The organism is Sphingomonas sp. Root720 (assembly GCF_001428605.1).
Taxonomy (GTDB): domain Bacteria; phylum Pseudomonadota; class Alphaproteobacteria; order Sphingomonadales; family Sphingomonadaceae; genus Rhizorhabdus.
In genome coordinates this window covers 614286-671785 of record NZ_LMID01000013.1, presented here as the reverse complement: position 1 = coordinate 671785, position 57500 = coordinate 614286, and the positions used below count along the sequence as shown (strand labels likewise).

52 protein-coding genes (2 of these 52 cut by a window edge) are annotated in these 57500 nt (G+C 67.4%); 37 read left to right on the top strand and 15 right to left on the bottom strand.

Features of this window, described 5'->3' with window-relative positions:
* The 5 genes from ASE22_RS20580 to ASE22_RS20560 form a co-directional block, all read left to right on the top strand.
* Positions 1-368, top strand: the end of a protein-coding gene (locus ASE22_RS20580) for an APC family permease (protein WP_056363974.1). The gene continues 967 nt to the left of window position 1, outside the view; only the last 368 of its 1335 coding nucleotides appear in the window; its start codon lies beyond the left edge, outside the window; it ends in the stop codon at positions 366-368.
* A gap of 80 nt (positions 369-448) precedes the next feature.
* Positions 449-1636, top strand: coding sequence for a pyridoxal phosphate-dependent aminotransferase (locus tag ASE22_RS20575; protein ID WP_056363972.1), 1188 nt, complete (start codon positions 449-451; stop codon positions 1634-1636).
* Between the two features lie 271 nt (positions 1637-1907).
* Positions 1908-4181 (top strand): TonB-dependent receptor, encoded by a 2274-nt coding sequence (locus tag ASE22_RS20570; RefSeq protein ID WP_056363970.1) that lies wholly within the window; start codon positions 1908-1910, stop codon positions 4179-4181.
* Positions 4182-4291: 110 nt separating this feature from the next.
* The gene (locus ASE22_RS20565; RefSeq protein ID WP_056363968.1) at positions 4292-6052 is read left to right on the top strand and encodes a M61 family metallopeptidase; all 1761 of its coding nucleotides are present in this window, start codon (positions 4292-4294) and stop codon (positions 6050-6052) included.
* Between the two features lie 109 nt (positions 6053-6161).
* Positions 6162-6485, top strand: a complete 324-nt coding sequence (locus tag ASE22_RS20560) for a hypothetical protein (RefSeq protein ID WP_056363966.1) — start codon at positions 6162-6164, stop codon at positions 6483-6485.
* 61 nt (positions 6486-6546) lie between these two features.
* On the opposite strand, the gene ASE22_RS20555 is transcribed toward ASE22_RS20560, so the two are convergent.
* Entirely contained in the window at positions 6547-7122 is a 576-nt protein-coding gene (locus ASE22_RS20555; protein WP_056363964.1) for an arylesterase, read from the bottom strand.
* 223 nt (positions 7123-7345) lie between these two features.
* On the opposite strand from ASE22_RS20555, the gene ASE22_RS26325 reads away from it, so the two are divergent.
* The 10 genes from ASE22_RS26325 (at position 7346) to ASE22_RS20510 (ending at position 20705) form a co-directional block, all read left to right on the top strand.
* Complete coding sequence (locus ASE22_RS26325) at positions 7346-7501, top strand: DUF3309 family protein (protein ID WP_082545385.1); 156 nt, start codon at positions 7346-7348, stop codon at positions 7499-7501.
* 323 nt (positions 7502-7824) lie between these two features.
* A complete protein-coding gene (locus tag ASE22_RS27935) occupies positions 7825-10509 on the top strand; it encodes a LuxR C-terminal-related transcriptional regulator (protein ID WP_056363962.1) in 2685 nt (894 codons plus the stop codon).
* 179 nt (positions 10510-10688) lie between these two features.
* Positions 10689-12938: a TonB-dependent receptor gene (locus tag ASE22_RS20545; protein WP_235536471.1), complete on the top strand. Its 2250-nt coding sequence runs from the start codon at positions 10689-10691 to the stop codon at positions 12936-12938.
* A gap of 91 nt (positions 12939-13029) precedes the next feature.
* Positions 13030-13821 carry an aspartate/glutamate racemase family protein gene (locus tag ASE22_RS20540; RefSeq protein WP_200933130.1) on the top strand — a complete coding sequence of 264 codons (792 nt, stop codon included), beginning with the start codon at positions 13030-13032 and terminating at the stop codon, positions 13819-13821.
* 115 nt (positions 13822-13936) lie between these two features.
* Positions 13937-14263 (top strand): cupin domain-containing protein, encoded by a 327-nt coding sequence (locus tag ASE22_RS20535; RefSeq protein WP_056363956.1) that lies wholly within the window; start codon positions 13937-13939, stop codon positions 14261-14263.
* A gap of 4 nt (positions 14264-14267) precedes the next feature.
* On the top strand, positions 14268-16316 hold the full coding sequence (locus ASE22_RS20530; RefSeq protein WP_056363955.1) for a hydantoinase/oxoprolinase family protein: 2049 nt from the start codon (positions 14268-14270) through the stop codon (positions 16314-16316).
* Positions 16317-16327: 11 nt separating this feature from the next.
* On the top strand, positions 16328-18016 hold the full coding sequence (locus ASE22_RS20525) for a hydantoinase B/oxoprolinase family protein (protein WP_056363953.1): 1689 nt from the start codon (positions 16328-16330) through the stop codon (positions 18014-18016).
* Entirely contained in the window at positions 18013-19020 is a 1008-nt protein-coding gene (locus ASE22_RS20520; RefSeq protein WP_056363951.1) for a zinc-dependent alcohol dehydrogenase family protein, read from the top strand. Before ASE22_RS20525 ends, ASE22_RS20520 begins: the two co-directional genes overlap by 4 nt.
* Positions 19021-19042: 22 nt before the next feature.
* Positions 19043-20266, top strand: coding sequence for a metal-dependent hydrolase family protein (locus ASE22_RS20515; RefSeq protein WP_056363949.1), 1224 nt, complete (start codon positions 19043-19045; stop codon positions 20264-20266).
* Positions 20267-20366: 100 nt separating this feature from the next.
* Positions 20367-20705, top strand: coding sequence for a hypothetical protein (locus tag ASE22_RS20510; RefSeq protein ID WP_235536472.1), 339 nt, complete (start codon positions 20367-20369; stop codon positions 20703-20705).
* 181 nt (positions 20706-20886) lie between these two features.
* On the opposite strand, the gene ASE22_RS20505 is transcribed toward ASE22_RS20510, so the two are convergent.
* Positions 20887-22182 (bottom strand): dicarboxylate/amino acid:cation symporter, encoded by a 1296-nt coding sequence (locus tag ASE22_RS20505; RefSeq protein ID WP_162248206.1) that lies wholly within the window; start codon positions 22180-22182, stop codon positions 20887-20889.
* Positions 22173-23075: an iron-containing redox enzyme family protein gene (locus ASE22_RS20500; protein ID WP_056363945.1), complete on the bottom strand. Its 903-nt coding sequence runs from the start codon at positions 23073-23075 to the stop codon at positions 22173-22175. The genes ASE22_RS20505 and ASE22_RS20500 overlap by 10 nt, the downstream gene beginning before the upstream one ends.
* Before the next feature lie 273 nt (positions 23076-23348).
* Between ASE22_RS20500 and ASE22_RS20495 the strand changes: the two genes are divergently transcribed.
* The 3 genes from ASE22_RS20495 (at position 23349) to ASE22_RS20485 (ending at position 25465) form a co-directional block, all read left to right on the top strand.
* On the top strand, positions 23349-24320 hold the full coding sequence (locus ASE22_RS20495) for a methyltransferase (protein WP_156397763.1): 972 nt from the start codon (positions 23349-23351) through the stop codon (positions 24318-24320).
* A complete protein-coding gene (locus ASE22_RS20490) occupies positions 24317-25030 on the top strand; it encodes a dienelactone hydrolase family protein (RefSeq protein ID WP_056363942.1) in 714 nt (237 codons plus the stop codon). The genes ASE22_RS20495 and ASE22_RS20490 overlap by 4 nt, the downstream gene beginning before the upstream one ends.
* 132 nt (positions 25031-25162) lie before the next feature.
* Positions 25163-25465: a hypothetical protein gene (locus ASE22_RS20485; protein ID WP_056363940.1), complete on the top strand. Its 303-nt coding sequence runs from the start codon at positions 25163-25165 to the stop codon at positions 25463-25465.
* Positions 25466-25569: 104 nt separating this feature from the next.
* Here the strand turns inward: ASE22_RS20485 and ASE22_RS20480 are convergent, their stop codons facing one another.
* Entirely contained in the window at positions 25570-25755 is a 186-nt protein-coding gene (locus ASE22_RS20480; protein ID WP_056363938.1) for a YdcH family protein, read from the bottom strand.
* Positions 25756-25764: 9 nt separating this feature from the next.
* Positions 25765-25968: a hypothetical protein gene (locus ASE22_RS20475; RefSeq protein WP_056363936.1), complete on the bottom strand. Its 204-nt coding sequence runs from the start codon at positions 25966-25968 to the stop codon at positions 25765-25767.
* 267 nt (positions 25969-26235) lie between these two features.
* On the opposite strand from ASE22_RS20475, the gene ASE22_RS20470 reads away from it, so the two are divergent.
* On the top strand, positions 26236-26712 hold the full coding sequence (locus tag ASE22_RS20470) for an Hsp20 family protein (RefSeq protein WP_056363934.1): 477 nt from the start codon (positions 26236-26238) through the stop codon (positions 26710-26712).
* 108 nt (positions 26713-26820) lie between these two features.
* On the opposite strand, the gene ASE22_RS20465 is transcribed toward ASE22_RS20470, so the two are convergent.
* Positions 26821-27081: a DUF72 domain-containing protein gene (locus tag ASE22_RS20465; protein ID WP_056363932.1), complete on the bottom strand. Its 261-nt coding sequence runs from the start codon at positions 27079-27081 to the stop codon at positions 26821-26823.
* 143 nt (positions 27082-27224) lie between these two features.
* Between ASE22_RS20465 and ASE22_RS20460 the strand changes: the two genes are divergently transcribed.
* The 5 genes from ASE22_RS20460 (at position 27225) to ASE22_RS20440 (ending at position 31101) form a co-directional block, all read left to right on the top strand.
* On the top strand, positions 27225-28820 hold the full coding sequence (locus ASE22_RS20460) for an alpha-amylase family glycosyl hydrolase (RefSeq protein WP_056363930.1): 1596 nt from the start codon (positions 27225-27227) through the stop codon (positions 28818-28820).
* Positions 28820-29854 carry a glycosyltransferase family 4 protein gene (locus ASE22_RS20455; RefSeq protein WP_056363929.1) on the top strand — a complete coding sequence of 345 codons (1035 nt, stop codon included), beginning with the start codon at positions 28820-28822 and terminating at the stop codon, positions 29852-29854. The genes ASE22_RS20460 and ASE22_RS20455 overlap by 1 nt, the downstream gene beginning before the upstream one ends.
* A gap of 362 nt (positions 29855-30216) precedes the next feature.
* Positions 30217-30423: a cold-shock protein gene (locus ASE22_RS20450; RefSeq protein ID WP_056363927.1), complete on the top strand. Its 207-nt coding sequence runs from the start codon at positions 30217-30219 to the stop codon at positions 30421-30423.
* A gap of 102 nt (positions 30424-30525) precedes the next feature.
* Entirely contained in the window at positions 30526-30744 is a 219-nt protein-coding gene (locus tag ASE22_RS20445) for a hypothetical protein (RefSeq protein ID WP_056363925.1), read from the top strand.
* An 18-nt stretch (positions 30745-30762) separates the two neighbouring features.
* On the top strand, positions 30763-31101 hold the full coding sequence (locus ASE22_RS20440) for a DUF6481 family protein (RefSeq protein WP_056363923.1): 339 nt from the start codon (positions 30763-30765) through the stop codon (positions 31099-31101).
* A gap of 190 nt (positions 31102-31291) precedes the next feature.
* Here ASE22_RS20440 and ASE22_RS20435 read toward each other — a convergent pair whose 3' ends face one another.
* Together ASE22_RS20435 and ASE22_RS20430 are read right to left on the bottom strand one after the other, a co-directional pair.
* Positions 31292-31489 carry a YbdD/YjiX family protein gene (locus ASE22_RS20435; protein ID WP_056364198.1) on the bottom strand — a complete coding sequence of 66 codons (198 nt, stop codon included), beginning with the start codon at positions 31487-31489 and terminating at the stop codon, positions 31292-31294.
* Positions 31490-31500: 11 nt separating this feature from the next.
* A complete protein-coding gene (locus ASE22_RS20430) occupies positions 31501-33573 on the bottom strand; it encodes a carbon starvation CstA family protein (protein ID WP_056363921.1) in 2073 nt (690 codons plus the stop codon).
* Between the two features lie 432 nt (positions 33574-34005).
* On the opposite strand from ASE22_RS20430, the gene ASE22_RS20420 reads away from it, so the two are divergent.
* The 5 genes from ASE22_RS20420 (at position 34006) to ASE22_RS20400 (ending at position 39972) form a co-directional block, all read left to right on the top strand.
* Positions 34006-34707 (top strand): response regulator, encoded by a 702-nt coding sequence (locus ASE22_RS20420; RefSeq protein ID WP_056363917.1) that lies wholly within the window; start codon positions 34006-34008, stop codon positions 34705-34707.
* Positions 34708-34852: 145 nt separating this feature from the next.
* Positions 34853-35329, top strand: a complete 477-nt coding sequence (locus ASE22_RS20415; protein WP_056363915.1) for an Lrp/AsnC family transcriptional regulator — start codon at positions 34853-34855, stop codon at positions 35327-35329.
* A gap of 87 nt (positions 35330-35416) precedes the next feature.
* Complete coding sequence (locus ASE22_RS20410) at positions 35417-39040, top strand: hydantoinase B/oxoprolinase family protein (RefSeq protein WP_056363913.1); 3624 nt, start codon at positions 35417-35419, stop codon at positions 39038-39040.
* A gap of 139 nt (positions 39041-39179) precedes the next feature.
* A complete protein-coding gene (locus ASE22_RS20405) occupies positions 39180-39500 on the top strand; it encodes a hypothetical protein (protein ID WP_056363911.1) in 321 nt (106 codons plus the stop codon).
* Positions 39501-39549: 49 nt separating this feature from the next.
* The gene (locus ASE22_RS20400; protein WP_056363909.1) at positions 39550-39972 is read left to right on the top strand and encodes a GNAT family N-acetyltransferase; all 423 of its coding nucleotides are present in this window, start codon (positions 39550-39552) and stop codon (positions 39970-39972) included.
* A 48-nt stretch (positions 39973-40020) separates the two neighbouring features.
* Here the strand turns inward: ASE22_RS20400 and ASE22_RS20395 are convergent, their stop codons facing one another.
* Positions 40021-40944 carry a helix-turn-helix domain-containing protein gene (locus ASE22_RS20395; RefSeq protein WP_056363907.1) on the bottom strand — a complete coding sequence of 308 codons (924 nt, stop codon included), beginning with the start codon at positions 40942-40944 and terminating at the stop codon, positions 40021-40023.
* 282 nt (positions 40945-41226) lie between these two features.
* Between ASE22_RS20395 and ASE22_RS20390 the strand changes: the two genes are divergently transcribed.
* The 3 genes from ASE22_RS20390 (at position 41227) to ASE22_RS20380 (ending at position 47098) form a co-directional block, all read left to right on the top strand.
* Entirely contained in the window at positions 41227-43473 is a 2247-nt protein-coding gene (locus ASE22_RS20390) for a TonB-dependent receptor (RefSeq protein WP_056363904.1), read from the top strand.
* A 55-nt stretch (positions 43474-43528) separates the two neighbouring features.
* Complete coding sequence (locus ASE22_RS20385; protein WP_056363902.1) at positions 43529-44650, top strand: class II histone deacetylase; 1122 nt, start codon at positions 43529-43531, stop codon at positions 44648-44650.
* 255 nt (positions 44651-44905) lie between these two features.
* A complete protein-coding gene (locus ASE22_RS20380; RefSeq protein ID WP_235538181.1) occupies positions 44906-47098 on the top strand; it encodes a TonB-dependent receptor in 2193 nt (730 codons plus the stop codon).
* 113 nt (positions 47099-47211) lie between these two features.
* On the opposite strand, the gene ASE22_RS20375 is transcribed toward ASE22_RS20380, so the two are convergent.
* Complete coding sequence (locus ASE22_RS20375; protein WP_056363899.1) at positions 47212-48027, bottom strand: SDR family NAD(P)-dependent oxidoreductase; 816 nt, start codon at positions 48025-48027, stop codon at positions 47212-47214.
* Positions 48028-48182: 155 nt separating this feature from the next.
* Here ASE22_RS20375 and ASE22_RS20370 point away from each other — a divergent pair, with 155 nt between their 5' ends.
* Genes ASE22_RS20370 through ASE22_RS20350 form a run of 5 tightly spaced genes read left to right on the top strand, consistent with a single transcriptional unit; the run spans position 48183 to position 53621 of the window.
* Positions 48183-49319: an MFS transporter gene (locus ASE22_RS20370; protein WP_056364197.1), complete on the top strand. Its 1137-nt coding sequence runs from the start codon at positions 48183-48185 to the stop codon at positions 49317-49319.
* A complete protein-coding gene (locus ASE22_RS20365; RefSeq protein WP_056363897.1) occupies positions 49316-50647 on the top strand; it encodes an amino acid permease in 1332 nt (443 codons plus the stop codon). The genes ASE22_RS20370 and ASE22_RS20365 overlap by 4 nt, the downstream gene beginning before the upstream one ends.
* Positions 50637-51920: an aspartate aminotransferase family protein gene (locus tag ASE22_RS20360; protein ID WP_056363895.1), complete on the top strand. Its 1284-nt coding sequence runs from the start codon at positions 50637-50639 to the stop codon at positions 51918-51920. The genes ASE22_RS20365 and ASE22_RS20360 overlap by 11 nt, the downstream gene beginning before the upstream one ends.
* Positions 51921-51928: 8 nt before the next feature.
* Positions 51929-52975 carry a phosphotransferase enzyme family protein gene (locus ASE22_RS20355; protein ID WP_235536473.1) on the top strand — a complete coding sequence of 349 codons (1047 nt, stop codon included), beginning with the start codon at positions 51929-51931 and terminating at the stop codon, positions 52973-52975.
* Between the two features lie 13 nt (positions 52976-52988).
* On the top strand, positions 52989-53621 hold the full coding sequence (locus tag ASE22_RS20350) for a TetR family transcriptional regulator (protein ID WP_056364195.1): 633 nt from the start codon (positions 52989-52991) through the stop codon (positions 53619-53621).
* A gap of 67 nt (positions 53622-53688) precedes the next feature.
* Here the strand turns inward: ASE22_RS20350 and ASE22_RS20345 are convergent, their stop codons facing one another.
* The 5 genes from ASE22_RS20345 to ASE22_RS20325 form a co-directional block, all read right to left on the bottom strand.
* Positions 53689-54093 carry a RidA family protein gene (locus tag ASE22_RS20345; RefSeq protein WP_056363893.1) on the bottom strand — a complete coding sequence of 135 codons (405 nt, stop codon included), beginning with the start codon at positions 54091-54093 and terminating at the stop codon, positions 53689-53691.
* A 19-nt stretch (positions 54094-54112) separates the two neighbouring features.
* On the bottom strand, positions 54113-54601 hold the full coding sequence (locus ASE22_RS20340; RefSeq protein ID WP_056363890.1) for a VOC family protein: 489 nt from the start codon (positions 54599-54601) through the stop codon (positions 54113-54115).
* 70 nt (positions 54602-54671) lie between these two features.
* Complete coding sequence (locus tag ASE22_RS20335) at positions 54672-56057, bottom strand: FAD/NAD(P)-dependent oxidoreductase (protein ID WP_056363888.1); 1386 nt, start codon at positions 56055-56057, stop codon at positions 54672-54674.
* Positions 56050-56322, bottom strand: coding sequence for a 2Fe-2S iron-sulfur cluster-binding protein (locus ASE22_RS20330; RefSeq protein ID WP_056363885.1), 273 nt, complete (start codon positions 56320-56322; stop codon positions 56050-56052). The genes ASE22_RS20335 and ASE22_RS20330 overlap by 8 nt, the downstream gene beginning before the upstream one ends.
* Positions 56322-57500: the 3' portion of an NAD(P)/FAD-dependent oxidoreductase gene (locus ASE22_RS20325; protein WP_056363883.1), read on the bottom strand. It continues 3 nt past the right edge of the window; only the last 1179 of its 1182 coding nucleotides appear in the window; the start codon falls outside the window, past its right edge — the gene reads right to left on this strand; its stop codon occupies positions 56322-56324. Before ASE22_RS20325 ends, ASE22_RS20330 begins: the two co-directional genes overlap by 1 nt.

The following is a 57500-nucleotide window of genomic DNA, read 5'->3' as shown; positions in this document are numbered from 1 at the left end:
CGATCCTGCTTGGCTATGTCTGCGCCATGTCGGGGCTGATGCTGCCGCCCAGCCTCATCTTCCTGCTGCTCGCGGTCAACGTCCCGACCATGCTCAAATATATGGCCTGCGCCTATTCGGCGACCGTCGTCGCGCGCCGCCATCCCGAGATCCACGCCCGTTCCGCGCTGCGCTTGTCGCGCGGGACGGTGGTCGGGGTCGGCTATGCCGGCGTGGTCTGCGCGCTGCTGGTGGGCGCGTTCGGTATCGAAGCCGACCCGCGCCCCTATCTGCTGGTCGGCGGCTGGCTGATCGTCGGGCTGGTCTACTGGTTCGCCAAGGGCTGGATCGATGCCCGCGGCAAGGCCAAGCGCGCTTTGCGCGAATAAGCGATCAAATTATGCGCAATGGCGGGTCCCTCCGCTCAGATAGAATAATTAGTGCCCGCCGGCGCCGGTAGAGAAACGCCATGTCGAACGAAGAAACCATGCCGTCGCCGGCGACGTCCTCCGAAGAGGGAAGCTACGCGCAGTGGGTCCGTGGCGCCCTCGCCACCGCCCGCGCGCACCAGGGAAATGCCGTCAGCCTGTTCGAAAGCTCGGTCCCCGAGCCACGCGAATTGCTGCGCAACACGGTGCTGGACGCGGTCGAGCCCAATTTCTCGCGCTATTATGTCAGCGCCTTCGGCGACGGGAATCCGTTCGTCCGCGACATGCTGGCGGAACGCTACGCCGTCGACCGCGATCAGGTCCTGTGCACCACCGGTGCCACCGGTGGTCTGTCGCTGATCTACCGCGCCTTCCTGAAGCCCGGCGATCATGTCCTGATCGAAACCCCGGGCTTCGACCTGTTCGGTTATCTGGCCGAGGCGTCGGGCGCGACGATCGATCGCTTCCACCGCAGCGGTACCCGCTTCTCGATCGACGTCGCCGAGGTCGAGGCGCGGCTGCGGCCGAACACCCGGCTGGTGGTTCTGTCCGACCTCCACAACCCCTCGGGCATGGCGGTGCCGCAGGACGTGTTGCGCGCGCTGGCCGGACTGGCCGAGCGGCGCGGCTTCCTGCTGGTCGTCGACGAGGTCTACGGCGACTATGCCGCGGCCGAGCGTCGGCCCGGCGCGGCGGCGGCGCTGTCGCCGGCGGTGATCAGCCTGTCCAGTCTGACCAAGATCTACGGCCTCGGCGTGCTGCGCTGCGGCTGGATCGTCGGCGCGCCGCAGGTGATCGAGACGCTGCGCCGCCTGAACGGCCGGATCGAGTTCGGCATCTCGACCCTGTCGCACGCGATCGCCGCGCACGTCATGACCAACGCCGCCGTTTTCGGCCAGCATTCGCGCAGCTATGTCGAACGATGCCGGCCGCGCTTCCAGGCCTGGTTCGAGGAGATGGTCGCCGAGGGACTGATGGGCGGCGAACTGCCCGACGACGGCTGCATCTGCTTCCCGTCGCTGCCCGGCATCGCCGACAGCCGGACCTTCTCCGAATGGCTGATCGCGCGCTCGGGCGTGATCGTTGCGCCGGGCGAATATTTCGGCGCGCCCGGCCATGTCCGCATCGGTTTCTGCCAGGAGGACGACAAGCTCGAAGCGGGGCTGCGTGGGCTGGAAGAGGGGCTGCGCGCCTATGCGCGGGAGTTCCAGCCGATCGGTTCGGCCTGACCGGCCGGACCGGCGGGTGGGGCGGCTGGGAAATCTTGATCCAACTCGGCCGCAATCGGCGAAAATCTATGCGCGAAGCCGGTCGGCAGACCTGAATGAGAATAAATTTGGCGGCGGCTGATGGCTAATTTGCTGCTGCCTCGGTGAGGGATGTCCGCAGCGCCCGACGATGATGATCGCGTGGCGACGGACGGGAAAAGAGGTTCCGAACTGGATGTGGCTGGTCCCGCGGGGGGGCTGCCGATCCGCGGGTTCAGTGGAGGTACGAAGAATGAAAAATGTGAAACACGCCATCTCCATGTCGGCGGCGGTCATCGCCCTGGCGGCATCGATGCCGGCCATCGCGCAGGAAGCGCAGGCGGCAGAGGATTATTCGGCCGGCGACATCGTCGTCACCGCGCAGAAGCGCGCCGAGCGTCTGATCGACGTGCCGGTCGCCATCAGCGCCATCTCGGCCGACGCGCTGACCACGCAGAACATCAACCGCCTGTCGGAATATTTCGACCGGGTTCCGGGTCTCCAATATTCGAACCAGCGCGTGTCGGGCCTCGCGTTGCGCGGCGTCACCACCGGCGGCGCCACCGCGCCGACCGTCGCGCTGCTCGTCGACGACATCCAGTTCGGCGGTACCACGGGCACCGGCCAGCCGCCGCTCCCCGATTTCGACGCCAGCGCGGTCAGTCGGGTCGAAGTGCTGCGCGGACCGCAGGGCACGCTCTACGGCGCATCGAGCCTCGGCGGCCTGATCAAATATGTCCTCAAGGAACCCGACACCAAGGAATTCTCGGGCCGCGTCGAGCTGGGCGGCACCGCCGTCTCGCACGGCGACACCGGCTATGCGGTGCGCGGCTCGGTCAACATCCCGATCAACGATTGGCTGGCGGTGCTGGGCAGCGGCTTCAAGCGTGAGGACGCGCCCTATCTCGACAATGCCCATCCGCAGGCGCTGAAGGCGAAGGACGTCAACACCCGTGACGTCTGGGGTTTCCGCGGCGCCGCGCTGATCAAGCCGGCCGACAATTTCCGCGTCGTCCTCTCGGCGCTGCGGCAGAAGACCGACGCGACGAACAGCGACTTGGCGATCACCTCCGGCGGCGTTCCGGTGTGCGTCGCCTGCACGCTCGCCGCCGCGCCGATCCCGGCGACCGCGAAGACCACCTTCGAGCCGGTATATGGCGACCTGACGATCCGGTCGATCGACTCGATCAACAAGGCGAAGTTCCAGCTCTATTCGGCTCGCGGCGAACTCGAGCTCGGTGGCGTCACCATCACCTCGATCAGCGCCTGGAGCCGCGCCGACAACGTCATCACCAGCGACGTGACCAACGTCTTCGGCGGCCTGCTGCGGTCGGTCTACGGCCTGTCGGCGACGCCGACCGTCCAGATCGCCAATGCCGACCGGACGCATAAATTCTCGCAGGAACTGCGCCTCGGCGGCGACATCGGCACCAGCTTCACCTGGCTGGCCGGCGGCTTCTATACCGTCGAGCATGCCGCGACCGACCAGACGCTGATCGCGTCCGGCAGCCTGACCGCGACGCCCTATATCGGTACCGGCCCCGGCACCTATCGCGAATATGCCGGCTTCGGCGACCTGACCTGGCACGCCACCGACAAGCTCGATATCCAGGTCGGCGGCCGTTACGCGCACAACAAGCAGCATAACGAGTCGACCCTGGACACCTCGCCGCAGACCGCGCCGGTCTTCGGTTCGGGCACCACGATCGCCGATTCCAGCGACAATGCCTTCACCTGGCTGATCTCGCCGAGCTACCATTTCTCGCGCGACATCATCGCCTATGCCCGCGTCGCCACCGGTTATCGCCCGGGCGGCCCGAACATCGCGGCGCCGCCGTCGGTGCCGAAGTCCTTCGCTTCGGACAAGGTGGTCAATTATGAACTGGGCTTCAAGGGCAAGGTCGTTCCCGGCCTGCTGACCATCGACGTCTCGCTGTTCCAGATCGACTGGAAGGATATCCAGCTCCAGGGCACCGACTCGATCAGCTCGCTCACCTTCCTCGCCAATGGCGGCAAGGCACGCAGCCGCGGTCTCGAGCTCGCGACCAACCTGACCCCGTGGTCGGGCATGACGATCGACACCAACCTGACCTTTACCGACGCGACCCTGACCGAGGACCTGCCGACCATCGTCAACGCCACCGGTCTCCGGGGCCTCGACGGCGACCGCCTGCCTTTCTCGGCCCGCGTCGCCGCCAACATCACGGCGAACCAGAGCTTCCCGCTGGGCGATCGGCTCGAAGGCAATGTCGGCTTCACCGTCGTCTATCTGGGCGACCGTGCGGGCACCTTCGTCACCAACGCGGCGAATGCGACCCGTCCGCGCATCACCCTGCCGGGCTACACCACCGTCGACGTGCGCGGCGGGCTGACCTTCGACCAGGTCTGGAGCGCGAACGTCTATGTCCGCAACATGTTCGACAAGCGCGGCGTCGCCGCCGCCGACAACCGCAACGGCGTCAACGTGCCGACCGCGCTGTTCATCCAGCCGCGCACGTTCGGCGTGACCCTGGCGCGGTCCTTCTGATGACGGCGGACGCGTATCGCCCGCTATGAAATACCGAGATGCGCAGGGGGCCCACTCCCTGCGCATCTTTTTTGTATAGACATATCGAGGTGAGAGCGATGCGTGGGGCGATGATCGGCAATATTCTGACGGGCCTGTCCCTGGCCCTCGCCCTGGGCACCGCCTCCATGGCGGGTGCGGCGGAATCCGACGGTTCCCTTGCCGTTACGCTGGCGCCAATCGCCGCACCCGCCGCCCCGACGCAGGTCGGCACCGTCGACGTCATCTTGCGCTTCGATGGCGTCGCCGCGGCCAGCGGCGAGCCGCTGCTTCGCCTGCCGATGGTCAGCAGCAATGTCGACACCGTCGCGACCGTGATCGCGGCGATCAGCGCGCGCGACGCGAAGGGGCCGCTCAGGCTGACCCACCGCGACGTCGACCTGCCCGAAACCGGCATGCGCGACGCGGTCGGCGGCGGCCCGTCGCGCGAATGGATCGCCGACCGCGCCGTCGAGGGGACGGTCACCGTCCGCTACAGCGTTCCGGCAGAAGCCACCCTGCCGCCGCGCGGCCCCGCGCCGCCCTTCTCCTTCACCGCCGATGGCGGCGGGGTGTCGGCGGCCGGCCATGTCTTCCTGCTGCTGCCGCCGGGCGACCATCGTTACCGCACCAGCTATGGCTGGGATCTGTCCCGCGCGCCGAAGGGCAGCCGGGGCGTCAGTTCGCTGGGCGAGGGAAGTGTCACCGCCGCCGAACCGCTCGACGGCGCGCAGATCCGCATGAGCTTCTTCATGGCCGGGCGGATCGGCACCTTCCCCCCAAAAATCCCGACCGGCGGCTTCTTCGGCGCGTGGCAGGGAGCGCCGGCCTTCGACGCGGGCGACCTGCTCGCCTGGACGGGCGCGCTCTACGATCGTTATGCCCGCTTCTTCGACCAGAAGGAGTCCCCGCCCTACGGCGTCTTCCTGCGCTACAACCCGATCAACGCGGGCGGCGGCGTCGGCCTGTTCCGTTCCTTCGTCGCCACCTTCGGCAGGGGCAAGGGATCGGATGCCGAGAAGATCAAGCTGACCCTGGCGCATGAGATGTTTCACACCTTCCAGCCCTTCATCGCCAGGCCGGCGGGGCTCGAATCCTCCTGGTTCGGGGAAGGGCTCGCGACCTTCTACCAGGCGCGGCTGCCGTTCCGCTTCGGCATGATCACGCCGGAGGCCTATCTCGCCGACATCAACTGGACGGCGGCACGCTATTATACCAGCGCGATGGCGACCGTGCCGAACCGCGAGGTACCCAGAGGCTTCTGGGCCGATACCCGCATCCGCACGCTGCCCTATGACCGGGGCATGCTCTATTTCGCCACGGTCGACGATGCGATGCGCAAGGCGTCGGGTGGCGCCAAGTCGCTGGACGACCTGATGTTCGGCATGCTCGCGCTCGAAAAGGCGGGCAGGACCACCGATAACGGCGATTGGGAAAAGCTGCTTGCCGAGCATCTCGGCCCCAGCGCGGTCGAGGATTTTCGCGCCTATCTGAACGGCGCGATGCCGCTGCCGGCATCGGATGCTTTCGGTCCCTGCTTCCGCCGGACCACCGCGAAGCTGCGTCGCTACGAACTGGGTTTCGCCACCGAGGTGCTGGCACAACCGAAGCGGATCGTCCGCGGTCTCGTCCCCGGATCGGCCGCTGCGCTCGCCGGGCTGCGCGACGGCGACGAGATCGTCGATCCGGTGCCGCAGGACGGCATCCAGGGGGAGCAGACCGAGCTGATCCGGCTGCGCATTCGCCGGGGAATGAAGACATTTCCCGTGACGTATCTGCCGCGCGGCGAGACGGTCCAGGCCTATCAGTGGGAGCCCGTGCCAGGCGAGTCAGGCAAGGATTGCGCGCTGTAGGCGTCCTGCCTCTCGCCGATGTCCCGTAAGATCGTGACGGTCGACGGCCAGGCGGGAACAGGGATGCGGACCAAGCCGTTGATCCATTCCCTCGAGAAAGGCCACGCACATGCCCCGCGACCCCAAAGACGATATCGCTCCAGAGCTCGACAATGGCGAGCAGCAGGACGCCGACCAGGCGCAGGACGTCGCCGACGACGCGATGGTGGTGAGTACCGACCTATCCGAGGAAAGCGAGCATGGCGGTTCGCCCGACAGGACTACCGTCATGCCGGACGATGCTCCGGATCTGGTCGACACGATGAACCAGATGGTGACGTCGGGCAGGATCGATAACGGCGCCTTCGCCGGCGAGCCGATGCACGACGACGAGGAAGACGGCCTGGGCGAGACCGACAGCGACGAGGACGATATCGAACCCCGCGGCGCGTGACGGTCCGTATCTGCACGGATCCATCATCGCGGCGTGGTGACAGGATAGCGGACCGATCCGATCAGGCCGCTCGGGTACGACCCGCGCGGAGCGCATCCTGTACCGCCGGCAGGAAGGCTCGCGCTATGCGGGCATAGCCTTCGGCGTTGGGATGCACGCGGTCGGGCAGGGTCAGCCTCGGATGGCCCAGCACGCCGGGAGGAAGGAAAGGTGCCACGGGCACGCCATGTGCCTGCCCCAGGGTATCGTAGAGCGCGGTACAGTCGCGGCCCAGGCCGCCGAGCCATGCGGGTGCGTCCATGCGTGCGAGCAGGACCGGAAGCTGGCAGCGGCCGAGTTCCATCAGGATCGCGTCGAGATTGCGGCGCGTGGTGGCAAGCGGGATGCCGCGCAACAGGTCGTTGGCGCCCAGTTCGACGATCACCAGATCCGGCCGATTGTCCAGCCGGCTGAGGATTCGCGGGAGGCGGGCGAGCGCACTCTGCGTCGTGTCGCCGGAGGCGCCTTCATTGTCGACGCGAGGACGCGGATGGTCGCAACGAAGCAGGGCTTCGAGCTGGCTCGCGAAGCTCTGGTGACGAGGGAGGCCATAGCCTTCGGTAAGGCTGTCGCCGAATGCGATGATGTAGGGGGACATTGGCTACAAGATGGTGTGATCGCGCGGTTTTTCCAGAGCCCTCTCCGTCGCGGGTCGATTTCGATCGGTCGAAGCTGCGGCCGAAGGGCATTGTTTCGTTCAACCCGGTCGCCGCGCCGCGCGGACGACCTCTTCGCAGGCTTTTTATCGGCCTTCGCCAGAGATCGGAACGGCTCCGCCCATCGATTGTTGCTGCATTGTTGCAATCGCTAGAGGGAAGCCAATGCTGGGCACAATCATTCTGATCATCCTTATCCTCGCGCTCGTCGGCGCGCTGCCGACCTGGGGATATAGCTCGGGCTGGGGCTACGGGCCTTCGGGCCTGCTTGGCGTCGTCGTCGTGATCCTTCTGATCCTCGTCCTGCTCGGCAGGATCTGACCGGAGCATCGAACCGGCCGTCGGCGCTCCGCGCGCCGGGGTCGGTTCGATCTCGCCCGCACGACGGGCGACATTGGGTGGCGGATAACCGCAGCGAGCGAATCCTACGCCGACGCCACCCGGGGCCTTGCCCCGCCAGTCCCATCGATCGGCAGACGGCCGCAAGGCGAAAGGACTGGGCTCGGACGGGCTCGGTCGACCAGCGCCGCGATGCGCATCCGTTGGCTGCGACGAGCAAGCCGACCGGTTAAACAGCAGCAGACATGGTCTCCCGGCGCGGTAGCCGTTATTGCCGCGGCACCTCATTCGGGGGATAGGGGGCCATGTCCGAGCAGATCGATCCCGAAATGGCGCGCCCCTGGCTGCTTCGATCGAAGCTCGAACTGCCTCGCAACAATGTTCGCCTCGTCGGCCGTCCGCGGCTGCGGGCTCGCATGCAGAGGTGGTTCGATCTCGATCTCGCCGCGGTGATCGCCCCGGCGGGCTATGCCAAGTCGACGACGGTCGCGGAATGGTGTCGCGAGGCCCGCGCCGCGGGGGCGGTCGTCGCCTGGCTGTCGCTCGACGAGGGCGATGCCGAGCCGACCCAGTTTCTCTCCTATCTGGTCGCATCGCTGTCGACCGCCGGGCTCGACCTGAAGGGCCTCGAGGTCGGTGCCGAGGAAGGCTTCTTCGCGAGCGGTATCCCGCCTGCGCTGTCGGCGGTCCTCGACGCGGTGGCCCAGGCCGGCCGGCCGGTGGTGGTCGTCCTCGACGATTATTACCGGCTGGGATCGACGGCGGTCGACACCATGTTGCGGGGGCTGTTGCAGAATGTCCCGGCGAACATGACTTTCGTCATCACCTCGCGCGGGTCGCTGCCGTTCGACATCGCGCATCTCCTGGCCGCCGGACGGGCCGACGAACTGACCAGCGAGGCGCTCCGCTTCACTGCCGACGAACTCGCCGCGGTCTTCGAGCAGCCGGTCTCGGAAGAGGCGCTGGCGCTGCTGCTCGAGCGGACCGAGGGCTGGCCGGTCGCCGTCCAGTTGGCGAAGCTGCTGGTCGGGGACGATCCGTCGAGCGTGCGGTTCGACAATTTCCATGGCGATTCGGGGCATATCGCGACCTATCTCGCCGACCAGATCGTCAGCAGCCTGGAGCCCGATCTCCAGTCGTTCCTGCTCCAGACGGCGCCGCTCGAACATTTCAACGACCGGCTCGCGGCCGCCGTCACCGAACGGGCCGACAGCCTCCAGACGATCGTCAGGCTCGAGCCGCTCGGCGCGCTCATCGTTCCGACGGTCGAGGGCGGCGCCGGCTATCGCTACCATCATCTCTTTGCCGAATATCTGCGCAACGAACAGCGCCGCCGCTTCGGAGACGATGCGGTCGACGAGGTTCATCGGCGGGCGTCGCGCTGGTACGAGCAGAACGGCTATATGTCGGACGCGGTCCGGCACGCGCGGCTCAGCGGCGATTATGCGCGCTGCGCCCGGCTGATCCAGGATGCCGGCGGCTGGGAGCTGATCCTGTTCGGCGGCATCGGCTATCTGCGCGGGCTGCTGCAGCAACTGCCCGACGCCGTCATCCACGCCTATCCGCGCATATCGGTGGCCAAGGCCTATTCCTGCATCAAGGACGGGCTGCTGCCCGAGGCGCGGACGCTGTTCGACATCGCCGTCTCCGCGCGCGACGGCGCGGGAGCGAGCGATCCGGCGCTGGAGCGCGACCTGCTCAACGTCGGCGTGCTGCTGACCGTCTATGAGGACCATCATATCGACCTCGCCGAGCTGGAGCGGCGCGACGCCGAACTGAACGGCATGGTTTCGGCCGATGCGGTGACGCGTTCGATCCTGGCATGCCATCTCGTCGTCTACGAACTGGCGCTGGGGCGCTTCGGCGCCGCCGACCGCCGCGCCCAGCAGGCGATGCGCTGGATGCGGCAGGCGCGGACCATGCTGGGGCTCAATTATTGCTACCTCCATGCCGGACTGGCGGCGCTCTACCAGGGGCGGTTGCGGGCGGCGGAGGCGCATTTCGGTGTGGCCCGGCGCATGGCCGACGAGAATTTCGCCTATGATCCCGGTCTGCGCGCGATGTCGCGCCTGCTGGAGAGCAGTCAGAAATTCTGGGCGGGCCAGCCGTCCGACCTGTCGGCCGAGCAGATCCGCGCCGATCTCGACCAGGTCGAGAGCTATGATGGCTGGGTCGACATCTATTACAGCGCGCTGATCGTCGAACATGGCGTACTCAACGATCCGGAGCGTGCGATCGAACGGCTTCGCCGCGTCGCGCGGGCACGCGGCCTCGACCGGCTGGATCGGCTGGCCGACGCCTTCACCCTGCTCGGGGAGGGCGCCGCCGACCGCACCACCATCGCGCTGGGGCTGCGGCAGGCGCTGCCCGACGACGGCTGGAAGACCGACTCGTTCGTCTGGCTCGCCTATCTCGAAAGCCGGCTGGGCCTTGCCGCGCATTTCGCCGCGATCGACCGGTCGCGGGCGATCCGCACGCTGACCGACGCGCTGGGCTGTGCCCGCGAACTCGGCGCCTTCCTGCACGTGATCCGGATATTGGTGGCCCGCGCCCAGCTGCTCGATCTCTCCGGGGCCCGCGCGCAGGCGATCGAGGACATGGTCGAGGCGCTGACCCTGGCGGCGCCCGAGGCCGCCTATGGGCCGTTCCTGACGAGCAAGGGGGCGATGCCGCTGCTGCGTGCCGTCGGCCGCCATGCGCAGGACGCCTATGTCGACATTCTCGTCGTCGATTTCGCCGCGACCCTGGTCGCCCGGCTGGCCCGGCAGGGCGACGCCCGCGGGGGCGAGGTCGGCGACGCGGGGCTGAGCCTGCGCGAGCGCGAGGTGCTCGAGGAACTGGCCCATGGCCGGTCGAACAAGGAGATCGCCCGCCTGCTCGACATGACCGAGCATACGGTGAAGTTCCACCTCAAGAACGTCTTCGCCAAGCTCGACGTGGCACGCCGGACCCAGGCGGTGGCGCGGGCCCGGGATCTCGGACTGATCTGACCTGCCCATTCGGGTAGGTTTTCGGGATCGAGGCGGCTTCACCTCCTCGAAATCCTCCCTTGGGCTATGCTTCCCCGACATTGTCTCGAAACCGCCATGGTCCGACACCGGCGATGGAGGAACCACGGACCGGAAGGGGGCGCCAAGCCCCGCCGGCGAGACATCCAAAGGGGAAAAGCATGACAAGTCCGTTCAGACGAATGCTCGAGGGTGGTGTGGCGGCGATGTGCCTGGCGGCGGCAGTGCCGGCCTGGGCGCAGCAGGACGCGGCGGCGGGGCAGACCGAGGGCATCGAGGACATCGTCGTCAGCGCGCGGCTTCGTAACGAGCGGATCCAGGACATTCCCCTCGCGGTGACGGCCTTTTCGGCGCAGTCGATCGCCGACCGCAAGATCGAGGACGCCAGCGATTTCCTGTCGTCCACGCCGAACGTGTCGATCAACCAGTCGCAGAGCGCCGGCGTTTCCTTCATCACGATCCGCGGCGTATCGCAGGTCCGCAACGGCGAGAGCCCGGTGGCGGTCGTCATCGACGGCGTCCAGCAGGTCACCTCCCGCCAGCTGACCCAGGAACTGTTCGACCTCGAGCGGATCGAGGTGCTGCGCGGCCCGCAGGGCGCGCTCTATGGCCGGAACGCCATCGGCGGCGCGATCGTGATCACCACCAAGGCACCGAGTGAGGAGCTCGAGGGGTCGGCTTCGGCAGGCTATGGCCGAGGCGACGATTACCGCGTGCGGGGTTCGGTCTCGGGCCCGCTGGCGGGCGAGGCGCTGCGCTTCCGCGTGTCGGGCGCCTATCGCGATCTGGGCGGCTATTATCGCAACGTCTATCTCGACAAGAAGGTCGACGGCAGCGAGGACCTGAACCTGCGCGGCCAGCTGTTTGCCCAGCTCGGTCCCGACTTCACCGCCGACCTGAAGGCCCAATATGGCCGCACCGAAGGCGGCGGCGGCAATTTCCAGTATCAGTCGGCCAATTTCGACCCGGCGCGGCCCTGCTTCCTCGATCCGGCCAATCCGTTCGGCGGGCCGGCGCCCGACGCGAACCGCGTGTCGCGGACCTATTGCGCGACCAACCTCGGATATAATCTGCGCACCACCAGGCAGGTGTCGCTGCGGCTGCAATATGATGCCGGCTTCGCGACGATCACCAACGTCACCGCCTATGACCGGGTGAAGGAATATATCTCCGGCGACCAGTTCGCCTATACCGCCAGCGTCGACGTGTTCGGCACCGACGGGACCCAGACCCAATATGAGGATCTCAAGGCCTGGTCGAACGAACTGCGGATCAGTTCTCCGTCGAACCAGTCGTTCCGCTGGATGGCCGGCGTCTATTATCTCGACACCAAGCGCTTCATCTCGACGACGACCGGCGACGACAACCTCCAGGGGATCGTCACCGTCAAGCGGCAGCCGCAATTCGGCAATCCGGCGAACCCGACGCTGTCCTTCCTGGCAGACAACAACCACAACCGCGCCTGGGCGGCGTTCGGCAACGTCGCCTACGACCTGACCGACCGTCTCGAACTGTCCTTCGCGGGCCGGTACGACAAGGATCGCCGGCGTCAGGCCGTGCGGGCCGACCAGACCGGCTCGCTGCCGGCCGGATGCTCGGTGGCGACCCCGGACAACTGCATCAAGCGCAACAGCTATGACCTGTTCCAGCCGAAATTCTCGGCGAAGTACAAGGTCAGCGACGACGTCAACCTGTTCGGCTCCTGGGGCGTCGGCTTCCGGTCGGGCCAGTTCAATCAGAGCGGCGTCGCGGCGGTCGCGGCCGCGGTCGGGGTCACGGGCGTGTCGGACGTCGTCAAGCAGGAAAAGGCCGAGACCTTCGAGGCGGGCTTCAAGAGCGACCTGTTCGGAAGGCGCCTGCGCCTGAACGGCACCTTCTACACCACGAAGGACGAGAACCCGCTCTACTTCGTGTTCATCGGTTCGATCGGCGCGCAGGTCCTGGTCAACATCGACCGGGTCCGGTCGACCGGCTTCGAGCTGGAGGCGCAGGCGAAGATCGCCGACGGGCTCGATGCCTTCGCCAACTATGGCTACACGCGCAGCCGCATCAAGGCCTATGGCGTCGATCCGACCCAGGTCGGCAACCGGACGCCCTATGTGCCGAAGGACACCTGGTCGATGGGGCTGCAGTACCGCACCCCGATCACCGACGACATCGGCCTCTTCGCCCGCGGCGACGTCGATCATCACGGCAAGCAATATTGGGATCCGGAGAACTCGACCGCGCGCAGCAGCTACGAGCTGTTCAACGCCCGGCTGGGCTTCGAGAAGCCCGACGGCAGCTGGTCGCTGATCGCCTCGGTCGATAATCTGTTCGACAAGAAATATAATGCCGAGTGGGTGCTGGGCGGCTTCGCCCAGACCGGATTGCCACGGACTTGGTCGATCGATCTGTCGGTCCGGTTCTGATCGTCGCGAGGGGCGCCTCGCGCCCCTCCTGTCACCAACCGAAGCGCGAACCGCCGGCCCTATGGGGCCGGCGAAAGGGAGAGGTTTTGCCATGTCGCAGACGACCAGGCTGTTGTGGGTCAATCCGGTGGGATATCCCGACTATGACGCGCCGATGGGCGAGCTGATGGCCGGGGTGAAGGCGGCCGGTACCGAGATCGACCTCGTGTCGCTCAGCACCTCGCCGCTGCCCAACCATCTCGAATATCGGACCTATGAGGCGCTGATCGTCGCCGACATGGTCCGGCTCGCCCGGATGGCCGATGCCGAAGGCTATGACGCGATGGTGATCGGCTGCTTCTACGATCCGGGGCTGGAGGACGCCCGCGAGATATCGGGGCGGACGGTCGTGGTCGCGCCGTGCCAGGCCTCGGTCCAGATCGCCGCGAACCTCGCCAACCGCTTCTCTATCATCATCGGCCAGGAAAAATGGGCGGTGCAGATGCGCGAGCGGGTCGAGGCCTATGGCTATTCGCACAAGCTGGCCTCGACGCGGTCGATCGGGATCGGCGTGCCCGATCTCCAGAAGGATTGCGACTTCACCACCGCGCGGATCCTGGAAGCGGGCCGGCGCGCGATCGAGGAGGACAAGGCCGAGGCGCTGATCCTCGGCTGCACCTGCTCCTTCGGAATGAGCGAGATCGTCCAGAAGGAACTGGGCGTGCCGGTGATCGACCCGATCCTCGCCGCCTTCACCATGGCCGAATATCTCGGTTCGCTGCGCCGCCGGTTCGACTGGTCGCCCAGCCGCCGCTGGAGCTGCGCCCCGCCGCCGGAGGCCGAACTCGAGGCCTTCGGCATCTTCGCCGCGCCGCCGCCGATCGGCAACCGCGTTCGCTTCTAGAGCGGTTCACGACCTGACTGGATCAGATCGGCCGCTCTAACATGTTGTTTTAAAGCGATTTCCGAGTCGGCAGATATTTCCATCTGCCTCGAAACCGCTCCAGGGGCTCATATCCATGCAGATCCTTCCGATGCAGTGGGACGACGCGGTCGTCCAGATCGAAAATCTCGGCGAGAAGGTCACGACGGGGCGCACGACCAACACCTATGGAATGGCGGCCTTCCCGGCCGGCGTGCGCCATCCCGCCGAGGGCTTCTCGGCCCATGCCGGCACCGAGATTTCCTTCATCCTCGACGGTTCGTTCGAGGTCGAGACCCCCGGCGGGACAACCCGGGTCGAGCGCGACAGCCTGGTCGTCATTCCGGCGGGCGAGCCCCATGCGACGCTGACGCTGTCGGCCGGCCGCGTCGTCTATTTCCTCGTCGCCGAAGAGCAGGAGTAACAAGGTGCGCGCATCCAGCGACGTCGGCGGGACCTTCACCGATCTCGTCTATTACGAGGTCGATCCCGCGACCGGGCAGTGCGGCGCCGTCCGCACCGCCAAGGCCGACACCACGCCGCCCAATTTTGACGAAGGGGTGCTCAACGCGCTCGACAAGTCGGGCGTGCCGATCAGCCGGCTCGACTTCTTCGCCCATGGCTCGACGGTGGTCATCAACGCCCTGACCGAACGCAAGGGCGTGAAGACGGCGCTGATCACCACCAAGGGCTTCCGCGACGTGATCGAGATCGGGCGCGGCAACCGGCCCGACCTGTTCAACTTCAACTTCCGCAAGCCCAAGCCCTTCGTCGAGCGCTATCTGCGCGCCGAACTGGACGAGCGCGTGACCTTCCGCGGCGCGATTAAGCGCCCGGTCGACCTCGCCCCACTGCCGGGCCTGCTCGACGATTTCCGCCGCAACGGAGTCGAGGCGATCGCGGTCGCCTTCCTCCACGCCTATGTCGAGCCGTCGAACGAGCAGGCGGTGCTCGCCGAGATCCGTCGCCTGTGGCCCGAGGTCTCGGTGCTCGCCTCGCACGAGGTGAGTCGCGAGTGGCGCGAATATGAGCGGACCAACACCACGGTCCTGTCGACCTATGTCCACCCGATCACGCAGCGCTACATCGAGCGGCTGGAGGACCAGCTGAAGGACGGCGGCTATGACCGGCCGCTCTACATGATGCAGTCCAACGGCGGCATCGCCACCGCCAAGGCGGCCAAGGCCAACCCGATCGCGATGGTCGAATCTGGGCCTGCGAGCGGCATCTTCGCCGCCGCCTATATGGGCGGCCATATCGGCGAGCCGAACCTGATCGTCCTCGACATCGGCGGGACCACCGCGAAATGCACCCTGGTCGAGGGCGGCGAGGTCAAGGTCACCACCGAATATCATATCGAGCGCGACGCCCGTAATCCCGGCTATCCGATCCAGACCGCGGTGTCGGAGATCGTCGAGATCGGCAATGGCGGCGGGTCGATCGCCTGGATCGACGAGGGCGGCAAGCTCCATGTCGGGCCGAAGTCGGCCGGCGCCCGGCCGGGACCGGCGGCCTATGGCCATGGCGGCACCAACGCCACAACCACCGACGCCAACCTGGTGCTGGGCCGTATCGATCCCGCGAGCTTCGTCGGCGGCGAGCGCGAGCCCGACTGGGCCGCGGTGGACGGCGCCTTCGCGCCGCTCCAGGAACGGCTGGGCCTGTCGAAGGAGGAGGTCGCCCGCGGCATCGTCCGCATCGCCAATGCCAACATGACCGCGGCGCTGCGTCTGGTGTCGACCAACAAGGGCTACGACCCGCGCGACTTCGCGCTGATGGCGTTCGGCGGGGGCGGGGCGATGCACGCCGTCGCGCTGGCCGAGGAACTGCGCGTCCCGCATGTGATCGTGCCGGTCAACTCCTCGGTCTTCTCGGCCTGGGGCATGCTGCTGACCGACCTGCGCCGCGATTATCTCCAGACCCGCCTGACCCGGCTCCATCCCGATTCCGTACCGGCGATGGCGGACGGGTTCGCCACGATCGAACGGCAGGCGGCCGACGACTATGGCCAGGAAGAGGTCGGCTTCGAGCATTTCCTCGACATGCGCTATATCGGCCAGGAGCATACGGTGAAGATCGCCGTGGCGCGCTCGGCCGATGGCGCGATCGACATCGACGCGACGCGAGACGCCTTCCACGCGGCGCATGAGAAGCGCTTCACCTACCGGCTGCCCAATCCGATCGAGATCGTCAATTTCCACCTCGTCGCGACGGTGGTGGTGGCCAAGCCCGACCTGGCGGAGAAGCCGGTGACCGGCCTGGCGCTGGAGGCGACGGTGATCGGCCGCCGGACGGTCGACTTCGACCAGCATGGCATCCACGAGGCGGTGATCTACGACGGCCTGCGCCTCGAACCCGGCATGAGCTTCGCCGGGCCCGCCATCGTGCAGGAGCCCTCGGTGACCTGTGTCGTCCCGCCGCCGCACCGCGCCTCGGTCGACCGGTTCGGCAACTACCACATCCATCTCACGGCCTGAGGAGCGGGACAGTGCAGCACGACATCTTCACGATCGAGATCATCAAGGATGCCATCGTCGCGCTCGGCGAAGAGATGTTCAACGCGATGATCCGGACCAGCATGAGCCCGATCATCTACGAGACCACCGACTTCGCGGTGGGCGCAACCGACGCGAAGGGCAATCTGCTGGCGCAGGGCAACGGGGTTACCGCCTTCCTCGCGACGCTCGACACGGCGGTGGTCTCGCTGCTCGAACATCATCCCGATCCAGCGTCGATCCGGCCCGGCGACGTCTTCATCTCCAACACGCCCTATGAGGGCGGCGGTACGCATCTGTCGGACGTCGTCATCCTCGTCCCCGTGTTCGACGACGAGACGCTGATCGCCTGGACGGTCAACAAGGCGCACTGGACCGAGGTCGGCGGCGCGCAACCGGGGAGCGTGTCGACCAACGCGGTCGACATCTATCAGGAGGGGCTGCGCTTCACCTTCCTCAAGCTGTACGACCGCGGGGCGATCAACCAGTCGCTGGTCCAGCTGATCCGCGACAATGTCCGCCTGCCGGATTCGACGATCGGCGACATGCACGCCGGGGTCGCCGCGGCGCGGGTGGGCGCGCGGCGGATCGACGAACTGCTGAACCGCTATGGCCGCGACCAGCTGCTCACCGCCATGGACGAGCTGCTCGACTATGGCGAGCGGATGACCCGCGCCGAGCTGGCCAAGCTTCCCAAGGGCGTCTTCGAGGCCGAGGACATCGTCGAGGAGGACGGCGTCGGCAACGGCCCCTTCGTCATCCGGGTGAAGGTGACCATCACCGACGAGGAGATGATCGTCGACTATAGCGGCTCGTCGCCGCAGACCGCCGGGCCGATCAACTGCTCCTATACCGGTCTCGTCACCGGTGCCCGCTGCCTGTTCAAGGCGGTCACCAATCCCGAGATCCCGGCCAATGGCGGCTGCTTCCGCCCGCTGCGCATCATCTGTCCGCCGGGCACGATCATCAGCGCGCAGGCGCCGGCGCCGGTGTCGCTCTATTATGAGCCGCTGATCGCCGCGATCGACTCCTTCTGGAAGGCGCTGGCACCCGTGTTGCCCAACCGCCTGCCGGCCGGCCATCAGCGCACCGTCGGCGCGACCTTCATCTCGGGCCTGACCCCGGAGACCGGCGAGCTGTTCGTGATGGGCGAGCCGCTGGTCGGCGGCTGGGGCGCATCGGCGGGGCTCGACGGTGACAATGGTCAGTTCTGCTGCGCCAATGGCGAGACCTACAACATCCCCTGCGAGCTGTTCGAGAGCCGCTACGCGATCGAGGTCGACCAATATGCCTTCCACAACGAGGACGGCGGCGCAGGCCGCTATCGCGGCGGCAAGGGCGTGGTGCTCGACTATCGGGTGACGAGCGAGGAAGCCTTCCTCACCTATGCCGTCTCGCGCAGTTCGGCGCGGCCCTGGGCGCTTGACGGCGGCCAGGAAGGGTCGACCAACTATGCCGAGATCCACCGGCGGGACGGCAGCCGCGACCGGCATACGATGTGCACCACCGTCCCGGTCCGCAAGGACGAGGTGATCCGCATCTTTTCCGCCACCGGCGGCGGCCATGGCGACCCGCGCGATCGGGATCGCGACGCCGTCCGCCGCGACCTGCGCGACGGTTACATCACCGCCGAGCAGGCGCGGCGCGACTATGGGCTGGTGGCCGGGGAGGGCGACGCGTGACCGCCAGCTTTCGCGCCGTCCGCTTCCACCGGCTCGGCGACCCGGTGGATGTGCTGGCGGTCGAAGAGATAGCCGCGACGCCACCGGGCGACGGGGAGGTGACGATCCGGGTCGATGCCTTCGCGCTCAACCGGGCGGACTGGCTCTATTGCCGGGGCGAGCATTATTCGTCGCCGGCCCTGCCCTCGCGGATCGGTTCCGAATGTGCCGGCACGGTCGTGGCGGTCGGCGCCTCGGTCGATCCCGCGCTGGTCGGCCGGCGCGTGTGCACCATCCCCTTCCATTCCTCGACCCACGGGGTGCAGGGTGAACTGGCGACCGTGCCAGCCGCCTATGTTGCGCCCTGGCCCGAGGAACTCGACGCGGTCGAGGCAGCATCGCTGTGGATGCAATATCTGACCGCCTATTTCCCGCTGGTGGAGATCGCGGCGGTGGGGCCGTCCGACCATGTCCTGATCCCGGCGGCCAGCAGCAGCGCGGGGCTGGCCGCGATACAGGTCGCCAAGCTGTGCGGCGCACGGGTGATCGCCACGAGCCGGACCAGCGCGAAGGCCGCGGTGATCCGGGAGGCCGGCGCCGACGCCGTCGTCGCGCTCGACGGCGGGGAGCCCCTCGCCGATGCCATCGCCCGCATCACCGACGGGAGCGGGGTGCGGGTGGTGTTCGATCCGGTCGCGGGTCCGTTCATGGCCGACTATCTCGACGCGCTGGCCGACGATGCCCGGATCTTCATCTACGGCTTGTTGTCGGGGGCGACGACCGAACTGGATATCGTCCGGCTCGTGCGCCGGGCTGCGATCGTCCACCCCTATTCGGTGTTCAACCATGTCCGCCATCCAGGCGAGCTGCGCCGGGGCATCGCCTTCGTCGAAAAGGCGGTCCACGCCGGCCTGCGCCCGCGCATCGACAGCCGGTTCGGCTTCGACGACGTGATCGGCGCCTATCGTCGGCTCGACAGCCACGACCAGGCGGGAAAGATCGTCGTCCGCCTCGGCCCGGCCTGACTCTCCACACGCAGGAAATCCGATGCCCCGCACGCTTCTCCGCAACCTCCGCATATTCGACGGCGTCCATCCCGAGCTGATCGAGGATGCCTCGATCCTGATCGAGGGCGACAGGATCGCCGCGATCCACGGTCTCGACGATGCCCCTTCCGCCGACGAGACCGTCGATCTGGAAGGACGGTGCGTGATCCCGGGCCTGATCGACGCCCATTTCCATGCCTATGCGTCGGATATCGACTTCGTGAAGCTGGAGAAGCTTCCGCCGACCTATCTGGCGCAGCGGGCCCGACACCTGATGGAAGATGCGCTGGGGCGCGGCTTCACCACCGTGCGCGACGTCGGCGGCGGCGATTACGGTCTGTGGCGGGCGATCGAGGAGGGCTGGATCGCCGGCCCGCGGCTCTTCTATTGCGGCCATGCCTTTAGCCAGAGCGGCGGCCATGGCGACATCCGCGCGCCGCATGAGACCGAGGAGCTGTGCGGATGCAGCGGGCGCGGCATCCTCGCCAAGCGGGTCGACGGGGTCGACGCGATGCGCAAGGCCGCGCGCGAGGCGCTGCGGCAGGGCGCGCACCATCTGAAGATCTTCGTGTCGGGCGGCATCGCCTCGCCCAGCGATCCGATCTGGATGCTGCAATTCTCCGAGGAGGAGATTGCCGCGATCGTCGACGAGGCCACCCGCCGCCGGTCTTATGTCGCGGCCCATGCCTATACCGCGGAGACGATCGCGCGCGCCGTCAGGCTGGGGGTGCGGACGATCGAACATGGCAATCTGATCGACGAGGCGGCTGCCCGCGCGGTCGCGGAAGCCGGCGCCTTCGTCGTGCCGACGCTCGCCACCTACGAGGCTTTTCGCCGCAGCGGCGCGGAGTCGGGTGCCCCCGAGCACCTGATGACCAAGCTCGTAGAAGTCGCGGGGCAGGGCATCGAGGCCATCCGCATCTGTCGGGCGGCGGGGGTGAGGCTGGGGTTCGGCACCGATCTGCTGGGGCCGCTGCACAGGCATCAGCGAGACGAGTTTCGCCTGAGGGCCCAGGTGGAGACGCCGTTCGAGACCCTGCAGTCGGCGACTTCGGTGAACGCATCGATCCTGGGGATGGACGGCCAGCTGGGGACCATCGCGCCGGGCGCCTTTGCCGACCTCCTGGTCATCGACGGAAATCCCCTGTCGGACATCGCGCTTCTCCATGAGGATTCCACCGCCATCCATTCGGTCTGGAAAGCAGGTCGGCCGGTAGGGAACTGAGGAGCGGCGGCGCGGACCGATGCCCTGGGCCGCGCGAAGACCGCTTGCTTTCCCGGTCGCCCTGATGCCAGGTGGCGACATGGTACCGCACACCCGCGCAATGGTCGCCGCCGCCGCCTACGCCTTCATCACCGGCAAGAAAGTGGCGGGCCTCTACGACCACTCCGCAGGGAAGCATTTGCGGATCGCCGCGGAATCGCGCGGCGAGCACCTGCAAGGCTTCGACGGCGATCGATCGGCGCGGTTCGGCGGCACGCTTCCCGAACTTTACGATGCGGGGGAAAAGGCTTTCGTATCGCTTGAGGTCGACGGCACGACGGCTCGCGGTTACGATCGAGCCTCATCGAGCCACTATTCGATCACGGTGGCGGGCCAACTCGTGCAGACATATGATCACAGCCAGAGCGCCTGGTTCGCCTTCGATATCCAGGTCGCCTGACGCGGATTTAGCCATAATACTGCTCGAGCTGTCTGCAACGAGCGAAGGATCGGGTCGGCGAGGGCCCACCCCACAGGCGGAGCGGCGGATCGAACAGCAGCAGCGGTTCCGATCGCTCGTGATGGCCGCTCGATAGGAGCGGAGAACGGCCATATGCGAGCCTAAGGTGCGGAGCGACCGGTCATGCGCCGGGGTGCCGTTCCGGCGCATCGAGCCCGGTTGCGCTGGTTCGGTCGGAAGCCGGCGCGCCCGCGATCCGCAGGACCGCGAGATCGGCGGTGACGTTACCCAATGTGCGGAAAATATCGGGAATCGTCTCGACCGCCAGCAGCAGGGGCAACAGCGTGAGCGGGACCCCCATGGCGAGGCAGACCGGTCCGATCGTCGCGAAGAAGGAAACCTGGGCGGGGAGGCCGACCGCCGCGAGGCTGATCGGGACGGCGACCAGCGCGCCGAGCAGGATCGTCCCGGTGGTCAGCGGGACGGCGTGAAGATGCGCGAGGTAGATCGCGACGGCGACATTGGCCGCCGCGCTCGCGGCGCGGAACAGCGACACGGCGAGCGGCAGGATGATCGCGGCGCTCGCCGCCGATACCCGCAGCGCGGGGGCGGACGCGATCATCGCGGGCAGCGTCGCGAGCGACGACTGGGTGCTCAGCGCGACGACTTGGGCCGGGAGCGCGGCGCGGGCGAACCCGAGCGGCGATATCCGGCCCGCGACGATCGCGGCGCCATAGGCCAGCACGGTCGCGAGGCAACAGGCGCCGGCGGCGATCAGGATATAATGGACCAGGGCCCCCGCGGCTGAAAGCCCGACCCGCGCGCCGACCCCCAGCGACAGCGCGAAGACGCCGAGCGGCGCCAGCACGAGCACCCAGCCGACGATCACCAGCATGGTTTCGACGAGGGCACGGAAAAAGGTCAGGATCGCGTCGCTGAGCTGGCTCTCGATGCGGACTGCGGCCAGGCCGAAGAGCAACGCGAAGATCACCAGCGGAACGATCGCGCCGTCGGCCGCCGCCTTGATCGGGTTGGTCGGAACGAGCCCGGCCAGCCACGCGCCCGGCGCCGCCAGTTCGGGTGCCGGGGTGTCGCTGTGCAGGGTCATCGCTTCCGCCGGGACCGGAAAGACATGCAACGCGGTCGACGTCGCCGCGGCCGCCAGCAGGCAGGCGCCCAGCAGCAGCAAGGCGAACCAGGTGACCGCGCGGGTCGCGACGCTGTTACCGGCAGCCCCCGACGCGGCGCTGGCCACGCCGTTGACGAGCAGGCCGAAGACGAGCGGGACGATCGTCATCGTCAGTCCGTCGAGCCACAGCTTGCCCGTGGGATCGGCGACGGCGAGCACCGCCTCCCTTCCCACCGGAGCGAGCCGCGCCATCAGGGCTCCGCCGGCCAGGCCGAGCAGGAGCGCGAGCAGTGTCAGCCGCGATATCCATTTGAGCCGCGCGGCGCGGCGCGTGGGGGCTAGGCCCACAAGCGGGCGCGATAACGCTCGAAGCATCGCAACCCGCAGTGAAGCCGGATCAACGCGCCCTCGGCAATGGCGCTGGCCCGGCGCGGGTCCTCCTCCACCAGCGGGCGGAGCACTTCGCGATTCCAGTCGGCGCTGTGCTTGATGTCGAGAACGGCGTGGAGATCGAAGTAGCGACGCTCCTTGTCCGATAATCCGATCCGCCGCAGACCTTTGGCGACGCAGGCCGAGCGTCCCGGTGCGGTCAGTTCGATGACGCCGAGCGCGCCGACCGAGTGCCAGGCATAGCGTCGGCTGGTCGCCATCGCCGTCATCGCATTGGCGAGCGCCAAGCTTTCCCAGACGGTGGTTTCGATGACCGGCCGCACCTCGAGGGTCTCGACCAGCGCATCGAGCATGGGCCCATGCATCCCGCGGACGTTGCCACGTCCCATCTCGTCCCAATAGTTGCGCGCGAGCTCGAGCTTCGCCGATACCGGCAGCTTGACCTGCGTCAGTGCGACGAGGTCGTCGAAGCCGGCTTCGCCGGCCGCTTCCTGCTCGAAGAACCAGGTGAGCTCTTCCCGGGTCGCCTGCTCGGCGAGCCAGGGGAACAGCGGATCACCCTGACCGGGGCCGACCTCCTTGAGATTTTCGAACCAGGCCACGAAGCCGTCGGCGTCGTCCGGTGCCGCCGCGGCCTCGGCGGCGACGCCGTCACGCAACGTCTCGAGAAAAGCCCCTTCGAGCCGAAGCATTCGCTGATCGCGCTCGAGCTGCTGCGTCCAGTCGTCGGTTGGAAAGCCGGGGGCCAGTCGCTCGCGGTTCCAGTGCGCGAGGCCGCGCTGGAAGCTGTCGGTCAGGAACTGCGACGTTCGTTCGTCATGTTCCGCATGTCGGTTGAAATGAGACGCCATGATACATCCTCTGAGTTTGCTTGACGGATAAACCCTTCGGAGCCGCACCGGTTGCGCACTGGATGCAGAACTGATCTGCGTTAGCGTCTCTGACCAAGATGGACCGGCTCGACCGTCGATGCGTTACGTTCCCGATCAATCTACGGGCAACGAGGGACGGCCAATGTTAATCCACCATTTCCTGAGCGGCCGATCGGGCGGCCTCTGCCGGCCGCTGGCTGCGATCCGGGACCAAGCCATTCCGAGCCAGGGCGTGACGGCCTTATGAGCACGATGCCCGACGATCGATGCGATGCGGCGTCCGACGCCGGCGATATCCTGCTGCTCGACCTGCTCTCCCGATTGAAGGCGAGCGGCTACCGCTTCGTCACGCCGACCCCGGCGACGCACGGCCGCGTCCTGGCGCGTCGGGATCGCCGTATCGGTCGTACGACGCGCGACCTGCTTGGATGGAGCCTGCCGGTCGCGCGCGACGAGGTCGAACCCGCGATCCTGGCCGCGCTGGAATCGCTCGATCTGGTCGAACGGCGCGGTGCGTTCGTGCGCAGCCTGCTGCGTGTCTCCTCGCTCGACGGCGATCTCTATTGCCATTCCGCCTATCCGACGACCGCGGAGGATGCGGTCTTCTTCGGACCGGACAGCTATCGCTTCACGGCGTTGATCCGGACCGAACTCGATGCGATGCGGCCGGCATCGGGCGCGCATATCGTCGATGTGGGGACGGGGGCGGGGGTTGGGGCGGTTGCCGCCGCCCGGCGTTGTCCGGGCGCGCGGATCACGATGACCGACATCAACCCCCGGGCGCTGCGCTACGCCGCCATCAATGTCGCGGCGGCCGGCGTGGATGCGGCGGCCGTGCTCGGCAGCGATCTCGGCGGGATCGGCGATCCGATCGACGTCATCCTGGCCAACCCGCCTTATATCGTCGACCCGTCCGGACGCGACTATCGCGACGGCGGCGGCATGCACGGGGCGGCGGTGGCGCTCGATATGGCGCGCATGGCGATCGCGCGGCTTGCCCCGGGTGGCCGGCTGATCCTCTACACAGGCAGCGCGATCATCGATGGCGCCGATCCGTTCGGCGACGAGCTCGGCGCGCTTGCGGGCCGGACCGGCTCGCAGTTGCGATATCGCGAGCTCGATCCCGATGTCTTCGGCGAGGAGCTGTCGGGCGTCGCCTATGCCGATGTCGAACGGATCGCCGTCGTCGCCGCGATCGTCGAACGACCGGGGAGGAACGCGTGATCCAGGAATTCCGCTACGCCGATGGCGATGTCGGGCTGCTGGGCGAACTGCACCGGCCCGCTGGGCCGGCCAATGGCCGCGCGATATTGGTCGTTCACGAGGCCGACGGCATCGGCGGCAATGTTCGTCGGCGCTGCGCGATGCTGGCCGAACTCGGCTATGTCGCGGCGGCGGCCGATCTGCATGGTGGCGGGCGCACGCTCGCCGACGACGCGATCGGCCCGGCCATGGCCCGCTTTCGCGCCGACCCGCCGTCGCTGCGCCGCCGCGTCGCGGCGGGCCTCGACGCGTTGATCGCCGCGACAGGCTTCACGTCCGATCGGATCGCCGCGATCGGCTATTGTTTCGGCGGCTATGCGGTGCTCGAGCTGGCACGGGCGGGTTCGACGGTTCGCGCGGTGGCAAGCTTTCACGGCCTGCTGACGACGGCGGCACCGGCGCAACGGGGCGGCGTGGCGGCGCGTGTCCTCGCGTGCACGGGCGCCCGCGATCCGCTGGTGCCGCCCGACGACGTGACCGCCTTTCAGGCGGAGATGGCGGCCGCCGACGCGGACTGGCAGCTTATCGTCTACGGCCGGGCCCTCCACAGCTTCACCAACGAGGCCGTCAATGGCCTCGGCGATACACGGATGGCCTATGACCGGTCCGCCGACATCCAGTCCTGGGCGGCGCTGCGCGGCTTTCTCGACGATAGTTTCGCCCGATCCTGAGCCGCTGCTTGCGACCATGCCGGCGCGGCTGACCGCTTGCCTTTTCTCCGCGTGGCGAGCGGCCGGAACCCGTGCGGATCGCTCGGGTTGACGTTCTATCGGGAATCAGCGTCACGAGAGCGAGGTTCAGCCATGAGCAAGGATGTTTACGAGGACCCCAAGCTGCAGACCGGCTACACTGGCGACGAGGCACCGCAGCGTCCCCAAGCCGGTCCCCCGATCAACAAGGCGGCGTTGAGCGCCGAGCAGAATCGGGGCAAGCGTGCGCCGCAATCGGGCAGTGGCGTCGTGGTTGGGAGCGGTGCCGGCGCCGGCGGCGCTGGCGGTGCCGAGGACTTCGACAGCGATGCGGCCGGCGGCGGCGGAGCGATGCCGCCGCTCGAGGACGACCATCCGAAGGACGGCGCGGATGCCCCGGTCGGCGGCAGTCGCTGACGCGCTACCCATGGGATCGGAAATGACGGCGCCGCTGGGACATGGCGGCGCCGTCATACTTGCCGAAGCGCTGCGTCGGGCCTTGGGATCGGCCGCTCCCCCTCTCAGGCGGCGACGTCGTCGAAGGCTTCGTTCCGCCAGCGCGCGAGCTGGTCCTTTACCAGCAGCTTGGCTTTCTTGAGCCGTGCGATTTCGGCATCGTCGGGCCAAAGCCGACGCTGCTGCTCGGCGATCGCCGCTTCGAGCCTCGCATGCTCGCGTTCGAGGTAGCGCAGGAAATTTTCGGACATCTTCTTCTCCTATCCATCGAGCGATTTCAGTGCCGAGATGACTTCGTCGAACGCCACCGGCGGACCGCGGCGATCGGGTCTTCGCAAGGATGGCCGGTCTGCGACGGCGGCGGCATCGGAGGCCCAGGAGGCCAGGATGGCACGCTTGACCTCGGGTTCGAGGGTCGGATGTTTGGCAATGTCGAACGGATGGCGGAAATGGGAGAGGGACATGGCTTTGCCTCCTTTCTTCCAGTCACTCATTCCATATAGCGGACTCGCCGCATAAGATTTTGTGCGCTCCGGGGTCTTCGTCAAGAGGTCCGAAGTCGCTGTTTCGGCGCGATTAAAATTTTTTCGACGCCCCTCGTTCGCTGCCCTTGACGATCGCCCGGTGAAAATTATCTCGCCCACCGCCGGGTGCCTGACGGGCCCGGCAACGCGAGAGCGCCGCCCTTGCGGCGCTTCCCATGCTCAGATTGCTCACAGGAGGATTTGGATATGAGGACCAATTTCGACTTCAGCCCCTACCGCCGCTCGACGGTCGGTTTCGACCGACTGTTCGACCTGCTGGAGACGGGTGCGCGGACGGACCTTGCCGATGGCTATCCGCCCTTCGACCTCGTCAAGGACGGCGACGACAGCTACCGTATCACCCTGGCGGTGGCCGGCTTTCGCCCCGACGAGATCGAGATCGTCGCCCAGCAGAATCAGCTCGTGGTGACCGGCCACAAGCAGGACACCCCGTCGCAGGAAGGCTATCTCCACCGCGGGATCGCCGCGCGTTCCTTCGAGCGGCGCTTTCAGCTCGCCGATTTCATCGAGGTTCGCTCGGCAGGACTCGAGGATGGTCTGCTGACGATCGCGCTGGTGCGTGAGGTCCCCGAGGCGATGAAGCCTCGCCGGATCGAGATCGGCGCTCCCGCCAACGATCGCGGCCTGCTGCCCCGGCTCAAGGGCAAGGCCAAGGCGGCGTGACGACATCGCCGGCAGCGCTCAGCCGCTGCCGGCATCCTGCTCGATGGGATATGGCGGGCGTAGATATTGCCGCCGCCGATCGAGCGAGAGCAGGTCTCCCGCACGGCGTCATCGACATCGCCCTGGGGCGGGCGCAGACATGGCGATGCAGCGGCGCAGGATCGCCAGACGCGCGGGACCGATCACCGCCAGCCGAATTATTCGTCGCGCCAGCGCTGCTGCGGCCTTGACCGCGTAGCGGAACTCGGCGGGCGCTTGCTCCCGCCATTTCTCCAAGGTTTCGGCCTTGGGCAGCCGATAGAGGCTGTCGTCGATCTCGAGCGTGTCGAACTGTCCGGAATAGAAGTCGAACAAGCGCTTGGCGGCCATTCCCTGCGGATAGAATGATCCCCGCAGCGGTTGCGAGGCACGGGCGCGGGGTTACCCGCGATGTCGGCGAGCGGCGACTGCCGCACCAGCGGGAACAATTTTGTCGCTCGATGATCTAGCGGTGGCAGCAGGGGAGGAGAGACATGTCGGACACGCATCCCTGGTGGGAGCGCGGCGTCGTCTACCAGATCTACCCGCGCTCGTTCCAGGACAGCGACGGCGATGGGATCGGCGACCTTCCCGGGATCGAGCGTAGGCTCGACCATGTCGCCGCGTTGGGCGTGGATGCGATCTGGCTGTCGCCGATCTTTCCGTCACCGATGAAGGACTTCGGCTATGACGTCGCGGATTATTGCGGGATCGCGCCCATCTTCGGCGATCTCGCCGCCTTCGACCGGCTATGCGCTGCGGTGCATGCGCGGGGGCTCAGGCTGATTCTCGATTTCGTTCCCAACCACAGTTCGGACCAGCATCCCTGGTTCCAAGACAGCCGCAGCAGCCGCGACCATCCGAGGCGCGACTGGTATATCTGGCGCGATGCAGCGCCGGATGGCGGGCCGCCGAACAACTGGATCAGCGATTTCGGCGGCTCCGCCTGGGAATGGGATGCGGCTACCGGCCAATATTATCTCCACGCCTTCCTGAAGGAGCAGCCGGACCTCAACTGGCGCAACCCCGGCCTGCGCGCCGCGATGATGGACGTGCTGCGCTTCTGGTTCGATCGTGGCGTCGACGGTTTCCGCATCGACGTGCTGTGGCACATCGTCAAGGACGAGGGCTTTCCCGACAATCCGCTCAACCCGGCCTGGACCCCGGACCGCACCGAGCGCGATCGCGTCCTCCAGCTTCATTCGACCGACCAGCCCGAGGCGCACGCGATCTCGGCCGACTTCCGCGCGCTCGCCGACGCCTATGGCGACCGCGTGCTCATCGGCGAGATATTCCTTCCCAACGACCGCCACGCACGCTGGTATGGCACGCTGGAGAGGCCACAGGTCCATCTCCCCTTCAACTTCCAGCTGATCGAGAACGGGTGGGACGCGCGCATCCTCCACCGCCTGATCGCCGACTATCAAGCGTCGCTGCCGCCCCATGGCTGGCCGAACTGGGTGATCGGCAGCCATGACGCACCGCGCATCGCGGCGCGGGTCGGCGAGGCACAGGCGCGGGTCGCCGCGGTGCTCCTCCTCACCCTGCGCGGCACGCCGACCTTCTATCAAGGCGACGAGCTCGCGATCGGCGAGGTGCCCATTCCGCCCGATCGCGTGTGCGATCCGCAGGATCTGCGCCAGCCCGGTCTCGGCATCGGCCGCGATCGATCGCGCACGCCGATGCCGTGGGACGCCTCGCCCTACGCCGGCTTCAGCACGGTCGAGCCCTGGCTGCCGCTCAACCCCGACTGGCCGACGCGCAATGTCGCCGCGCAGGACCGCGATCCCGCTTCGATGCTGTCGCTCGTCCGCCGCCTCCTCGCGCTGCGCCGCGCGCACGAGGCGCTGTCGGTCGGCGCGATGACCTTGCTCGACGGCGATGGCGACGTCCTCGCCTATGAACGGCGCGTCGGCAGCGAGCGCCTGCTGGTCGCGCTCAATCTGGGGAGCGTCGCCGCAACCTTCCCGGTTCCGGCCGATGCCGAGCTGGGCGAGGTGCTTCTGTCCACACATCCGGCCCATGGCGCCGACGGCAAGCTTGCCGCCGACGAGGCCCTCATCGTCCTGCTGAAGGGGAAACACCGATAATGCGCATCGCGATGCTGGCGCCGATCGCCTGGCGGACCCCGCCTCGCCATTATGGTCCATGGGAGCTGGTGACGAGCCTGCTGACCGAGGCACTCGTCGCCCGCGGCGTCGACGTCACCCTTTTCGCCACGCTCGACAGCGTCACCACGGCACGGCTCGATGGCGTCGTCCCGGCCTCCTACAACGAGGATCCGTCGATCGACGCCAAGGTCTGGGAATATCGGCATCTCGCGTATCTTTTCGAGCGGGCCGACCGCTTCGACATCGTCCACAACCAGGCCGATTTTCCGGCCCATGCCTTCGCCAACCTCGTCGACACGCCGATCGTGACGACCATCCACGGCTTCTCGTCCGAGCGCATCCTGCCGATGTACCGGCCCTATGAGGATCGCGTGCACTTCGTCGCGATCAGCGATGCCGACCGTCATCCTGCGCTCCGTTATGCCGCGACGATCCATCACGGCATCCCCTTCGACGAATTTCCGCTCGATCCGGTCGGAAGCGACGACCTGCTGTTCTTCGGCCGCATCCATCCCGACAAGGGTCCGGCCGCGGCGATCGGCGTCGCGCGCGCCACCGGCCGCAGGCTTCAAATGTACGGTATCATCCAGGATGCCGACTATCATGCGCGGGAGGTCGCGCCTCATATCGACGCCGACCGGATCCGTTATCATGGCGTCGTCGGCGGGACCGAGAGGCTCGTCGCGCTCGGTCGCGCCCGGGCGCTGCTCCACCTGATCGATTTCGACGAGCCCTTCGGCCTCTCGGTGATCGAGGCGATGGCCTGCGGCACGCCGGTCATCGCATTGCGCCGCGGCTCGATGGCCGAGCTGATCGAGGATGGCGTCACCGGCTTCCTCATCGATCATGTCGACCATGCCCCCGCCGCGGTCGACGCCGCGGGTGCACTGGATCGCGGCGCGATTCGCCGCGTCGCCCAGGCTCGCTTCGGCATCGATCGGATGGCCGACGCCTATCTCGAGCTCTATCGCCGCATCCTCGAGCCGAGACGGGGCGACGCCCTTCCGGCCTGACCCGGTTCGTCCCCTGGATCTCCACGGCCGGGAATGCTGTCGTTACGGATGGCCGTCGACCCGTCATACCGTCCGATGATATGGCGCTTGAACGTCATCGCTGACGATCATCCAGGACGCTGATTCCGGCGACCTCCGCCGGCCCGAGGATCGGAGTTTCGCAAGGCCGGCGCGGTCGATCGCCCTTGCCATGGACCGCCCGGCTTTCTTTTCGTCGCAAAGCTGCTATAGTTGCGCCGCTGACGTCGCACGCGACGGATATCGGGCCGCCCACGGCTCCCCCTTGTCCCCTTGTAGCCTCACGAAGCCGGGATGTGCCGCTGTTGGCGCATGCCCGTCATACCGGGATAAGGAATTCCCACATGATCACTGGAACCGTCAAATTCTTCAATGCCAGCAAGGGCTACGGCTTCATCGCGCCTGAGGATGGCAGCGGCGACGCCTTCGTCCACATTTCTGCGGTCGAGCGCGCGGGCCTGTCGACGCTGAACCAGGACCAGCGCGTGTCCTATGAGCTGGAAACCGACCGCCGCGGCAAGACCTCCGCAGTCAACCTCCAGGTCGCCTGACACCCAGCAGGAGGTGCCGGTCGGCGCCTCCTTGCCGCGCATATCGGCCACCGGCCGCCGTCAGGCGGTCGGTGGTGCCACCTTGCCTGATCGGAAAAAGCCATGTCGAGAGCCATCAACATTCGCGAGACCCAGGAGCATATCGTTGCGGCCTGCGACAGCCGCAGCATCCGGATCACCTCCATCGAGACGCTCGTCTCGGGTGGCACGAGGGTCGTCCTCAGCAATTCGGCGGACAGCGCGCGGCTAGCCACCCTCTACGGCAAGAAGGTCATCGATGGTGCGGTCCGGCGCCTGCCTCTGAGGCTCCAGCGCGGCTGACCCAAAAAGGACTACCATATGGCAGCGTACAAATCTCCCGACTTCAACGAGCGCGCATCGGCGGCGCGCGCGGCCAAGCAATCGGCCCTCGAAAAACTGCGCAACAAGCCGGCAATCGATCCCGCCATCGTCGCCGAGCGGCAGGCCGCACGCGCGATCAAGGACGCCGCCGCAGCCGAACGCCGTGCAGCGCGGCAGGCGGCGATCGAGGAGGCGCGGCTGGCCAAGGTCGCTGCGGCCGAAGCGGCCGAGCTGGCGGCGCGCGTCGCCGCGACCCCACCGCCGTCTCGCAGCGAGGCCGAACTGCAGGCCGCGCGCGACGCCCGCTACGCGGCCCGGAAGGCCCGCAAACGGTAACCTCGCTCAGGCCGATGGGCGTCCTGGAGGCGCCGAGCGCCACCGGGCCGAAGCCTCGCCAACTGGGCTAGATCCAGTCGATCATGCGGGTCGGCCAGTTCTTCGGAACGATCGCCCATCACGGGCTCCGCGGACCTACGGGCCGGAGGTCGGCTTCAGATTTCAGTCCCCGTGGCCGGCCGGCCAGCGCTCAGCAGCAGCGTCCGCCGCCCTTTCCACCGTAGCGGGCCTGCTGCCGGTCGCGGAAGAAGGCGCGGTAGTCCATCGGCTTGCGCTCGGGATGGTGGGCGGCCATGTGCCCGAGATAGGCGTCGTAGCTCGGCAGGCCGACCATCGCATGGGCCATGCGGCGGAGATAGCGGAAGGCGCGGAGCCACGGTGCGGTCATGATCCTCTCCTTCACGCCGTAGCGGTCGCCCCGGCCGCTACGGGCGTTTCGGACATGCTCGGCGCATCGCGGCGCAGTGCGTCGCGGCAGGCCCGGATGGCGAAGACGAGGATGCTGGCGACCACCGCCAGGAAGAGCAGGCACAGCGCGGCGTCGATCATGTCGTTGAAGACGATGCGCCGCATCTCGGCCATCGACTTGGCGGGCGCGAGGACCTCGCCGTCGGCGATCGCGGCCCGGAACTTCGCCGCGTGCGCGAGGAAGCCGACTCGAGGATCGGCCGAGAAGAGCTTGAGCAGGCCCGCCGTACCGGTGCACAGGATCAGCCAGGCGGCGGGGACGAACGCCACCCACGCCATCTTCTGCCGCTTCATCCGGAACAGCACGACCGTGCCGAGCATCAGCGCGACCGCCGCCAGCATCTGGTTCGAGATGCCGAACAACGGCCACAGCGTGTTCACGCCGCCGAGCGGGTCGGTTACGCCCTGGTAGAGGAAGAAGCCCCAGGCTGCGACGCACAGCCCTGTCGCCAGCGCGTTGGCGGGCAGCGACCGGGTGTTCTTCAGCCGGGGTGAGATCAGGCCGAGCAGGTCCTGCAGCATGAAGCGGCCCGCGCGGGTGCCGGCGTCGACCGCCGTCAGGATGAACAGCGCCTCGAACAGGATCGCGAAATGGTACCAGAAGGCCATCATCGCCTTGCCGCCGATCACATGGCTGAAGATCTGCGCCATGGCGACCGCGAGGGTCGGTGCCCCGCCGGCGCGCGAGATGATGCTGTGCTCACCGACGTCGCGCGCGGTTTGCGCAATGGTGGCGGCGTCGATCGGGAAGCCCATCGCGCTGACCGCGGCGGCGGCGGTGTCGGGGCTCGTGCCCAGCAGCGCGGTGGGGGCGTTCATCGTGAAGTAGATGCCGGGATCGAGGATCGACGCCGCGACCAAGGCCATGATCGCGACGAAGCTTTCGGCCAGCATCGCTCCATAGCCGATCAAGCGCGCGTCGCTTTCGGACGCGATCAGCTTGGGGGTGGTGCCGCTGGCGATCAGCGCATGGAAGCCCGACACCGCGCCGCAGGCGATCGTGATGAACAGGAAGGGAAAGAGCGCACCCGACCAGACCGGACCCGATCCGTCGATGAAGCGGGTGAGCGGGGGCATGCGCAATTCGGGCTGCATGATCGCGATGCCGAAGGCGAGAGCGACGATCGCGCCGATCTTGAGGAAGGTCGAGAGGTAATCGCGCGGCGCGAGCAGCAGCCAGACCGGCAGCATCGCGGCGATCGCGCCATAGCCGATCAGGATCCAGCAGAGCTCGACGGCGCTGAAGGTGAACATGGCCGCCGCCGTCGGCGATTCCGCCACAGCCTGGCCATAGACGATGGCGAGGATCAGGCCGACCAGTCCCAGGATCGAGACCTCGCCGACCCGGCCTGGCCGGATCCAGCGGGTGTAGATGCCCATCAGGACGGCGAGGGGAACGGTGGCCGCGACCGTGAACATGCCCCAGGGGCTGTCGGCCAGCGCCCGCACGACGATCAGCGCCAGCACCGCGAGGATGATGACCATGATCATGAAGGCGCCGATCAGCCCGATCGTCCCCGCGACCGCGCCCATCTCCAGCCGGATCAGTTCGCCGAACGACCGGCCGTCGCGGCGCATCGATATGAACAGGACGAGGAAGTCCTGTACCGCCCCGGCGAGCACGACGCCCGCCAGCAGCCACAATGTCCCCGGCAGATAGCCCATCTGCGCGGCGAGGACGGGCCCGACCAGCGGCCCGGCACCCGCGATCGCGGCGAAGTGATGGCCGAACAGCACGGTGCGGTCGGTCGGCACGAAGTCGAGCCCGTCGGCAAGGCGCACCGCCGGCGTCGGTCGCGCGGCATCGAGCCCCAGCACGGTCCGCGCGAGGTACAGGCTGTAGTAGCGATAGGCGATCAGATACACCGAGACCGCCGCGACGATCAGCCACAGCGCGTTGACATGTTCGCCGCGCTGCGCCGCCATGCCGCCGACCGCCAGCGCCCCGATCCCCGCCAGCGCGGCCCAGGGAAGATGGCGGGCGAGGGTGCGCGATGACGTCATGATCCGGTTGCCCCTCCACAAACTCCGCTACGCCAAGCGGCGCGCGCTCGAGCATGCGTAGCCTTCCTTTTCCGCCCCTGTCCACCATTTGGCCGGCGGCGTGCCCGGCACCGTCCGTGCCTCCCGGATTCTACCTAGGATCACCGGCCAGCCAAAAGCGTTTATATATGGGCGGGGCTGGAGACCGGATGGCTGTCTATCATCTTCGTCAACGGGACGGGACGAATGTCGATCGCGTCATTCTTGCGAGGGATGATAGCGAGGCATTGACGATGACCTCGTCGTTTCGGATCGATCAGGACAGCGAGCTGCGCTGTGGGGAGCGCTGTGTCGCGTTGTTCGCGGTCGGTCGCGAGCCGCTGATGGTGAACGTCCAGTCTCGCGGCCCCTGAAGCCTCGGGGGTCCATGGCAAATGCTGGTCCGGGGCCGATATGTCTGTCGTCACGCGTTTCAAGCCGCCTTCGGCGGAGAGAGTCAGGGGCGGAAACCCCATCCTGGTCGTCGATGACGAGCCGGCCTTTGGCGGGATCGTGCGGGCGCTGATCGCGGGAACGGGCTATGCGGTCGACGCCGCCCCCGATGCGCCGGCCGCGTTCCACGCGGTCCGCTTGCGGGAATATTCGCTGATCCTGATGGATATCGAGATGGCCGGCATCACCGGGCTGCGGGGTGCGGCCCGAATCCGGCAGACCGCCGACTGGACAAGGCGGGTGCCGATCATCGCCTTCACCTCGCATCGCCCGCCGAGGGGAGAGCGCTTCTTCCTCGAGCGCGACTTCGATGGCTGGCTGCCCAAGCCGTTCACGGTGACCGACCTGTTCGGGGTGTTGAAACGCTGGTTGTCGGTGGAGGGCGCCGACGCGGCGCTGGCCGCGGAACCGGGCCTTGGGCAGATCATGGGCCGGGAGCAGCTCGATGCGATGATCGCCCGGCTCCGCCACGGCTTCGCCCAGGCGATCGCGGCGATCGACGCCGGCGCGGATCCCGCGCCCTACGGACATCGGCTGGGCGGGCTGAGCGGAACCCTGGGTTTGACCGTGCTCAGCACGGCCTGGCTCGCGTTGGAAGAGCATTCCAAGGTTTGGGACACGGTCCGTGGGCTGACGCTGGAATGGTTGGACAAGGCGGATTGACGCCGTCAGCGGCCGCAGCTCGACAACGGATAGGTCCGCGATAGGGCGCGGCATCGACAACATATCGGTCGAAGATGCATTTCTATTGTGAGAAATAGGAAGATGCTGCACGCTGGCGCCTTCATTTTCCTCAGCAGGACGTTCAATGTCGGAAAAGCTGGACCTGTTCGATCGCCGCATATTGGCGGTGCTGCAAAGGGACGGCAGCATCGGCCCCGCCGAGATGAGCGAGATCGTCCACCTCTCGCCATCGCAATGCTCGCGGCGGATGCAGCGGCTGCGCCAGGACGGCCTGATCCGCAAGACGGTCGCGCTCGTCGACCGCGAGAGCATCAACCTGGGCATCGTGGCGCTGGTGCTGGTGCGGCTGGTGGCGCATAGCTCGCATAACGAGCAGGCCTTCCGCGACTGGATCGAACGCACGCCGGAGGTGCTGTCCTGCCATTATGTCGCGGGGGACCTCGACTTCATCCTGCACGTCGCGACGAAGGATCTGGCATCCTACGAGAATTTCATCACCAATGCGCTGGTGAAGGCCGCGAACGTCGCCTCGTGCCGCTCGAACATCATCCTGAAGACGCTGAAGGAAACGACCGAACTGCCGTTGTCCTTCATCGCCTGAGCGGACGGTTCGGCATCATCCTCTTGATAATTGGCGCGAGCCGGACCAGCGGACCGGTCATCTCGATAGGCGGTTTGGATCAGGGCGATGCGTGACGAAGCGTTGAAGGCCGGGTGGCATTTCTGGATCGATCGCGGCGGCACCTTCACCGACATCGTCGCGTTGACGCCCGAGCGGCGGATCGCCACGCGCAAGCTGCTGTCGTCGCATCCCGAACGCTATGCCGATGCTGCGATCCAGGGCATCCGCGATTTCCTAGGCCTGGCCGCCGGCGATGCGATCCCGGCAGAGCGGATCTCGAGCGTGAAGATGGGCACCACGGTCGCCACCAACGCGCTGCTCGAACGCCAGGGCGAGCCGGTCGCGCTCGTCACCACCCTCGGCTTTCGAGACATGCTGCGGATCGGCTACCAGAACCGCCCCCGGCTGTTCGATCGGCATATCGTCCTGCCCGACCGGCTCGAGCGGTGCGTGATCGAAGCGCGCGAGCGGGTCGATGCCGAGGGCAGGATCCTGCTTCCGCTCGACACCGATCATGTCGCGGCCGAGCTGCGCGACGCCTTCGCGGCGGGCTGCACGGCGGTCGCGATCGTGCTGATGCACGGTTATCGCTTTCCCGACCATGAGGACCGCATCGCCGAGATCGCGCGCGGCATCGGCTTCACCCAGGTCTCGGTGAGCAACCGGGTGAGCCCGCTGATGAAGATCGTCAGCCGTGGCGATACCACCCTGGTCGACGCCTATCTGTCGCCGGTCCTGGGCCGCTACGTGCGACAGGTGGCGGAGGCGCTGGGCGACGGCGTGCCGCTGGCCTTCATGCAGTCCAATGGCGGTCTGATCGGATCGGACCGCTTCCGGGGCCGCGACGCGATCCTGTCGGGACCGGCCGGCGGCATCGTCGGCATGGTCCGGACCGCCGAGGCCGCGGGCTTCGGCAAGGTGATCGGCTTCGACATGGGCGGCACGTCGACCGACGTCTCGCATTATGCCGGAACCTTCGAGCGCACGCTGGAGACGGTCGTCGCGGGCGTGCGGCTGCGCGTGCCGATGATGAGCATCGACACGATCGCGGCGGGCGGCGGATCGATCTGCCGCTTCGACGGGACCCGGCTTCGGGTCGGGCCCGAATCCGCCGGGGCCGATCCGGGGCCAGCCTGCTACCGGCGCGGCGGTCCGCTGACGATCACCGACTGCAACGTCCTGCTCGGCAAGCTGCAGCCCGACTGCTTCCCGAAGCTGTTCGGCGCGGGCGGCAACGAGCCGATCGACGCCGCCGTCGTCCGCCGCAGGTTCGAGGCGCTGGCCGAGGAGGTCGCCGCCGCGGGCCTGCCGCCGACCACGCCCGAAGCTCTGGCCGAAGGTTTCCTCGCGATCGCGGTCGACAGCATGGCCAATGCGATCAAGAAGATATCGGTCGCGCGCGGGCATGACGTCGCCGACTATGTCCTCGCCTGTTTCGGTGGCGCGGCGGGCCAGCATGCCTGCCTCGTCGCCGACGCGCTGGGGATGAGCCATGTCATGATCCATCCGCTGGCGGGCGTACTGTCGGCCTATGGCATCGGCCTGGCCGACCAGCGCATCGTGCGCCACCGGGCGATGGAAGTGCCGCTCGCCGCCGCCGCGCTCGCCGCCGCTGCCCTGGCAATGGACGCGCTGGAAGGCGAATGCCGCGCGCGGATGGGCGGCGACGGTTTCGATCGGGACGGTGCGCTGTTCCGCCGCAGCCTCCTGATCCGCTACCAGGGGACCGATACCGGCATCGAGATCGACGAGGCCGACGAGGCGACGCTTCGCCAACGGTTCGAGCGCCGGTACCGCCAGCGCTTCACCTTCTCGATGCCCGACGTGCCGCTGCTGATCGAATCGGTCGCGGTCGAGCTGATCGTGCCGTCGACGAAAGCCGGCGGCGCCTTCTCCGACCTGGAGGCGCCATCGGATGACGGGCGTCGCGAAGCCAGGCTGTTCGCCGCTGGCGGCGAGCATGCCGCGCCGGTGCTGGCGCGCCGCAACCTTCGTCCCGGCGACGCGCTCGCGGGTCCGGCGATCATCCACGACAGCACCGCCACGGTGGTGGTGGAGCCGGGCTGGTCCGCGCGCGTCGCCGATGGCGGGGACCTGATCCTCAGCCGCACCGCGCCGCGCGAGCAGCAGGCGGGGGCCGGCGGCGCGGTGCTCGATCCCGTCCGGCTGGAGATCTTCAACAACCTGTTCATGGCGATCGCCGAGCAGATGGGGCAGGCGCTCCAGAACAGCGCGCAGTCGGTCAATATCAAGGAACGGCTCGATTTCTCCTGCGCGCTGTTCGACGGCCATGGCGCGCTCGTCGCCAACGCGCCGCATATGCCGGTGCATCTCGGCTCGATGGGCGACAGCGTGCGCGCGGTGCGCGATGCCGCGCAAGCCTCGCCGCGCGGCCTGCGCCCCGGCGACGCCTATCTGATCAACAATCCCTATAATGGCGGCACGCACCTGCCCGACCTGACCGTCGTCATGCCGGTGTTCGACGAGGAGGGCGGCTGCGCCTTCTATGTCGCCGCGCGTGGCCACCATGCCGATATCGGCGGGCGCACGCCGGGCTCGATGCCTCCCGACAGCCGCACGCTCGACGAGGAGGGCGTCCTGTTCGATGCCTTTCCGCTGGTAGAGGAGGGCATATTGCGCGAGGCCGCGTTCCGCGCCAAGCTCGCCTCGGGCCGCTGGCCGGCGCGCGATCCAGATCGCAACGTCGGCGACATCCGCGCCCAGATCGCCGCGTGCGCGCGGGGCGTGGACGAGATCGGCAAGATGGTCGCGCAATATGGCCGGGACACCGTCACCGCCTATATGCGCCATGTGCAGGACAATGCGGCCGAAGCGGTGCGGCGCGTCCTCGACCGGATCGGCGACGGTGCCTTCACCTACGAACTGGACGACGGTTCGCATGTTTCGGTGGCGATCCGGGTCGACCGGACAGCGCGCCGTGCGGTCATCGACTTCACCGGGACCAGCGTGCAGCAGCCGAGCAATTTCAACGCGCCGCCGTCGATCTGCCGCGCGGCGGTGCTCTATGTGATGCGGACCCTGGTCGACGAGGACATACCGATGAACGACGGTTGTCTCGAGCCGATCGACATCGTCATTCCTGAAGGCTCCATGCTCCGTCCGGCCTATCCGGCGGCCCTCGTCGCTGGCAATGTCGAGACCAGCCAGGTCATCACCGACGCGCTTTATGGCGCCACGGGGACGATGGCCGCCGCCCAGGGGACGATGAACAATTTCACCTTCGGCGACGACCGCTATCAATATTATGAGACGATCGGCGGCGGTAGCGGCGCCGGGCCGGGTTTCGCGGGAACCTCGGCGGTGCAGACGCACATGACCAACAGCCGCCTGACCGATCCCGAGGTGCTGGAATGGCGCTTCCCGGTGCTGCTGGAGGCGTTCGAGGTCCGCCACGGGTCGGGCGGGGCAGGGCGCCACCGGGGCGGGGACGGCATCCACCGGCGCATCCGTTTCCTCCGGCCGATGACCGCAACGATCCTGTCCAACCGCCGCCGAGTGCCGCCGTTCGGCCTCGAAGGCGGGGAGCCGGGGCAGCCGGGCCGCAACAGCGTGCGACGCGCGGACGGTTCGGTGGAGGAGGTCGGTTCCCGCCAGAGCGTGGAAATGCGCGAAGGCGACGCGTTCGTCATCGACACGCCGGGCGGCGGCGGGTTCGGGCGGACGGGCTAGGTTCCGGCGGAGATGTCGGCTTGCATTTCGCGCCGACCTCCCTCGACTTCGCCGGGAGGGGTGCGGGAAGACGGGAGATTTCTCGACCGCAGAGCCGCGATCGGGTCGCTTACGTGGAGAAACATGCTAGGCGCACCGCATGCAGAACAGTTCACGACTTTCCGGTAGCGTCGTCGTCGACGGGCTAGAATATGAGTGGGAGCTCCGACGGGAACCGCAATGGTCGGACTTCGACGGCTGGCGCGGCATGACCATCGCGCTCCAGCAGAAGGATACGCAACGCGGCGCGGTGATCGAATTCCCGCCGCCGAAACGCCTGTTAAAGGGACTGCAGCGCGGACGGCTGCAGGTCAGCGACGCGATCGTGTCTCGCGGTATTCGCGCGGCGTTGCAGGCGGGCTGGGAACCGGAATCGCGCGGCAAGCCGATGGTGTTCGAAGTCGATGCAGACGGCAATTAGGAGCCGAGGCGGCGTTGACGCAAGCTGATGCACCCGATCTAAACGGAGAATGACGCGCGATCCCTCTGCTGCGTTAGACTCTGCCCCGACATGGCGAGGGGCCTTCGAGAATGCCGAGGTCAACGCGCTCCATGCGACGTGCTTCGATCATCGGCTGTTCGATGACGACTGGTGGTCTCAGGTCAACCAATTCAGCCTCGGCTGGGTCTGCCTTCGTCGAGCGGGAGCCTTGATCGGGTTCGTCAATGTCGCGTGGGACGGCGGATTGCACGCCTTCATTCTCGACACGATGGTCTTGCCGGCCTTTCAGCGGCAAGGCTTGGCCAAGGCTCTCGTCGCGGAAGCGGTCGATCGCGCGAAGCGGACAGGCTGCGAATGGCTGCATGTCGATTTCGAACCACGGCTCAGATCATTCTATTTCGACGCATGCGGTTTTGCGCCGACCGAGGCCGGTCTTATCCCGTTGAAATGAAAGGCAGAGGCCTCGGCGGCGCGCCTCAGCGCAGGGCTCGCGAAGAAATTACCGCGCCAGCGAACCCGGCAGCACGCCGAAGCGGCGCTTGAACAAACGGGTGAAGTGGCTGCTGTCGTTGAAGCCGGCGGCGAAGGCGACCTGCCCGACCGAGCGAAAGCGGGGATCGCCGCCGACCAGCCATGCGCGCGCCTCGTCCAGCCGGACGTCGGCGAGCCATTGGCGCGGCGTCGTGCCGACCTCGCCGAACAGCCGGTAAAGGCTGCGACGCGACAGGCCGAAGCGGTGGGCCAGCGTCTCGATGCTCATGTCCGGATCGGCGGCATGGTCGACCACCCAGGACCGCATCTTGCGGATCTCGGCCTCGGCGCGCGACCGGCGGTGCGTGTCGGCGTCCGGCCGGTTCTCGATCAGCCGGTCGAGCAACGACATCGTCACCGACAGGGTCAGCATGGAATCGCATGCGTCCATCTCGTCGTCTGCGTCGGCATCGACGATGCTGGCGAGCATGGCCGACAGCATGTTGCCGATGCCCCTGCGGCCCTGAAGCCTGTGGCCGAACAGCCGGTCGCTGTTGGGGCGCAGCTGCGAGACGGTCGAGCGCGGCATGGCGAGGACGACCGATCGGTTCCGGCCGAACGCGTCGATCGTGGACGGCGCGCGCGAATCCATCAGCACCATGTCGCCGGCCGTCAGCACATTCTGCCGGTCATAATGGTCGACGTGGATGTCGCCCTCGAGCGGCATCAGGATGAAGGCGCACTCCTCCCATCGGTCGCGCAGGGCGGGGCGCCTGCTGCGAACGGCATTGGCGTGGATCAGGAAACCGTCGAACGGCCCCCGCGCGACCGGGGTCAGCGTCCCCGCCGAGCGGGCGGCGGACGATGTCGGTTCGGTATCATAGGCACCATAGGCCGCGCGCAGCGAGCTGGCGAACTGGCTCGCATCCGACGGGGTTTGCAATGACACCATGCTCGCTCCCTTTCCATGACGGGCAAAGGCACCAGCGTTGTGCGGCCATGATGGAGAGATTCGTGGAAGTTTCAAGTAACTTTGCGGCCTAGTCCTTCGGTCGCGCCGGGTGGCACGCGCAGGCGATCAAATGGCACGCGCAGGCGGGACGCGCTTCGGTCCCGAATGGTACAAATCCGCGATCATCTTTGGGACCTCGGCCGCAGAGCATGGGGACCTTGCGATCCGGAGGAGCGCGCCGGCAGGCCGGCGCCTCGTTGCGAACAACAAAAGGGGCATTCGATGAAAAAGCTTTACCTGGCCGTACTTTGCACCGGCGTGGCTACCTGGGCTTCGGTAGCGGCGGCCCAGTCCGAACCGCTCGACGGCGAGATCGTCGTCACCGCGCAGAAGCGCGTGCAATCGGTGCAGGACGTCGGCATCGCGCTGACCGCGATCGGCGGCGACGAGCTGCGCCGCAACCAGATGACCGACGTAAACCAGTTGGCCAACCAGATCTCGAACGTCGTCGCGACGACCAGCTCGAACCTGCCTGCCTTCACCGTGCGCGGCATCGGCCTGAACGAGTTCGCGTCGAACTTCGATTCGCCCGTCGCGGTCCACATCGACGAAGTCTACAAGTCGAAGCCCTACATGCTGTCGATGCCGTTCTACGACATCCAGCGCGTCGAGGCGCTGAAGGGGCCGCAGGGGACGCTGTTCGGCCGCAACACCACGGGCGGCTCGGTCAACTATTACACCCAGGAACCGCAGTTCGATTCGAGCGGCGGCTTCAACGCCCAGATCGACAATTATGGCCGGGTGCGCAGCGACGGGTTCCTCAACCAGCAGCTCAGCGACACTGTCGCCGCCCGCGCGTCCTATTATGTCTCGCAGGGCTGGGGCGGCCCCTACAAGAACCTGCTGACCGGCAAGGACCATGGCAAGCCGAACCAGATCGCCGGCCGGCTGCAGTTCAAGTGGAAGGGCGAGACCACTACCGCGCGGCTGATGGTCTACGGCTTCCAGGACAAGAGCCAGCTGACGCCTTACAAGAGTCCGGGCCTGTTCAACGCTGACGGCAGCTACTGCGCCGCCGTGTTTACCGGTGCGATCCAGAAGGATCGCGACGCCTGCCTGAAGTTCGGTCCGTTCGTTCCCAATGGCGATCCGCGCGGCCTGCGCGAAACCCAGAGCATCCGCGACGTGAACGCCGATGCGCCGTGGAAAGCCGACAATTCCGCGTTCGGCGGCTATCTGCGCCTCGAGCAGGAAGCGGGCGCCTTCCAGCTGACCTCGATCACCGCCTATGACCAGTTCGTCCGCGATCAGGTCGACGACGGCGACAACACCCCCTATATCGCGGTCAACCAGCTGCTCTACAGCCGCATCAAGCAGTTCTCGCAGGAACTGCGCGCCACGGCGAAGTTCGACCGGCTCAACGTCCTGATCGGCGGCTTCTTCGAGCATGACTCGATCGACGAGGCGAACAGCGCCAACACGATCGAGAACCCGCTGCCCGGCCTGCCGCCCTTCGCGCCGCGTCTTGCCGCCGACTTCAAGCAGAAGGTCCGTTCGCTCGCGGTCTTCACCAACAACGAATATGCTCTGACCGACCAGCTCTCGGTGATCCTGGGGCTGCGCTACACCAACGATCGCACCAAGATCGATGGCGCGGCCTATCTGGGCGCCGACGATCCTTCGGGGCGCCGTCACCTCGTCACCCCCGCGATCCCGGTCGATGCGCTGGTGGCGAGCCGCACCGATGGCACCACCTCCTTCCGCGGCGGCCTCAACTGGAAGGCGTCGCGCGATCAGCTATTCTATGCCTCGATCTCGCGCGGCTTCCGCAGCGGCGGCTACAGCGTGCCGTTCGGCGGGGTGATCACGACCTTCAGCCCGGAACGGCTGACCGCCTATGAGATCGGTTCGAAGTCGCGGCTGCTCGATCGCACGCTCGACCTGAATCTCGCGGCCTTCTTCTACGACTATAAGGACATCCAGACCAACGTCGACGATCCGCTGTCGCCGCTGGTGCCGATCACCCGCAACATCGGGGGCTCGCGCACCTACGGGGCCGAGGCGGACCTGAGCTGGCGGCCCGATCCGAGCTGGATGGTGCGCGTGGGCGGCAGCTATCTCGACGCCAAGTTCCGCAACACCACCGCGGTCATCACCACCTATGCGGGTCCGGTGCCGCTCGACGGCAAGCGTCCGGTCAACACGCCGAAATGGACGGCGCAGGGCATGATCCAGAAGAGCCTTCCGCTCAACGACGATCTCGACCTGATCGGCAGCACCGACTTCAAATATACCGCCAAGCGCTACCTTGAGGCGACCAACCAGGTCTTCGACAAGGCTCCCGCCTATTGGGTGCAGAATGCGCGCCTCGCGATCGCCAGCAAGTCGGGCGGCTGGGAGATCGCGGCCTGGGGCAAGAACATCTTCGACAAGGAGTATCTGACCTACATCAACAACATCAGCTTCTTCCGCATCGAAATCTACGGCGAGCCGGTTTCCTACGGCCTCTCGGCCTCGATCAAGTTCTGACACCACGGGGCCGGACGGCGCGATCGCGGTCCGGCCCAGACATGGCGGTAATCACATGACCACCGGTTTCTACACCGACGAACGTACCTTCTGGCACTCGGTCGGGATGCAGGCGCTGTTCCTGCCCGTGGGCGGCTGGGTGCAGCCCCCGTCGGGCGCCGCCGGCGCGGACACGCCCGATTCCAAGCGCCGGCTGCTCTCGCTGGTCCAGGCGAGCGGCCTGATCGACCATCTCGCGGTCGCGAGCGCCGAGCCGGTCACGCGCGAGGACATGCTGCGGGTCCATACGGTCGACTATATCGATCGCTTCAAGGCGACCAGCGATGCCGGCGGCGGAGACCTCGGCGGCTTCGCGCCATTCAGCCGGGGCGGCTATGAGATCGCGGCGCTGTCGGCGGGCCTCGCCAAGGCGGCGGTCGACGACGTCGTGTCGGGCAGGCACGCCAACGCCTATGCGCTTTGCCGCCCGGCGGGCCATCATTGCCTGCCCGGCGGATCGATGGGCTTCTGCCTGCTGTGCAACATCCCGATCGCGATCGAGGCGGCGCGCGCCAGGCACGGCGCGCTGCGCGTCGCGGTGGTCGACTGGGACGTGCACCACGGCAACGGCACCCAGGCGGTCTATTACGACCGCGACGACACCCTCACCATCTCGCTCCACCAGGAAAATTGCTTCCCGCCGGGCTATGGCGGCGAAGATGATCGCGGCGAGGGCAAGGGGGCGGGGCACAATCTCAACATTCCGCTGCCGCCGGGCGGCGGAGACGATGCCTATCGCTATGCGCTCAGCTCGCTGGTCGTTCCGGCAATCGAGGCGTTCGGCCCCGACCTGATCATCGTCGCGAGCGGGCTCGACGCCGGGGCGGCCGATCCGCTCGCCCGGATGCTGGCGCACAGCGAGACCTTCCGGGCGATGACCGGCGAACTGATGGCGCTCGCCGACCGTCTGTGCGGCGGCAAGATCGTCGTCGTGCACGAGGGGGGCTATTCGGAAGCGGTGGTGCCGTTCCTCGGCCTCGCGATCCTCGAGACGCTCGCCGGCCACCGCACCGACGTGGTCGATCCAACGCTCGATATCTTCGTACCCCAACAGCCTGGAGCGAAGTCGCTCGCCTTCCATCGGCAGGTGATCGACGAGATAGTCGGGGACTGGTCGGCGTCGCGGCGGGGCGCCTGATGCGGGGCTGAAGGCTCGCGCCCTCTTCCCGGTATCAAGCTCTTGGAACTCAAAGATAATCGAGTTAAGCGCGGAAAATGTATAGACATTAATGGGTGTGGCCGAAAGGTCGCAGGCCGATACGAACTGCGGTTTTTGTTGAACATTCAATTGACTTGTCCAGCGCCACTGCAAACAAGACCAGACATAGTTCGACATAAGTCTGGGAGAAAATGGATGGTGCAACCGCAGCTTCGCAATCTGTCGCATGCGAGCATGAAAGCCCTTGCCGCCGCGACGATGCTGGTCGGCGCGCACGGCGCGGCGATGGCACAGGACAGCGGCGCGGTGACCGGGGCCGAGGCGCCGTCCTATGGCGACATCGTCGTCACCGCGCAGAAGCGCGAGCAGAACATCCAGAAGGTCGGCGTCGCGATCAGCGCCCTCGGCAAGCAGGGCCTCGCCGATCTCGGCCGGCAGGACATCTCCGCGTTGGCGACCAAGCTGCCGAGCGTCCAGGTGCTCGCCTACAGCCCGACCCTGACCATCTTCAACATCCGCGGCGTGTCGCAGAACGACTTCGCCGATTCGCAGGAGGCGCCGATCGCCTTCTATAATGACGAGGTCTACATCAGCGCACTCGGCGCGATCAGCGGGCAGTTGTTCGACCTCGAGCGCGTCGAGATGCTGCGCGGCCCGCAGGGCACGTTGTTCGGCCGCAACGCCACCGGCGGCCTGATCCAAGTAGTGTCGGCCAAGCCCACCCGCGACCTGTCCGGCTTCCTGACCGTCACCGGCGGCAGCTATGGCCAGATCGCCACCGAAGGCGCGATCAGCGGCCCGCTCAGCGACACGCTGCGGGCACGCCTGTCGTTCACCACGAATAACCATCGCGGCTATATCGACAACAGCGCCGGCAAGGACGTTGGCAATTCCCGCTTCTACGGCGGCCGTTTCCAGCTGGCCGGCGACGTCGGCGAAGGCGGCGAGTTCACCCTGAAACTGCAGGGCCTGCGCAACGACGACGAGCGCACCGGCGGCCTCTATGCGCACCGCAGCGCGATCGCCAATGCCGACGGCCTCGGCGAATATGTCGGTCCGAACGACAATCCGTTCGGCACCTGCGCCGGCTGCGACATGTTCGGCTATGTCCAGCCCGGCAGCGATCCGTTCAAGGTCGCCTTCAACGGCCCGAACAATTTCAGCCGCAGCTACTGGAGCGCGTCGCTGCGCTACGTGCAGGATCTCGGCGGCGTCACGCTGACCTCGATCACCGACTATCAATATCTGAAGAAGCGCTACGGCGAGGATGCGGACATGTCGCCCGCCAGTGTCTTCGCCTATTCGACGCGCCAGAACCTCGACCAATATTCGCAGGAGCTGCGCCTCTCGAACAGCACCGACAAGCTCAACTGGGTCGTCGGCGGCTATGCGATCAAGATCGTCAGCAAGAACGGCTACGATACCGATCTGACCGGTAGCCTGGGCCTCAGCGAAATCTATGGCGGCAAGCTGGAGACGACCTCCTTCGCCGGTTTCGGCCAGCTCGAATATAATCTGACCGACCAGGTCAGTCTGATCGCCGGCGGGCGCTATTCGGCCGATCGCAAGACCTACGACTTCACCCATGCCGAAAATGGCGTGACCGACTTCACCTTCGACAAGGCCAGCGTCGGCAAGCTCGCGCGGCAGAGCTTCAAGGACTGGTCAGGCAAGCTCGGCGTCAATTTCAAGCCCGACGAGGACACGCTGATCTATGCCAGCGTCAATCGCGGCATCAAGGGCGGCGGCTTCGGCACTCCGGCGTTCAATCCGGGCGACCTGACGACGATCCCGTTCAAGGAGGAAGTGCTGACCGACTATGAGGGCGGCGTGAAGCTGACCCTGCTCGATCGCACGACCCATCTGAACCTGTCGGCCTTCTATTACGACTATAAGGACTATCAGGCGTTCGAGCTGGTCGACCTGGCGCTCGCGATCCGCAACAAGGACGCGATCATCAAGGGGCTCGAGGCCGAGTTCAACACCCGCCCGGTCGACGGTCTCTATCTCCAGACCTTCGCCACCTACCTCGACAGCAAGGTGAAGGGCGTGATCCTGCCGGGCGGCCGGGTCGCGAACACCCGCATGCCGCAGGCGCCCAAGTGGAGCATCGGCTGGCTGGTCCGCTACGAGCTCGATGCGGGCGAGGGTCGGCTCGCGCTCCAGACCGACTGGAAATATGACAGCGCCCAATATCTCTCGACCTTCAACGCGCCGGTCGATCGCCAGCCGGGCCGCGTCGTCGGCAACGCCCGCGTCACCTATGGCTTCAGCGGCGGCAAGTGGGAGGTCGCGGGCTTCGTCAACAACCTGACCGACAAGAAGTACCGGCTCTACAATCTCGACCTGTCGGGCCCGTTCGGCTTCACCCAGCAGGCTTATGCCCGGCCGCGCTGGTTCGGGGCGAGCGTCACCCGCACGCTGTAAACGGCCAAAGCAAACCCCCGGCCGCGTCGGACGCGACCGGGGGTTCCGTCTTAATTACGCCAGCGCAGGCGGGGCCTTCGCATAAGCGGTCGCGTCCGAAATTTCGGACGCCGTCAGTGCGGCGAGCCGCCGCCTTCCATGATCTTGTCGAAGAAAGTCATGCCGACATTGGCGACAAGCGAGCCGCCGTCGACCGCCAGCACCGCGCCGTTGACGAAGGAGGCTGCCGGCGACAGCAGCCAGGCGATCGCTTCGGCCGCCTCGTCCGAAGTGCCGGCGCGGCGGGCGGGGACGAACTCGCTGACCTTTGCATAGGCGCCTTCGAGATCGTCGGCGATCTGCATCGTCTCCATCTCCTCGTCGCCCATCTCGGTGCGGATCCAGCCGGGCGCCACGACATTGGCGCGCAGGCCATGGCGGGCATATTCGTAGGACAGCGCCTGGGTCATCAGCTGGAGGCCCGCCTTCGATGCCGAATAGGCGGCGAGGCCAGGACCGGTCTGGATGCCGCCGACCGACGTGATCGACACCACGGCGCCCTTGCGTTCGAGCAGATGGGGCAGGGCCGCCTGGGTCAGCACGAATGGGCCGGTCAGGTTGATCGCGAGCTGCTGGTTCCAGTCGTCGAGGCTCATATCGCCGAGCAGCGCATTGACGAGGATGCCCGCGTTGAGGACGAGGCCGTCGAGCCTTCCGAAATGCGCGACGACATCGGCGACCAGCGCGCGGGCGGCCTCCGGATCGCTGACGTCGGCAACGAAGGGCACCGCGCCGCATTCGGCCGCGACCTTGTCGAGCGGATCCTTGCGACGGCCGCATATCGCCACCCGCCAGTCGCGCGCCAGCCGCCGTGCCGCCGCCGCGCCGATCCCGCTGCCGCCGCCCGTGACGATGACGACCGGCTTTTCCCCATTCTGATCCTGACCCATTTCACCACCTGTCCATCGGTTGAAATCGAAACCCGTTCCATTTTCATGGACGCGTTTCATGATTGAACACATAATATGGTGGGATCCTAGATAAAATATTGGACTGCAGTCCAGATAGAAAATAGACATTGGGTCGAATCGATGTGGGGATGGAAATGAAGTGGGCTTTTGTCGGTCCGCTGATCGGCGGCACTTTCCTGGCGATGTACCCGATGATGACGACGCCGATCCTGATCGGCGGTTCGGTCGATAGCGCGCATCTATCCGCCGAACAGGCTGGGTGGATCGGCACGCTGTCGATCGGGGCGGTCGCGGCGGCGTCGATGCTGCTGCCGTCGCTGCTGCGTCGCTTCCCCGGACGCCTGCCGTTGTTCCTGTTCGCGGCGATGCTGGTCGCCGGCTATCTCGGCTTCGCCACGTCGGTCAGTTTCGCCGCCTTCGGCCTGTTCGCGCTGCTTGGCGGAACGGGATCGGGCGGCCTGCTCGCGGGCATGGCGATGCGGATCGCCAAGGCGCCCAGCCCGGACCAGGTCTATGGCGTGATCTATGCCGTCGCGACCGGCATCTACGCGGTGCTGCTGTCGCTGCTACCGATCGTCGGTGGCCGCTACGGCGCGTCGGCGATGTTCGTCGTGCTGGCGCTGGTCGCGCTGGCGACGATGCCGGCGCTGGCGCTGCTGGGCGACGACGTGGCGGAGGCCGAGCATCATGCCGCGGGCGCACCGAAGCCCTGGGCGATGATCGCCGTCGTCGTCCTGGTGATGACCGTGGCCTTCCCGCTCTATGGCGGCGTCTACGCCTTTTCGGAGCGGCGCGCGGTGGCGATCGGGCTCGAGCCCGCGGCGATCGGCGCGGTCCTGGGGGCGACGACGCTGATGACGGTGATCGGCGCGCTGCTGGTCGCGTGGGTCGGCACGCGGCCCGGCCGCACCGTCCCGACCCTGGTGACGATGGCCGTGGCTACGCTGGCCTACGGCCTGGTCCTCGGCGCGGCGGGCACAGCGCCGTTCATCGCCGGAATGCTCGCCTTCGGACTGATGCAGATGGCGCTCAACTCCTATTTCTTCGGCCTCGCATCGGTGCTCGACCGCGAGGGGCGGGCGGCGGCGGCGCTGCAGGGCTATTCTCTCGTGCCCTATGCGCTGGGCGCTGCGCTGTTCGGCACGCTCGGCAATGACGGCAATCTCGCGCGGCTGGCACTGCCCTCGGTCGCGATCAACATCGTCGCGGCGCTGATCCTGGTGCCGATGCTGATCCGGCTCGATCGCGCCGCACGGCGGGAGCCGGCATGACCCTCGCCCGCTCCACCATCGACTGGCGGCATGTCGCCGGCCTCGGCGTCGCCCTGGTGGTCGCCGGCCAGTTCTCCGGCTGGAATTACGGGCTCGCCTCGGCGGGCTGGGCGAACATGATCGTCGCCACCCTGCTGATGGCGTCGCTCTCGCTGGGCCTGGCGCTATGCCTGTCGGAATTGTGTGCCGCCCGCCCGCATGCGGGCGGGCTCTACATCTATTGCGAGGACGCCTTCGGCCCCTTCGTCGGCTATATCGTCGGCTGTGCCGTGGTGGTGGCGCTGATCGCCGGCTGTGGTGCCGCGACCGAGTTCATCTCGGCCTATGCCACCCATGTCTTCGGTTCCGGCGGCTGGCCGCTCAAGATCGCCATCTATGTCGTCATCCTGCTGCTGCACCTGCGCGGCGTGGGAGAGGCGATGTGGCTGATGGTGGGCGCGGGCCTGTTGGCCCTGGCCGCGATCCTGCTGTTCGGCGTGACGATGGTCCCGCATTTCGATCCGGCCAACCTGACGCTTGCGGGGGAGCGGTTGCACGTCGATCCGACCGGCATCTTCGCCTGCATACCCTTCGCAATCTGGTTGTTCATCGCGGTCGAGCAGACTGCGGCGGCGGCGGAAGAGGTCGCCGAGCCGTCACGCAACATGCCGAAGGGGATCATCGCCGCGGTGTTGATCCTGCTCATCTCGGCGATGGTCGTCCTCGTCCTGGGCGTGGGCGGTGGCGGCATCGGGCATATCGGTGGCGCGGACGATCCGCTCTATGCGGCGATGGCCAGCCCCGAGGTCGGCGGCACCGCCGGCTGGGCGACGGCCTTCGTCGGGATGGGGGGCATCGTCGGCCTGCTCGGTACGTTGTTCTCGCTGGTCTATTCGACCTCGCGGCAGATCTTCGCGCTGGCCCGCGACGGACGGATGCCCGCGATACTGGGGCGCACCAACAAGCGCGGCGCGCCCGATCTGGCGCTGCTGCTGGTGGTCGCCGTCGCCGTCGCCGTGTCGGCGATCTCGCCCGACAAGGTGTTGCTGGTCGTGGTGCTGCTGCTCAGCGCTTCCTATGTCGTGCTGCTCGCCGCTTTCATCCGGCTACGCATCAACCAGCCCGATCTGCCGAGGCCTTTTCGCGCGTGGGGCGGGATCGGCACCGCGATGCTGTGCATGATCCTTTCGGCCGTCCTGTTCGCCGCCTGCTTCCAGGTCGACGCGACCGTGCTGATCGGGCTCGGCCTGCTCTTCGCGGCGATCGCCCTCAGCTATCTGCGCCTGCCCCGCGGCGGCGCGCCTTCCTCCCCCCTCCTTCCCGAAGAAAGGTCCGCCGATGCTTCCTGATGACGAACTGCTGGAACGGCGCCGGCATGTGCTCGGGCGCAACGCCCCCCTCTTCTACGAACGGCCGGTGCACCTGGTGAAGGGCAAGGGCGTCTGGGTGACCGACGCCGAGGGGCGCGACTATCTGGACGTCTACAACAACGTCCCCTGCGTCGGGCATTGCAACCCGCATGTCGTCGAGGCGATCGCCACCCAGGCGGCCATCCTCAACATTCACACCCGCTACCTGCACGAGACGGTCGTGCGCTATGCCGAACGGCTGACGGCGACGTTCGCCCCTTCGCTCAATGCCGCGATCTTCACCTGCTCGGGCACCGAGTCCAACGAGCTGGCGCTCCGCATGGCGCGCTTCCGCACGGGCGGCGAAGGCATCATCGTCAGCGACTTCACCTATCATGGCAATTCGCGCGCCGTCGCGGCGCTGACGACCTGTTTCCCGGTGGGCGAGCCTTTCCCAGACTTCGCCCGCGCGGTCCCGGTGCCTGATCCCTATCGCGACCGGCAGGGGATGAGCGACGAGGAACTGGGCGACGTCTTCGCCGCCAAGGTCGCCGAGGCGGTCGCCTCTCTCCAGGCTGCCGGCATCAAGGTCGCCGCGTTGCTGATGGACACGCTGTTCGCCAATGAAGGCCTGCCCGAACTGGTGCCGGGCTATGCCGCCAAGGCGGTCGAGATCGTCCGGAAGGCCGGCGGAATGTTCATCTGCGACGAGGTGCAGGCCGGCTTCGGACGCACCGCCGATGCGATGTGGGGCCACCAGATCAATGGGGTCGTTCCCGACATCGTCACCCTGGGCAAGCCGATGGGCAATGGCCACCCGCTCGGCGGCGTGGTCGCTTCGTCGGATCTGATCGACGCGTTCGGCGCGATTTCCAACTATTTCAATACGTTCGGAGGCAACCCGGTTTCGATGGCGGCGGGCATGGCGGTGCTGGACGTACTCGAGGGCGAGAACCTGCTCGAAAAGGCACAGGCGACCGGCGCCTATGTGCGCGCCGGGCTGGAGCGTCTGAAGGAGAAGCATGCGATCATCGGCAATGTCCGCGGTCGCGGTCTGTTCTTCGGAATGGAGCTGGTCCATGGCGACGCCGACCGCTCGCCGGCCACGGTCGAGAGCAAGAGGCTGATCAACCTGATGCGCGACCGCGGCGTGTTGATCAGCCGGATCGGCCGCCACGACAACATATTGAAGATGCGGCCGCCGATGGTGTTCGCGAAGGAGCATGCCGACATCCTTCTGTCGACGCTCGACGATGCGCTGCAGGCGCTGTGAGGGGAGTGATGGTGACCGATTTCTATAGCTTGAGCGACGCGGATCAGGCCGCGCGGCTGGCGGAGCTCGCCCGAATGGCGCTGGAGCGCTGGCCGGGGGATTATGGTTCGATCGCACTGGTCAAATATCGCGAGAATGCCGTCTTCTCGGCGCTGCGGTCCGACGGCCAGAAGGTCGCGGTGCGCGTCCACCGGCATGGCTATCATAGCGACGAAGCGCTGCGGTCCGAACTGCTGTGGATGCAGGCGCTGGCGCGCGACGGGATCGAAGTGCCGCCGATCATCCCGACCAGCGACGGCGATATCTTCGTGACGGTGACGGCTCCCGGCATCCCCGAGCCGCGCCAGGTGGACGTGCTGGCCTGGATGGCGGGCGCCCCCGCCGGTTCCTCGGAGGACGGGCTGGAGGCCGACGAGGCGAGTGCCGCCACGCTGTTCTTCGGCGCCGGCGCGCTCGCGGCGCGGATGCACGATCAGGTGGAGGCGATGACCTTCCCCGAAGGTTTCACGCGCCACGCCTGGGACGAGGACGGCCTGATCGGCGAGGATCCGCTGTGGGGCCGCTTCTGGGAGCTGGAGCGGCTGACCGCCGAGCAGCGCGACCTCCTCCAGTCGGCGCGGGACCATGCGATGTGGGATCTGGCGGCGTTCGGCAAGCGGCCCGACAATTACGGCCTGATCCATGCCGATTTCGTGCCGGAGAACCTGCTGGTCGAGGATGGTCGGCTCAAGCTGATCGACTTCGACGACGGCGGCTATGGCTGGCACATGTTCGATCTCGCGACGGCGCTCTACTTCAACCTCGACCACCCGGCCTATGAGCGGATGGAGCAGGCGCTGTTCGAGGGCTATCGCTCGGTCCGCGCGCTGCCCGACGACCATGGCGCGCTGCTGCCGCTGTTCCTGTTCCTGCGCAGCACGACCTATCTGGGCTGGGTCCAGACCCGGCCGGAGACGCAGACGGCCAAGGAGCTGGGGCCGATGCTGATCGAGCGCGCCTGCCTGGTCGCCCGGCGCTATCTCGACGATCGGGTGCGTGCCGGCGAGCCGGCATGACCGGGGCGGGACGTTGACCGAGGCGACGGCGCGGCCCGTCGCCACGCAGGCGCGGGGACGCAAGCGGCGCGAGGCGTTGCTGCTGGCGGCTCGCGCGCTGCTGGCGGAACGCGACAGCAGCCAGATCACGCTGGCCGACATCGCCGCGCGGGCGGAGGTTCCGAAAAGCTCGACCTATCATTTCTACACCGACGCGATCGAGCTGTTCGTCGAGCTGGTGTCGATCCTCGATGCCGAGTTGCAGGCAGTGATCACCCAGCCCGTCGCGCGGCAGGATAGCTGGGAAGGGGTGTGGGGCGTGGCGATGGACCGCGCCGCGATCTTCTTCGAGGACAATCCCGCCGCACAGCAATTGATGCTGTCCTCGCAGACCGCTCCGGCGATCAAGCGCTACAGCCGCAGCGCCGATATCGATACCGGTCGGCTGATCGAAGGCCTGATCGACGCGCAGTTCGTGCTGCCCGATATTCCCGATCGCAGCCGGATCTTCTTCTATGCGATCGAGGCGGCCGACCTGATGTTCGGCCTGTCGCTGTTCGAGCGCGGCGCGCTGCTCGGCGATATGGTCGAAGAGGCGAAGCGGATGAGCTGCGCCTATCTGGCGCTCTACATCCCCCGCCACCTGCCGCGCCGCGACGTCGTCTAGCGCCGGACCTTGTCGGACGCCTGCGGGCCGTGCCGGCACCCGACCGGCCGCCGACCACGACCGCCGCTCAGTCGATCGCGGCGGTCGCCTCGATCTCGATCAGGAAATCGGGAAGCGCCAGTGCCTGGACGCCCAGGAAGGTGTTGGGCGGCGGCGTCACCGAGCCGAAGAAGGCGCCGACCTCGGGCAGGACGACACCCAGCTTGTCGGGGCTGTGGTCGACCACATAGACGCGCAGCCGGACGATATCCGCCAGTGTTCCGCCGGCCGCTTCCAGCACGGTCTTGATATTGGCCAGCGCCTGACGCGTCTGCGCGGCGAGGTCGCCGCCGCCGACGACGTTGCACTGCGCGTCCCAGGCGACCTGCCCGGCCAGATGCAGCGTCTTTCCGCTCGTCTGGAGCGCGGCGTGCGAGAAGCCGTAGCCGAGCGCGTCGTACATGGTTTCCGGATTGATGCGGCTGTTCGCCATGGCAGGTCTCCCGCTGAAATTAATCGACGATTTCGAGGCTGTGGCCGAACGGGTCGGTCATATAGACGTTCTTCTTGCCGGCGAGCGGCCCTTCCGGGATGAAGATCGTCTCCATCGCAGTGCAGCCATGCGCGGTGAGATAGGCGATCGCCTTGTCGACATCGTCGACGCGCAGCGCCAGATGATGGCCGCCGCGATCGCAGTTGCGCGGCACGTCCTGCCGGCGCTCGGCGGGCTTGTCATACTGGACGAGCTGGAAGTTCATAGTGTCGGTGAGCTTCAGCATCACCAGCGTCAGCCTGGCCCCCGGCACGCCGACATGGGTCGCCATCCAGTCGCGACCCTGCTCGTCGACCGGCATATCGGCCGCGTCGAGCGGGCCCAGGCGGAAGAGTTCCTCCGCGCCGATCACGTCGCGGTAGAAGGCGAGCGCCTCCTCCAGATCGGGAACCGTCCAGGAAATATGGTCGACCGCCAGGAAGTTCGGCTTGTCGGGTGCAGCGCTCATTGAAGGCCTCCGAATGGCATCGGGCGAAGTGTGTCCTGTCCGCGATCGCGCGGCAACGCAGCGATGCGCATCAGTTCGTTGTCCTTGCCGCAACATAGGCGAGGTCGGCGATCGTCGCCGGGCGCGCGGGAAAGCGGGAGGCGAAGCCCGGGTCGTCCGGATTGCCGAGCAGGCGGAGCAGCGTCGGTTCGCAATTGCGGCCCTGGCACGCCCCCATGCCGCAGCGGGTGGCGAGCTTGACGGCATTGGCCGACCGCGCGTCGACGAGCGGGACGATGCTCGACAGCGGAACGTCCTCGCATCGGCAGACGAGCGTGTCGGCGTCCAGCGCGGGGAACCAGGGGCGCGGATCCGACAGCCGGTCGAGAAGACGCGCGAACCGCAGATGGCCCTCGCGGCGTGCGCGGGCGGCGGCGGCGTGCCGTTCGGCGGCGGCCTCGTCGATCATGCCCAGGTCATGGGCGATCCCGACGCCGGCGATCTCGCCGGCCGCCATGGCCGCCGGCGCGCCGGCAACCCCGGTCGTCTCGCCCGCCACGAACAGGCCAGGCACGGTAGAGCGCATCCAACGGTCGTGGAGCGCCGCCCATCCGCCCGCCGCGCCGGCGTCGCGCATCTCCGCGCCGATCATGCGCGGCAGCGCCGACTGCGGCACGAAGCCGAAGCATAATCCCACCGTGTCGCACGCCCAGCGGCGCCCGCCGGCGACCAGCGCTTCGACCCGATCCTCGCCGACGATGCGCTCGACCAGGGTACCGAAATGCACCGGGACCCGATGGCGCAGCAGCGTCCGCATCGCCGCTGCGGCGATCAGCATGTTGCCGGCATGGCGGAGGGCGATGGTCGGGGCGGAGGCCATCGCCGCGATCATGCCGGCACGGGGCTGCGCGAACAGCACCGCCTCGACGGCGCCGCCCGCCTCGACGATCTGCGCGGCGATGACCAGTTGGAGCGGGTGGGTGCCGGCCAGCACCACCCGCTCGCCGGGAATGATCCGCTGGCTCTTCAGAAAGGCTTGCAGCCCGCCGGCGGCATAGACGCCCGGCAAGGTCCAGCCGGGCAGCGGCACCGCGAGATCCTGGCATCCCGTCGCGATGAGCAGCCGCCGGGCGGCGATCCGGTCGACGCCCTCCGCCGATGACAGCGTCACCGCGAAGCCCGGTTCGCCGCCGCTATCGGGCTGCCGCGCGATCCCCAGCACCGATCGGCCGCCGCGCCAGGCGATGTCGGGATCGGCTCCGAACCGCTCGAGCTGCGACCGCAATTCGGCATAGCTCCGGCCCGCCATCCAGCCGCGCACCGCGAACGCGGTCGGGGGCTGGCGCAATATCTGGCCGCCGGGGCGCGGCTGTTCGTCGACCACCGCGACGCTCGCGCCCCATTCCGCCAGCCGGAGCGCGGCGGCCTGGCCGGCGGGGCCACCGCCGACGACCGCGACGTCGAAGCGCTCAGCCATGGGTCGACACCTCCATCGCGTCGGCGACCTCGGTCATGCAGGCGCGGACCCGGCGGCGCGAGGGCAGCAAGGTGACGAGGCATTCGGAACAGGTGCCCATGTTGCAGAACAGCCCGCGGTCCCGGCCGCGCGTGTCGCGGCGGAAGGCGGGTCCATGCTGGAGCATGGCCGCTGCGATCGTCTCGCCCTCGAACGTCGCTATGGCGACGCCGTCCACCCGGATCGTCGCCGCGGGCCCCCGGCTGGTATCGCGATCGATCCGCATCACTGCCCCATGAAGCTGTTGAGATGATCGAAGCGTGCCGGGGAGACGAAGTCCAGCTCCGGCGTGGCCGTCCCGCGCATCGCCCGTGCGACGAGGCGGGCGAAGCTGGGGCCGAGCGTGAAAGCCGATCCGCCGCCCGCGATCCAGAAGCCCCGCATGCGCGGCACCTCTCCCACCACGGGCAGCTGGTCGCCGCTGACCGCCGTCACCCCGGTCCAGCTGCGCAGGAGGTTGAGCGACGCGACGTCGGGCACGACGTCGACCGCGGCGCGCAGATTGCCGGCGAGCGACTCCTCGATCATCGCGGGCCGTGTGCCGGGGTCGAAGCCGCCATCGGCGGCGAGGGCGAGCCGCGCCGGCCAGCCTCCGCCGATCAGGATATTGCCCGCATGGGTCTGCTTCATCGACAGGCGGCGGCCGACATGCTGGATGAGATGCGGAATCCGCGGCCGCTGCGTCCGTTCGGTCGCGTTCATCAGCAGTGCCACCGGATAGAGCGGGGCGTGGAGGTTGGCGAGCGCGCAGACCTGCGGGGTCCAGGCGCCGGCCGCCACGAGCACCTGGTCGGCGCGGACGGAAAGACCATCGCCCCGCGCCTCGAATCCGCCCCGGACCCTGGCGAGGGCGCCCAGCCGCGTCCGGCTGCGCAAGCTGGCGCCGGCCCGCCGTGCGGCTGCAGCGAAGGCCGGGGTGACGGCGCGGGAATCGGCATGGCCTTCGTCGGGTGCGAAGGCCGCGGCCACGATGTGCGGCGAGAGATAGGGAGCGATGCGACGCGCCTCGTCGCCGTCGAGCAATCGCATGCGCAGCCCCTCGGCAACCTCGCGCGCGACCTTGTGTTCCAGCAGCGCGACCTGGTCGGGGGTCTCGGCGACCATGAAGCCGCCCTCCATCACGACATGGAGATCGGCATCGAGCGCCGCACCCAATCCGCGCCAATCCTCGATCGCGATCCGGCTCAGCGCGATGGTCTGCTCGGCCTGGCGGGCGAGCGCGTCGCCCTGCTCGAGGAATCGCCGCTCGATCTGGAAGTGCAGCGAACCGGCGTTCTGGCCCGATGCGCCCATGCCGAAATCGCCGCCATCGACGACCAGGACCGACGCGCCGGCCTCGGCGAGATGCCACGCGGCGGCGCAGCCGACCAGGCCGCCGCCAACCACGAGGACATCATGCTTCTC

Coding starts and splice junctions, on each gene's coding strand:
- ASE22_RS20575 (WP_056363972.1), top strand. CDS start 449: ATGTCGAACGAAGAAACCATGCCGTCGCCGGCGACGTCCTCCGAAGAG.
- ASE22_RS20570 (WP_056363970.1), top strand. CDS start 1,908: ATGAAAAATGTGAAACACGCCATCTCCATGTCGGCGGCGGTCATCGCC.
- ASE22_RS20565 (WP_056363968.1), top strand. CDS start 4,292: ATGATCGGCAATATTCTGACGGGCCTGTCCCTGGCCCTCGCCCTGGGC.
- ASE22_RS20560 (WP_056363966.1), top strand. CDS start 6,162: ATGCCCCGCGACCCCAAAGACGATATCGCTCCAGAGCTCGACAATGGC.
- ASE22_RS20555 (WP_056363964.1), bottom strand. CDS start 7,122: ATGTCCCCCTACATCATCGCATTCGGCGACAGCCTTACCGAAGGCTAT.
- ASE22_RS26325 (WP_082545385.1), top strand. CDS start 7,346: ATGCTGGGCACAATCATTCTGATCATCCTTATCCTCGCGCTCGTCGGC.
- ASE22_RS27935 (WP_056363962.1), top strand. CDS start 7,825: ATGTCCGAGCAGATCGATCCCGAAATGGCGCGCCCCTGGCTGCTTCGA.
- ASE22_RS20545 (WP_235536471.1), top strand. CDS start 10,689: ATGACAAGTCCGTTCAGACGAATGCTCGAGGGTGGTGTGGCGGCGATG.
- ASE22_RS20540 (WP_200933130.1), top strand. CDS start 13,030: ATGTCGCAGACGACCAGGCTGTTGTGGGTCAATCCGGTGGGATATCCC.
- ASE22_RS20535 (WP_056363956.1), top strand. CDS start 13,937: ATGCAGATCCTTCCGATGCAGTGGGACGACGCGGTCGTCCAGATCGAA.
- ASE22_RS20515 (WP_056363949.1), top strand. CDS start 19,043: ATGCCCCGCACGCTTCTCCGCAACCTCCGCATATTCGACGGCGTCCAT.
- ASE22_RS20510 (WP_235536472.1), top strand. CDS start 20,367: ATGGTCGCCGCCGCCGCCTACGCCTTCATCACCGGCAAGAAAGTGGCG.
- ASE22_RS20500 (WP_056363945.1), bottom strand. CDS start 23,075: ATGGCGTCTCATTTCAACCGACATGCGGAACATGACGAACGAACGTCG.
- ASE22_RS20495 (WP_156397763.1), top strand. CDS start 23,349: ATGCCCGACGATCGATGCGATGCGGCGTCCGACGCCGGCGATATCCTG.
- ASE22_RS20485 (WP_056363940.1), top strand. CDS start 25,163: ATGAGCAAGGATGTTTACGAGGACCCCAAGCTGCAGACCGGCTACACT.
- ASE22_RS20480 (WP_056363938.1), bottom strand. CDS start 25,755: ATGTCCGAAAATTTCCTGCGCTACCTCGAACGCGAGCATGCGAGGCTC.
- ASE22_RS20475 (WP_056363936.1), bottom strand. CDS start 25,968: ATGTCCCTCTCCCATTTCCGCCATCCGTTCGACATTGCCAAACATCCG.
- ASE22_RS20470 (WP_056363934.1), top strand. CDS start 26,236: ATGAGGACCAATTTCGACTTCAGCCCCTACCGCCGCTCGACGGTCGGT.
- ASE22_RS20465 (WP_056363932.1), bottom strand. CDS start 27,081: ATGGCCGCCAAGCGCTTGTTCGACTTCTATTCCGGACAGTTCGACACG.
- ASE22_RS20460 (WP_056363930.1), top strand. CDS start 27,225: ATGTCGGACACGCATCCCTGGTGGGAGCGCGGCGTCGTCTACCAGATC.
- ASE22_RS20455 (WP_056363929.1), top strand. CDS start 28,820: ATGCGCATCGCGATGCTGGCGCCGATCGCCTGGCGGACCCCGCCTCGC.
- ASE22_RS20450 (WP_056363927.1), top strand. CDS start 30,217: ATGATCACTGGAACCGTCAAATTCTTCAATGCCAGCAAGGGCTACGGC.
- ASE22_RS20445 (WP_056363925.1), top strand. CDS start 30,526: ATGTCGAGAGCCATCAACATTCGCGAGACCCAGGAGCATATCGTTGCG.
- ASE22_RS20440 (WP_056363923.1), top strand. CDS start 30,763: ATGGCAGCGTACAAATCTCCCGACTTCAACGAGCGCGCATCGGCGGCG.
- ASE22_RS20435 (WP_056364198.1), bottom strand. CDS start 31,489: ATGACCGCACCGTGGCTCCGCGCCTTCCGCTATCTCCGCCGCATGGCC.
- ASE22_RS20430 (WP_056363921.1), bottom strand. CDS start 33,573: ATGACGTCATCGCGCACCCTCGCCCGCCATCTTCCCTGGGCCGCGCTG.
- ASE22_RS20420 (WP_056363917.1), top strand. CDS start 34,006: ATGTCTGTCGTCACGCGTTTCAAGCCGCCTTCGGCGGAGAGAGTCAGG.
- ASE22_RS20415 (WP_056363915.1), top strand. CDS start 34,853: ATGTCGGAAAAGCTGGACCTGTTCGATCGCCGCATATTGGCGGTGCTG.
- ASE22_RS20410 (WP_056363913.1), top strand. CDS start 35,417: ATGCGTGACGAAGCGTTGAAGGCCGGGTGGCATTTCTGGATCGATCGC.
- ASE22_RS20405 (WP_056363911.1), top strand. CDS start 39,180: ATGCAGAACAGTTCACGACTTTCCGGTAGCGTCGTCGTCGACGGGCTA.
- ASE22_RS20400 (WP_056363909.1), top strand. CDS start 39,550: ATGACGCGCGATCCCTCTGCTGCGTTAGACTCTGCCCCGACATGGCGA.
- ASE22_RS20395 (WP_056363907.1), bottom strand. CDS start 40,944: ATGGTGTCATTGCAAACCCCGTCGGATGCGAGCCAGTTCGCCAGCTCG.
- ASE22_RS20390 (WP_056363904.1), top strand. CDS start 41,227: ATGAAAAAGCTTTACCTGGCCGTACTTTGCACCGGCGTGGCTACCTGG.
- ASE22_RS20385 (WP_056363902.1), top strand. CDS start 43,529: ATGACCACCGGTTTCTACACCGACGAACGTACCTTCTGGCACTCGGTC.
- ASE22_RS20380 (WP_235538181.1), top strand. CDS start 44,906: ATGAAAGCCCTTGCCGCCGCGACGATGCTGGTCGGCGCGCACGGCGCG.
- ASE22_RS20375 (WP_056363899.1), bottom strand. CDS start 48,027: ATGGGTCAGGATCAGAATGGGGAAAAGCCGGTCGTCATCGTCACGGGC.
- ASE22_RS20370 (WP_056364197.1), top strand. CDS start 48,183: ATGAAGTGGGCTTTTGTCGGTCCGCTGATCGGCGGCACTTTCCTGGCG.
- ASE22_RS20365 (WP_056363897.1), top strand. CDS start 49,316: ATGACCCTCGCCCGCTCCACCATCGACTGGCGGCATGTCGCCGGCCTC.
- ASE22_RS20360 (WP_056363895.1), top strand. CDS start 50,637: ATGCTTCCTGATGACGAACTGCTGGAACGGCGCCGGCATGTGCTCGGG.
- ASE22_RS20355 (WP_235536473.1), top strand. CDS start 51,929: ATGGTGACCGATTTCTATAGCTTGAGCGACGCGGATCAGGCCGCGCGG.
- ASE22_RS20345 (WP_056363893.1), bottom strand. CDS start 54,093: ATGGCGAACAGCCGCATCAATCCGGAAACCATGTACGACGCGCTCGGC.
- ASE22_RS20340 (WP_056363890.1), bottom strand. CDS start 54,601: ATGAGCGCTGCACCCGACAAGCCGAACTTCCTGGCGGTCGACCATATT.
- ASE22_RS20335 (WP_056363888.1), bottom strand. CDS start 56,057: ATGGCTGAGCGCTTCGACGTCGCGGTCGTCGGCGGTGGCCCCGCCGGC.
- ASE22_RS20330 (WP_056363885.1), bottom strand. CDS start 56,322: ATGCGGATCGATCGCGATACCAGCCGGGGGCCCGCGGCGACGATCCGG.